This window comes from Terribacillus saccharophilus, assembly GCF_002272075.1.
Taxonomy (GTDB): domain Bacteria; phylum Bacillota; class Bacilli; order Bacillales; family Amphibacillaceae; genus Terribacillus; species Terribacillus saccharophilus_A.
On sequence record NZ_NPBJ01000040.1, the window covers coordinates 1 to 57,671 of the forward strand.

The following is a 57,671-nucleotide window of genomic DNA, read 5'->3' on the forward strand; positions in this document are numbered from 1 at the left end:
TTAAGTTGGACATATTTTATCATCCTTTGTGTATTTTATATCATGACGGTCGGTACAGACGACTATACATTATAGGCATATGTCACCATGGTGTAAAGAAAGTTGAATCGTCACTGCCCCGACACGGCAACGTTTTCTTTCCCAAAATGTTTTCTTAAAATACCCAGACTTTTCTGGCTTAGCTCGAGGTGATACGAACCGGACAGCTGATAGCTTTTCCGTGTCTCCTTGTGTACAACAATGACAGGTACATTTCCAGGATACTGTGCGGCACATTCGCGGACAATGTCGAGAACTTCTTCTTCAGCGATAGTATCATAGCGGATGAATAAACGTTCTTTACTAGGCTCGAGCTTATCTTCCTGGAAGAGTTGGCCATCTTGCAGGATAAGCTGTCTTTCCCCATTCCTTTCCTCGATCTTACCAACAAGGTCGAGCAGTGTCTCCTCTTCCAGAAATCGACCGATTTGCCGATGTAAATCTGGAAATACGACGGCTTCGACTTCACCAGTCTCATCACCGATTGTCAGGAATGCCATAGGCTGGCCTTTTTTCGTCCGGATCGTCCGCTGCTGTAGAACAACAGCAGCCAAGCGCACCTGCTTTTTAGGCGGTAGTGCCTCGATCTGCTGAACTGCAATATAACCACTGCTGCGGAGATCACCCCGATAGCTTGCGAGTGGATGACTGGAAATATACAATCCAAGCACTTCTTTTTCGTACTTCAAGATGGCCATCGATGAAAATGGCTCCTGCTTCTCATATGTAGCTTCGAATTCGACTTCTCCCAGCAGCGATGGCTGATCATACAATTCCCTGAACAATTCCGCCTGCTCCATTGCTTTATCTATCGTAGCCAATACTGCGGCTCGGTTATTATGGATATTATCGAAAGCCCCGGCTAAAATGAGCTGCTCCAATGCAGATTTACTAATGGAGACTCGAACACAGAAATCAAAAAGATGCTTGAATGGTCCATCTTTCCGCGCATCAATAATCTGTCTGACCACTTGGGCACCAATACCTTTGATGGTCAGCAACCCTATTCTTATATTCCTGTTTTCTACTGTATACTTGCCGAAACTTTTATTGATGGAAGGAGCCAGGATTTCAATCCCGCTATCAGCTGCCTCGCGGATATACTGCCGGATTTTATCTGGCTGATTCGCAACTCCGCTCATCAATTCAGCAAAAAAGTTTGCAGGAAAATGCGCTTTTAAGTATGCCAGCTGATACGCTAAGTAGCTGTATGCGACTGCATGACTGCGGTTGAATCCGTAGTTAGCGAATTTCACGATCCAGGAAAATACTTCCTTGGCAGTATCGGGGCTGTACCCATTTTCTATACAGCCAGTTAAGAAGCGGCTCTCTTCTTTCTCAAGTACGCTAGCATCTTTTTTACTAACTGCTCGGCGCAATAAATCGGCTTCCCCTAGCTTGTAGCCAGCCATAGAGGCTGCTATCTGCATGATTTGTTCTTGGTAGACAAGCACACCATACGTCTTCTCCAGAATCGGGGCCAGCTTAGCATGTGGATAGCTAACCGCCTCCTCCCCGTGTTTACGACGAACGAAGACCGGAATATAACTCATCGGACCTGGTCGATACAATGCATTAACAGCGACAATATCTTCAAATGATGATGGCTTCAACTGCCGCAGCACTTGCTTCATACCGCTTGATTCAAATTGGAACACACCGTTCGTGCGTCCCTCCCGGAATAAACGGAAAGTAGCTTCATCATCCAGCGGAAGAGATTCTATATCCGGTTGTTTCGGCAAACTGTTTAGAACATGATCCATCAAGGTCAGGTTGCGTAATCCAAGGAAATCCATTTTCAACAAACCTAGCTGTTCCAGTTCCTTCATGGCAAACTGAGTCAACGCTACCTCATCGTGCCCCGAAGCGAGCGGAACGGTTTTCACGAGCGGATCAGCACTAATGACGATACCAGCTGCATGCGTTGATGCATGACGCGGCAATCCCTCCAGCTTGACACCAATTCGGAATAAGCGCTTCAGCTGCTCTGATTCTTTGACATAGGTAGTGAGTTCTTCGGAAGCCTTTAAACCAGCAGACAAAGATGCTGCGTTATTCGGAATCATCTTAAGAAGATAGGCAGCATCCGATTGCGGTATTTCCATCGTCTTGACCAGCTCTCGCAAAAGGGAGCGAGCAGCAAAGGTACCAAACGTAATGATTTGCGCTACATGATCTGCACCATATTTATTTCGTACATAGCGGATGACCTCATCCCTGCGGTAGTCAGAGAAGTCAATATCAATATCTGGCATCGATATCCGTTCCGGATTAAGGAAACGTTCAAACAAAAGACCATAAGCTAACGGATCCACCGCTGTAATGCCTAGCACATAGGCAACGAGCGAGCCAGCGGCCGATCCGCGTCCAGGACCGACACGGATGCCGTGTTCCTTTGCATAACGTACGAAATCCCAAACAATTAGAAAATAATCACTAAAGCCCATTTCCTTGATTACATTTAGCTCATAGGTCAGCCGTTCCTGTGCATCCTTTCTACCTCCATACAGCTCCTGTAGCCGTTCACTGCATATTTGACTTAAATATGTATCAGCTTGTTCTTCTTGAGGAACTGGATATGCAGGTAAATGTCGACCGCCAAGTTGCAGCTGAATCGTACAGCGCTCTGCGATGGAACCAGCCTCAGCCAGTGCTCCCCGCCACAAGACACTATCGGAAAGACCTTCCATTTCTGCTCCTGTACGTAAATGATGCGTCGGCTGCGTATCGTGCGCAACCGGCTCCCAGGTTGCTCTTTCTTCTATTGCAAGCAGACAATGATATGCATCGATATCATCTTCCTGCACATAGCGCACATCTCCTGTTGCCGCAAATCGGAGATTGTACTGCTGCTGCCAATTGGTCAAGGTCTGGTCATCCAGATAACGCACTTCTTCCGGACTGATACCAGCATACAGCCGATCACCAAATATGGATCGCCATGGATTGATTTGAAGCTGAATCAATGTGTGCGTCGGAATTATTGCAATGACTCCCTTCGCATATGCTTCCAATGATGAAATTGGCAAATAATTTGTTTCATTCGTTTGCAGGTATGTACTTAATTCTGCTAGCTGCTGATACCCAGTATCATTTTCCGCAAGCATGAGAACTTTCGTCATTTGCCCTTCCGCCTCGATCGGTACATGGATTCCGATAATCGGCTTTATACCTGCCTCTAAACAAGCCTGATAAAACGGCACAACACCGTACATTACCACGTCATCCGTCAGCGCCAAGGCTTCAAAACCTGCTTCCTTGGCTTTCTTCACTAGTTGAGGAATTTTAATTGTACTCTGATAGAAGCTATAGCTGCTTCTGATTTGCAGATGCGAGAACTCCATACATCATTACCGCCCTTTTTTACACTCTCTCCATTATATACGAAATGTCGCAGACAATGAAATGACTAACATAACTTGTCCCCTGCTGCCATAGGGTAGAAAAAGACTATGTAAAGGAGTTTCAGCATGGAAGAACGAGTTATCATCTCAATGATGCATTGTTATTTCATCGCACTCGGCGTTATGATCGGGGGCTGTTTCATCGGCAGTATCGGTGCTTTTGCTACTGGTGAACCGCCACTGACCGCCATCAAGCGTATCTCCAGCGGTATTCGGATTTGGGCCATCATTGCGGCAATCGGCGGAACTTTCGATGCTATTACTAATTTTGAAAAAGGCATCTATCAAGGGGCAACATTTGATGTCATTAAACAAATTCTTATCATCATCGCTGCGATGGGAGGAGTAAAAACTGCACTCTTGATCATCGGCTGGTTCATCCAGGAGGATGTCTCCTGATGCATATACCGCCGATTTATAAGCAGACTGGCTGGCAACGCTTTTTGGTTGGATTTTTCCTTGGCGGCATCATTTCCTATTTTGTTTATCTGTTCATGTATGGAACGCTATTTGAGGAATGGGTGAAGGAAAAAGTAGAAATGGAAGGTACTATTCACGACTTGGAACGGGATATCGAAGTATTGAAGGACAACAATGAAGAAATGAATGAACTGCAGCAGGAAGGTCTTCTTATTGATGAAATCACGATAGCTATCGAAACTGATGACAGCCTGGAGCTAGACAAATTGATCGAGCATGAACTGAAGGAAGCGATAAAGGAGGAAGCACGCCATATGATCGGCCGCAGTGTCAATGGAGCTGTGCAAAGCAGCCCGCTATTGCTCGGGGCAATTGAAAATAAAGTCTATGAGCTGGATGGATTTCGTTACAAAGTCACCGTCAAGCAGCTGATCATTTCCGAGATCCTCTACTTGACAGTGAGAGTGGAGACAGACATTTAATTTGATTCAAACTGACGACATATATCTTGTAATTCCTGTTCAAGTCTGGTAGCTTCATCCCAACTGTACACTGTAGCACCAGACGCAAACGCATGGCCGCCACCATTGAATTTCCCGGCTAGTCCATTAATTACAGGACCTTTCGAACGGATTCGCACTCGAATCTGTTCTTCCTCTTCGACGAAAAAGAGCCATGCTTTGACACCTTCAATACTGGCAATTGTTCCGACAAGCTGACTCGTCTCCAAAGAAGTCACTCCGTAGGATGCAAGAATATCCTTCGTAATCCGGATTGCACAAACACCGGTCTCGTGCAGCTTGAGTTGCTGCAGTATATATCCCTGAAGTCTGGCGACATCAAGCCTTGACGCATATAATTTTTCATAAAGCATCGTCCGATCGAATGGATACTTTATCAATTCACCTGCAAAGTGGAATGTTTTCTCACTTGTTGACGGGAAAAGAAAACGTCCCGTGTCACCAACAATACCAGCATATAACAACATCGCGCCCCGAGTCGTCAGCTGTAGCTCTGGATGCGCTGCATACAATTCGTAAATCATTTCACTTGTAGAACTGGCTGTTGGAACAACCCACTGTATGTCGCCATATCGATCAACTTCAGGATGATGGTCAATTTTAATTATTTCTTTGGCCAACTTATACCGCGGGTCAGATATACGTGGCTGATTAGCAGCATCACAAATAATGACAAGCGCCTGTTCAAATACGCTGTCAGCTATCGTATCCATCTCTGCGAGGAATGTTAGCGATGGATCAGCGTCACCTACAACCCACACCTGCTTATCCGGGAATGACGCTTTGATAATTTCACTTAGTCCGACCTGTGATCCATAGGCATCCGGATCAGGTCGAACATGGCGCTGAATGATGATTGTTTCATATACCTTGATTCTTTCCAGGATTTTATCGTGCATCGTATCCCCCTCTATGTATGTGCCTCAGCGATCCAATAGCTGTGCCATAAGCAACGCTTTTGCAACTAATGTTTTCTTGTTACTATACACTTCCACGTCCATTTTCGCCAACTTCCGCCCAACCTCCAGAATACGCGGCTTGATCAGGATTGTACTGTCCAGCTGGATGGGACGCAGGAAATAGACGGATATGTTATCGACCACCATATCCCCCTTCTTCATTTTGCGAACGAAACGTCGGCTTGCTTCCGTGACAAACGTTGTCAGAACTCCGGTAGAGAGACTGCCAAGCTGATTCGTCATCTGCGGTGTCACTTTCCCTTGAAAAACGACGTCCGGCGTCTCATCTTCCAGCAAATCGATCTCTCTTGTTACCAGGTCTTCGATTGTTTCGCCAATTTGCGGCTGCAGCTGGATTTGTTGAAGCGCTTTTAAAACATCCTGTCTGGAAATCAATCCTTGCAATTTATGCTGCTGATCGACAACTGGAATAATCTCGATACCTTCCCAAACCATCATATGAGCAGCATATGCAAGGGTTGTATGCTTTTGAACGGTAAGCGGATTCTTCGTCATCGCTTTTACAACAGACAGCTGCCTGTCCTTGTTGATGATATCCTTCGAGGTGACCATTCCAGTTACCTTCTGTGCCGCATTAGTTACTGGATAACGTGTATGAGTAGTTTCCGCATTGAACATATACCATTTTTCGAGCGTATCTGTTTCCTGCAGATGGTATGTTTGCTGCAATGGTGTAAAAATATCCTCTACAACGATTATCTCTTTCTTGATCATCTGATCATAGATCGCCCGGTTGATCAATTCCGCTACCGTAAACGTATCATAGCTCGTGGAGATGACCGGAAGCTCCTTTTCATCTGCCAGACGCTTGATACGGTCATCCGTGTCGAAACCTCCAGTTATGAGCACGGCAGCCCCTTCCTTGATTGCCAGTTCATGCGCTTCAATACGGTTACCGACGATGAGCAAAGCATCCTTTTGGGTATAGCGCATCATAGCATCAAGTTCCATCGCTCCGATAACAAATTTATTAAGCGTCTTATGCAAGCCGTCGCGGCCTCCGAGCACTTGACCATCCACAATACCGATGATTTCAGCGAAAGATAAGCGATCAAAATTATCCTTAATTTTTGTTTCGATCCTCACAGTCCCGACACGCTCAATCGTGCTGACCAGCCCTTTATTCTCCGCCTCCTTGATAGCTCGGTATGCCGTTCCTTCACTTACATTCAATTCCTTGGCGATAGCACGTACGGATATCTTCCCGCCAACCGGAAGGTTCTCAATATATTTAATGATCTGATCATGTTTTGTCGACATTCCTTCACCATGCCCTCATCTGTACTAGTCTTTTTTTATCTATTGTTATTGTACAGTTTTTAGACAGAGGTTTCAATTTCAGAAGAAAAATTGCTGCATAGCCCGAAATATTAATCTATAAAATCAATTCATTTACTATAACAGATAAAAACAGCACCCTGTGACAGGATGCTGTTTTCTTTAGATTGTAATAGATTGGCCGGGCTCCAGGTGGACACCTTGACCAGGTTTCACTTTTTCTGCAAATGCCGCGCCATCCTGCTCAATCAACGGGAATGTGTTGTAATGAATCGGAATAACCTGTTTAGCTTTCACCCACTCAGCAGCAATCAGTGCATCTTCAGGACCCATTGTGAAATTATCACCGATTGGGAGCAAAGCAACATCGATAGTGTTCATATCTCCGATAAGTTTCATATCCGAGAATAAACCTGTATCGCCCGCGTGGTAGATTGTCTTGCCTTCAGCCGTGAATAGAATACCAGTCGGCATTCCCATATAGTGGGTACCATCTTCATCCGTTATAGCACTGCTGTGAAACGCCTGCGTCAGTTTTACACGGCCAAATTCGAATTCATGCGCACCGCCGATACCCATTGGATGTGTGTTCAATCCTTTGCCTTCCAAGTAAACTGCCAATTCGTTCGGCGCTACAACAAGTGCACCAGTGCGTTTAGCGATTGAAATAGTGTCTCCGACATGGTCATTGTGTCCGTGTGTCATCAGAATCACATCTGGCTGCACATCGTCTGCATTTAAATCACATGTAGCATTTCCAGTGATGAACGGGTCGATTAATATCGTATGCTTTTCTGTCACAATCTGTACAACAGCTTGTCCGTGGAATGAGATTTTCAAGTTTACAACCCCTTTTCATTTTTTCGCATTTAGTTTACCACAGTTGTATACGGAAGAAACGCAATACGTTTTTTGCTATACTAGGGGAAAAGGAGGATTTACTATGCAACACAGAATCGATACATTATTACAACAGTTAAAAGGTGATCAAGCAGACAGCGTGTTCATCACCTCCATGGAGAACGTGTATTATGTGAGCAATTATTACACAGATCCGCATGAGCGACTCGTAGCTGTATTCGCAGATCAAAAAGATGCACCACTGCTCATTTTGCCGGCAATGGAAAAAGAAGACGCCCTACAAGCCGGCTGGAAGGAAGAAATGCTTACATACCACGACCATGAAGATGTCTGGCAGCTTTTCAAGGATTACCTAAAAGAACGAGGCCGTATTCCAGCTTCCATGGGAATCGAAAAGGACCATATGTCAGTACTTCGTTTGGAGATGCTGCAGCATATTCTGTCAGACACAGCGTTGACGAGTGCGACGGAACTTCTGCAGAACCAACGAAACATCAAAGACAAAAAAGAATACACTTTGTTGAAACAAGCAGCAGCACTTGCTGATTTTGGTGTCAAGAAAGGCATCGAGGCAATTGCAGCTGGAAAGAGTGAACTACAAATTGTAGCGGAGCTAGAATATGCACTGAAGCAAGAAGGTGTACAGAGCATGTCATTTGCGACAACCGTTTTGTCCGGTGCGAAGACTGCTTCTCCGCACGGAACTCCGGATGGTAAACAGATTGCAGCAGGAGATCTTGTCTTATTTGATTTGGGAGTCATCTTTGAAGGCTACTGCTCAGATATTACCCGGACGGTTGCTTATAAGCATGTAACAGCTGATCAGCAGCATATTCATGATACAGTGCGAATCGCCCTCGAGAAAGCAACAGCCGCATCACAAGTAGGAACTGCTATTTCTGAAATCGATAGAGCGGCCCGCGGCCATATCGAACAAGCTGGCTATGGTGAGTACTTCACGCACCGTGTCGGACACGGTTTAGGAATCGGCGTACATGAATTCCCGTCATTGTCCAGCAACAATACAAAAGCATTACAGGATGGCATGTGCTACACAATTGAGCCTGGTATTTATTTGCCTGGTGTCGGCGGCGTTCGTATTGAGGATGATATTTTCCTTACAAAGAATGGCCCTGACGTTCTTACTGTTTATCCACGCGATTTACAAATCATCGGTTAAAATAAAACGAGCATCTGCTTTTCGGCAGATGCTCGTTTTTTATCTCTTCAGCAGATTGTCAGCTGCTTCAAACGTCAAATCATGTGCTTCCGCTACTGCTTGATACGTTACAAAGCCATCCAATGTGTTTATTCCCTTTGCCAAGGATGGATTGTTCAGACAAGCTTGCTGATATCCTTTATTAGCAAGCTGCAGTGCATAAGGAACAGTCACATTTGTCAGCCCGATTGTGGAAGTACGCGGAACCGCACCTGGCATATTGGCAACTGCATAATGCAATACATCATGCTTTGTATACGTCGGGTTATCATGTGTCGTAATTTTATCGGATGTTGCAAAAATACCACCCTGGTCAATTGCAACATCAACGACAACAGATCCGGGCTTCATACTTGCGATCATCTCTTCTGTTACCAGCTTGGGCGCTTTGGCCCCAGGTATGAGAACAGCTCCAATAACCAGATCGGATTCTTTTACAGCTTCCGCTATGTTAAGCGGGTTGGAGACAACCGTATTGATCGAGTTGCCAAACAAATCATCGAGCTCCCGCAGACGCTGCGGACTCAAGTCGACTATCGTTACGTCAGCACCAAGACCAACCGCAATCTTTGCTGCATTCGTTCCAACAACACCGCCGCCGATAATCGTGACTTTACCACGCTTCACACCTGGTATACCAGACATTAAAATACCGCTGCCGCCGTAGGGTTTTTCCAGGAATTGTGCACCTATTTGGGATGCCATGCGACCTGCGACTTCACTCATCGGTGTAAGAAGCGGAAGGGATCGATCTTCCAGCTGGACTGTTTCATAAGCGATACCAACAACCTTCTTCTCAATCAAGGCATTCGTCAAAGAACCTTCCGCCGCAAGGTGCAGATATGTGAAAAGAATGAGACCTTCATAGAAATAATTGTATTCTTCCGGAAGCGGCTCCTTGACTTTCATAACCATTTCTTTACTCCAGGCATCCGCTGCGGTTGGTACGATAACTGCACCAGCTTGTTCATATTGTTCATCTGTAAAGCCCGAGCCAAAGCCAGCTCCCGTCTCAATGAACACATCATGTCCTGCTTCATGCAAAAGTGTTACACCAGACGGTGCCATAGCAACACGGTTTTCGTTATTCTTTATTTCCTTCGGTACACCAATCTTCATTCTGCTTGCCTCCATTTCGTATGTAACAAGACTTGCTTTCGTCCCAAGTATACCATTGTTTCCACCCTTGAAAATGCAAAAAAAGCTAGTCCCATTAGGTTCGGGACTAGCTTTTCTGCTAAATTATTTTGTTACAGTTTCCGCAAGACGAACTGTGTCTCTTGCAATCATAACTTCTTCGTTTGTCGGGATAACAATAACCTTCACTGGAGAGTGTGGGTAAGTCAGGAATTGTTCTTTACCGCGTACATTATTCAAGGATGGATCATAATAGACACCCATGAATTCAAGTCCTTTAAGGACACGCTCACGGACAGTCGTACTATTTTCACCAACACCAGCAGTGAAGATGATTGCATCTACTCCGCTCATGCGCGCAGCGTAAGATCCAAGGTATTTGTGGATTCTTTCTGCAAAGACATCAAGCGCAAGCTCTGCACGCTCATCGCCTGCTTCAGATTTGCTTTCGATGTCACGCAAGTCACTGGAAAAACCAGATAGCGCTAGCATTCCGCTTTCTTTGTTCAATACATGCAGAACTTCATCAGCAGTCTTGCCTGTTTTACGCATGATGAATGGAATAAGTGCAGGGTCGATGTTACCAGAACGCGTACCCATTGTTACACCAGCAAGCGGTGTGAAGCCCATGGATGTATCAACTGATTTTCCGCCTTCAATAGCAGCAATACTTGCTCCGTTACCTAGGTGGCAGGAGATCAAGCGAAGCTGTTCAACTGGACGGTCCATCAATTCAGCAGCACGCTGGGAAACGTACTTATGGCTTGTTCCGTGGAAACCATATTTACGGATTCCATATTTTTCATAATAATCATATGGAAGACTGTATAGATAAGACTCAGGCGGCATTGTCTGATGGAAAGCTGTATCGAAAACAGCGACCGCCGGAATGTTCGGCAGAATTTCCTTGAATGCACGGATTCCTGTTAAGTTTGCTGGGTTGTGTAATGGTGCAAGCTCGGATACTTCCGCAATCTCTTCCATCACTTGGTCTGTGATAAGAACAGAATCACTGAATTTCTCTCCGCCGTGTACAACACGGTGTCCAACGCCGTCGATTTCGTCCAAAGAAGAAATAACGCCAGTGGAAGTCAGCTTCTCAAGCAACATTTTTACTGCTTCTTCATGATTTTCAATATCTTTAGTTGTTTCATCTTTTTCACCATTGAATTTGATAGTGAAGATGGAATCATTCAGTCCGATACGTTCTACGAGACCCACTGCCTTTACGTCTTCCTCAGGCATGTGGATTAGCTGGAATTTTAATGAAGAACTACCAGCGTTGATTGCTAAAATATTACTCAACATGTTCAGCCCCTTGTAAACTTTTACGTACTTCCCTATTTTACCTGTCTCGACAAGCTCATTGCAAGATATGTCGAGGACTTGTTTTAGTTTTCGTTAATTTTTTTAGTTTTTTAAACCAGATAGCTCATTATCGAACCAATCATTAATCTGTTTCAAAACATTTGCCATCGCATTTGGGTTCTTAAAGGACGGAAGCTGTACAAGCAACGCTTGCTTCGGTGCTGTAGTTAGCGTCCCCTTTTTCTGCAGAATCAAAACACTTTTCGCCTGAGATTCATTTTTAAACATGCTCTCCGGAAATTGTAGTAATCCTAAAATATGCGCATGCTGCTGCAGGAATGTATGCAGTGAGCGAGCTTGATCGCTTTCAAACAGGAAGTTTGGCACGACAAAAAGCAGGTAACCGCCTTCTTTTGTATAATGCAGACTTTGTTCAATGAACAGATGATGCGAATAAGAATGACCTTCTTCTGCCTTTAATTCGAATTGTGCTGCTTGGATATCATCAGGATAATAACCGACTGGCAAATCACTCACGACAAGATCAACCGGTTCCAAAAGAAACGGGCGCAGGCTGTCTTGATGGAAAAATTCAATTTGTCTTTCCTGCATATTGGCATTCATGACAGCAAGCTGAATCAAAGTCGGATCCACATCACTGCCGTAAGCATGTCCTTCCCGCTCAACTTGATTCAAAACTGCTGTAAGCAGATTCCCTGTACCAACAGCTGGGTCGAAAATACGAAAATCTTCATTTTTTCCAATTAACTTATTTGTTAAGTATCCAATAAGCATTGCAACAGTGTCAGGCGTCAGCATGTGCTGCTGCTGCGTAGCACCTTTCATACCTTTCAGGATAGACAACTGAATACCTTTTCGAATCTCTTCTTTTTGGTAGCTCTGATCGTCAAATACAGCCGCATGCTTCTCCAGCTGCTGTTTTAATAATGGCTGTTCTGTTATTTCTGTATCGCGATCCAATATATATTCCATTGCTGCACCAAGTGCATCAAGATAAGGTATGTTTTCACGTGTTTCCAATGCCTCGGCCATTTGGTCAAGTGCTTGGTAAACCTTTTCTACATTCTGTTGTTCCACGTATCATTTCCTCCATTTCACTGCATCTGCCTTATTGTATCAAAAGCAGCGGACAGAAGCGAGAGCAGGCTCTGCTGCAAGCAAAAAGCCCAGCCGAAGCTGAGCTTTGCTTTTTATCCGAAGAAATGCATTAATGCTGTTGCACCGATAACAGTAGCAGCACCACCAAGACGAGTGGATATCTGCGCGAAAGGCATCAACGCCATACGGCCGGAAGCAGAAAGGATAGCAACGTCCCCTGTACCGCCAAGACCACTGTGGCAAGCTGTAACGATACAAGCTTCAACAGGATACATATTCATCAATTTACCTACAAAGTAGCCAGTAGTAGCCATTGCGATAACAACAGACGCACAAGTTACTGCAAAGCCGATGGTAAATACACTTGCTACATCCTCAAGTGGGATGAAAACAATACCCAAACCGACCATTAGTGGCCATGTGAATGCAGTAGAAACGAATTTGTACAGCTGCTGCGCACCAGTTTGAAGCTTAGCAGGAAGCAGGTTACCAGACTTAATGATTGTTGCCGCAATGATCATTATGATTGCGCCGGACAATGTGAAGCCAGCTACAACGTGGATCCAATGCTCGACAACTCGTCCAAGAACGAATAAACTCATTGCCACAAGGAGACCTGCTCCCATCAAACTGAAATCAATTGCTTTAGTTGAGCTTTCTTTTGCAGCTTCCAATACTTTATCGCCCTTGTTGGAGCGAACTAGTTTATCATGTCCTGCAAGCTCTGGACGTTTTTCACCAAGTTTTTTCATTAGTCCAGCGATGATGATGGCACAAACGTTACCGATGATAGCAGCTGGAACCAATTGAGAGATATAAGTTGAAGCATCTCCGCCAAGAACACCTGCATAACCAGCAGACAATGGAAGGATACCTTCACCGATACCACCAGCGATAATTGGTACAACAATATAGAAGAAAGTGTGATGCATGCTGTAACCAAACAGCATACCAACTAAAGTACCAACTGTTACCGCAGCAATCGTACCAGTTACCAATGGGATGAACATACGGATGAAGCCTTGGATAAGGACTGTCCGGTTCATACCAAGAATACTACCTACCACCAAACATGCGATGTAGAAGTAAAGGAAGTTGGATCCGTCTGACGTCATCAGCTGATCGACAGCTTCCAAAGTTGATGAACTCAATGTGTCAAAGAACACAAGCATGGACGGAACAAACAAGGATAGAATTGCTGGTCCCCCGATGCTGTTGAAGTAAGGTATGCGCTGACCGATGTCCCCTAGCAGCACACCTAGTACCATGATGACTGCAAAGCCGCCAATCATGTCAGTAGGTAATTGGTTAGTGTATGCAGCAATAAGAACAATGATTGCTAATACGATATACACCGGAAGCGGCATAACACCGACTTTCCATTCCATAATTTTGTTAAAGCCTGATGGCTTTTGGTTGTTGGATTGTTGATCGCTTGTATGCGATTTCATTTCCATAAGAATGCACCCCCTAAGTAGATACGACTATTCTAATTTAACCAAAATTACCTGTGTTATTTTTTAACTAAACTAAACGTAAGATAACTTTTGTAATTAAAAAACGACGTCCGATTTTACTTAGGATGTCTTATAAATCTATAGTGTATTCATACCTTTTCTGACCATGGTTTCTAGCATGTATGCAATATTACTGGAATATAATAGCGCGATAAACAGTCAGAAAGGAGTGTGCTTATTATGAAGGCAATAACGACACGGAGTTATGGTTCCCCTTCTGTACTCAAAGCGGAAGAAGTGCCTGATCCTGTGCCAAAAGGCGATGAGCTGCTTATTAAAGTACATGCCGCCTCCCTTAACCAAGCTAATTTAGTTCTGCTGAAAGGCAAACCCTTTCTCGCTCGTTTTGCTTACGGGGTTTTCAAACCAAAGCATATAATAACCGGAAGCGATATTTCAGGTGTTGTGAAAGCTGCCGGAAAACAAGTAAAACACTTCAAACCAGGCGATGAAGTTTATGCTGATTTGTCCAATTATGGATTCGGCTCATTGGCTGAATATGTTGCTGTTCCAGAAAAGGCACTTGCCTTGAAACCGACCAACCTTTCTCACCTTCAAGCCTCGGCCGTTCCTTTAGCTTCTTTAACTGCATTACAAGCATTACGTGACGCAGTTCGTGTACAGCCCGGACAACGCATCATGATTTATGGATCATCAGGGGGTGTTGGAACTTTCGCTGTCCAAGTTGCCAAAGCTTTCGGAGCGACCGTCACCGCTGTTTGCAGTAAGAAACATATGGAGAATATGAAGTTATTAGGTGCTGATTATGTATTAGATTATGGAAAAATCGATTTAACCAAGTATTATGGTTCCTTCGACGCAATTCTGGCCATTAACGGTTATCAGCATCTTGCTACTTACAAGAAATTACTGACTGAGAATGGCGTGTATGTGATGGTCGGCGGATCTGCTTCCCAAATGTTCGAAGCGATGCTGCTTGGTCCTATCTTCACGTTGGGAAGCGGCAAAAAGTTAGGCAACTTCTTAAAAAAACATAATACTGATGACTTGGTAGAGCTGACAAATTTAATAGAAGCAGATAAAATCCGTCCTTTAATAGATCGAGTATATCCATTCCAAGAGTTTAAAGAGGCCTTCACCTACCTCGATCAGCACCACGCCTACGGTAAGGTCATCATTACTATTCAAAATTAAAAAAGAAGCCTATAAAAAGGGCTTCTTTTTTTGTCAGATATATTGGCTGATGTGATGGGAAGTATTTGCGTTAACGCGATATTTGAAGACCGGACGCCCGATACTGCCATAATGCATTTCCACTTCGAGCAGCTGCACATCCTCTAGGAACTTCAGGTATTTTCGTACAGATACTTGCGACATTTCGGTTTCTTTCGCAATATCCTCTGTTGTGAAGAAATTGTAACGGAAAGTAAGAATACTGTTCCATACAACCTTTAGAGTACTTCTTGTAAGACCTTTTGGCAGCTGCATCATTTGCTCCTGCTCAGGCAGCTGCAAGAGCTGGCTGTCTAATTCCTGCTGCGTCATCTCTTCTTTATTGCTGAAGATAAGCTGACGCTTCCGATAGCCGCTTAAAGCGTTCTGGAATCGGTCAAATTCGAAAGGTTTAATCAAGTAATCGACAGCTCCGTATTGGAGTGCTTCCCGAATCATCGGTTTTTCACTTGCCGCAGAAATGATGATAGCGTCCACTTTCTGGTCGCGTTTGCGAATTTCTTTAAGCAATTCTATTCCGTTCTTACCTTTCATATATACATCCAAAAGAAGAAGGTCGACTTCATTTTGCTGAATGAATTCAAGGGCTTCCTTATAATTCTGAGCAGCTCCGACAGCTGCAAATCCACTCATTTGTTTAACATAGCGCTTATTCAATTCGCTAACCATCGGGTCGTCTTCCACGATCAGTACTTTAATCATTTGTTACATCCTCCTGTATATCATACGGCAGCTGGACGCTGAAGGTAGTTCCTTCACCCGGCTCACTTGTAAGGACAAGATAGCCACCCAGCTTGTGCACATAGTCTTCCACTTGATAAAGGCCAAAGCCACGGTCGTTTCCTTTTGTGGAATAACCTTGTGTGAAAATTTTCTCCTGCTGTTCTTTACTGATCCCTTTTCCCGTGTCCGTCAGCTCTAAGAAGAGCTGTCCATCGTTATACTTCATGGATAGCTGGACACGCTTTTCTGGCTGCTGATCAACAGCATCCACTGCATTGTTCATTAAATTACCTAATATGGTAATTAGCATCTGATTCATTTTTTCAGATGTATTCGGTATTGTATCTCTGCAATCCACTTCCAGCTGAACACCATTTTCCGCCATATAGCTTTTCTTCCCGAGCAGAAAACCGGCAAGGATTGGATTCTTAAGATGGTGAATCATCGCAATCGTAGCAGATCTCTCTTTACCGGCAACATTTTTCACATAGCGTTCCAGCTGATCGTAATCCTCCAATTCCAACAGACCAAGAATCACATGCAGCTTGTTCATGAAATCATGTGTTTGCGCCCTAAGAGCGTCCGCGTACAGCATTGTATCTGTCAGCTTTTCGTTTAGATGGTTATATTCCGTTCGGTCAAGAAATGTTGCAATTGCTCCTTCGGTTTTTCCTTTGATCTGAATAGGGATTTCATTCATGACGAGTGTCAATCCATTATGCTCCACTTGACGGCCAATCAACGGTTTATTCCATGCTATAACTTGATGAAGTTTAGTAACTGGGAGCACATCATCGACATGACGGTTCTTCAGCTCTCCTTTGATCCCCATCTCTTCCAGCAATCTTTTTCCTTCTGTATTGACCATCTGAATTTTCCCATTCGTGTCAACAGCTAACATCCCGTCTTTGATCGATTCCAGCATTGCAATTCGCTCACTTAAAAGTGCAGCAATTTCATCCGGTTCCATCCCGTGCATAATCTGTTTTATTTTACGTGCCAGCAGGACGGCTCCAATTAAACCAATTACTAAACTAAGTACCGTAGCCAAATATAATGGCAATCGATTGCTTCGAATGATTTCATTCAACTCATTCATCGTTATTCCGACCGCAACAACTCCGACTTGATCTCCTTGTTCATTATAGACCGGGGCAAATGCCCGCAAACTTAATCCCAGTGTCCCCTTTGCCTTGGATACAAATTCTTTCCCTTGAATCGCTGGAGTTTCATCTCCGCCGGCAAATCGTTTTCCGATCTCAGCTGTATCCGGATGGCTCAGCCGAACGCTGTCCATGTTCATTACCACAACGAAATCTGCATCCGTAATCCCCATTGCTTGGGTAGTAAACTTCTGCAGTGTAGCGGAATCCTGCTCATCCGTCGCCTGCATGACTACCGGGTCAACAGCTATCAGCTTGGCAGTTTGCAGCACTCGGTCCCGTTCTTGGGATTTAATATTATTACTCGTCTCAATCCCAATCATGACAAATGTCGTCGTTACAGCCAAGATTACGACAATGAACACCAGTGCAGTCATCTGCGTCCGCAGATTTATCTTCTGTTTCAAGTATAACCTTCTCTCTTTGCGCTTTCCCGTTTCAAGCTCAGTATCTTTAAATTATAGCGGAATAATGTCGGATTATAAACAAAAAAACCACCAACAGGCGGCCTTTTAGTCAATATATAGTCTCATCATCAGATCTTTGTGATTTTTGCTGCTTTTTCTGCTTCGGATTTTGCTTGAGTATCTCTTGGATTTTTTCTACCGCCGCTGGTGCTGCTTCAATAAGCTTTTCATACAAATGTGTCTGTTCATCCAGGTGAATCATTTTGACACCTTTATGGCCTACGATGAGAAAGGCTATCGGTGTGATGGACACGCCGCCACCGCTTCCCCCTCCAAAAGGCAGCTCTTTCTGATCACTCTTACCTTGGGAAGCTGCATCAAACTCACTTCCTCCAGCAGCAAATCCGAAACCAACCCGGGACACAGTCAAAATGATGCTGCCATCAGGTGTTTCCACTGGATCGCCGATTATTGTATTAACATCAATCATTTCCTTTAGGTTTTCCATTGCGGTCTTCATTAAGCCTTGAATTGGATGATCTGCCATACTGCTCCTCCTATCTTCCTCTGGCATTGGATATAATAGCCTGCATAGCTTTCCCAGTACGAATAGACACTATGCATTGAAAGCTTGTATCAAAGAAGGAAGTTTGAAAAACCGGCTGTACCTGGATGTCAAAGGGCTGTCTGATCTGGAAATTCGACCGGATTATTTGATTGGCTATTCCTTTTATAGTCCACACCAAACCAACCATGGTACCTACTGCTGCTGCATCGGACATTCCAATTGTTGTATGCCAGCGAAATTGCTGCATCTCTGCACTTTTTGTAATCTGCAGCAGATAGGGAAAGGAGTTCCACATCCTCTGCAGGTCCGTGAAGAGATTGGATAGCTGCTGTTTTATATCATCGGCAGACGTGTGTTCAATGGATGATTGCTGTTTGAATTGCCGCTTATGCACGCAGATGCCGAAAACCCTAATCCGGATATTCCATTTTTTTTGATCATAACAAATATGTACTGTCACTCTAGCAACAAGAGCAACTGCTACCAACAGCAGTACTGCAAGCCCAAAACTAATGACTATCCACATATTCTCCAGCTCCCTTCAGCAATAGGATAAGCATTTCATTTTGTTTTTACACAGAAAAGGAGCAGCGAATGCTGCCCCTTTATGCCATACTTATGAAATTATCTGCTTAATTGCTCTTGTGCTGTGCGTACAAGACGTTTAGTGATTTCTCCTCCAACAGATCCGTTGGCACGAGAAGTTTCGTTTCCGCCAAGCTGTACACCGAATTCTTGTGCGATCTCATATTTCATTTGATCTAGAGCTTGTTGCGCTTGAGGTACTACTAGCTGGTTGCTTGAGTTGTTGTTAGCCATTGTGTGTCACCTCCTTGTACAAGTAGGATGCGCCGACAAGGAGAGTAACATACAGATTATTTAGTTGGGAAGTTCTTACAATAAATCAGCAAATGGCGCAGTGTTTTCATCTGGCAATGCAGTGATAATTTCTGTGCCTTCGATAGCTCGTTCGAATTCAGCTGAAAAGTCGATTGTCCCTTCATACAAGTGGACCTTTTCACGGCGAGGCTTTGTTTTAGGCGCTTCCGGTACAAATACTGTACAGCAGTCATCATATGGACGAGTTGAAATTTCATACGTGTCGATTTGTTTTGCAATATCGATGATGTCAGACTTGTCCATCGTTATCAACGGGCGCAGTACTGGATAGTTCGTCACTTCGTTAATTGCAAACATACTTTCCATCGTCTGACTTGCAACCTGGCCAAGGCTTTCTCCGGAAGTAAGTGACATGATGCCGTGTTTTTCTGCAATTCGTTCACTGATACGCAGCATCATCCGACGCATGACTGTCATGCTATAGCCAAAAGGTATCTCTTGATGCACCTTTACCTGTAAATCTGTAAATGGAACAACGTGAATTTTCACTTTAGCACCGAATTTTGATAATGTTTGCGCTAAATCGATAACTTTCTGTTTTGCACGTTCATTCGTATAAGGAGGAGAATGAAAATGGATTGCTTCTATCTCCACTCCGCGCTTCATTGCCAGGTAACCTGCTACAGGACTGTCAATACCGCCTGAAAGCATCAATAATGTCTTACCTGAACTGCCTGCCGGCAAGCCGCCCGGTCCCTTGATTTTTTGACCTGTAACATATGTTGCTCGCTCACGTATCTCTACCATGATATCGACACCTGGTTTTCTTACATCAACAGGATAGCCCTCACTGTTCTGAAGAACATAAGCGCCAATGCGCTGGTTCATCTCCTGTGAGTCAATCGGGAATTGCTTGTTTGTTCGGCGACATGATATTTTGAAAGATGTTCCAGTTGGATTATAAAGCAATAGCTGCAATGCAGCTTGTTTGATTGCCAGTTCTTCATTTTCAGTTCGTATAGCCAGACTGAAGCTATGGATACCGAAAATGTTCCGACACGCTTCTACAATCGGTTCATGTTTCTCTCCGTGAAGATGAATATACATCCGGTCACGCGTTCGCTCTATCTTCGCTTTCGGGTAAGGTCTGATTTGGTCTTTCACATTATTTTCCAATTGTTTGGTGAAATGCTTCCGATTCTTTCCTTTCAATGCCATTTCTCCATAACGTATCAATATATGATCATACTGCATATGCTTACCTCATCACTTTCTTTAAATGTTTTAATGTCTTTTCCAGAATCTGCAGGAAGTAGTCTACTTCTTGCTGTGTATTATCATAAGAAAAACTCACTCGGATAGCGGATTCTGCCTGTGTATCCGGTACCCCGCAAGCAAGCAGAACGGCACTTGCATCGCTGTTTTTGGAAGAGCACGCTGATTTGGTCGACACATAAATTTCTTTTTCTCCAAGAGCATGTACCAACACCTCAGGCTTCAATCCTGGTACGGAAAAATTTACAATATGTGGAGCACCAGCAGGCGGAGAATGAAGTACCACATCATCCATTTTCCCAAGACCTGCCCAAAGTCTCTCCCTAAGTTCAAAAAGCTTAGCAGGATGAACCTGCAGCTCTTCCATTGCCAAACGCAACGCTTTGACCATAGCTGTTATTCCAGGTACATTTTCGGTTCCGGAACGAAGCGCCTGTTCCTGTCCTCCACCGGACAACTGTGCCACTATACGTGTATTAGCAGCTTTATACAAAATACCGCTGCCTTTCATTCCATGAAATTTATGAGCTGAAAGCGTACAAAGGTGAATATTACTCTTCTTGATATCGAGTGCCACTTTCCCGGCTCCTTGGACATGGTCGACGTGAAACGTAATATGAGGAAATTCGGTCAGCATCTGACCAATCGTCTTAATTGGCTGGATGGTACCAAGTTCGTTATTCACGTGCATCACACTTACGAGAATGGTCTGATCTGTTATGGCCGCTTTTATCTTTTCAGCCGTTACATATCCGTACTTATCCACATCAACATATGTCACCTTAAAGCCCTGGTTCTCTAATTCCGTACAAGTCTCCAAGACAGAAGGATGTTCTACGGTCGTCGTGATAATATGATTCCCGAAACGTTTTTTCTGTAATGCCGTTCCTTTTATTGCTAGATTATTCCCTTCTGTTCCGCCGGATGTGAAGAGAATCTCATTTTCCCCGACATGTAAAAGCTGTGCCGCCTGTTTCCGGCATGCAGTCAACAGCTGTTCTGCACTTCCACCCAATCGATGTAAAGAAGAAGGATTAGCAAAATACGTTTGTGCCGCCTCCGTGTAACTGATAAGCACATCTGGGTGCGGCTTCGTTGTTGCACTGTTATCAAAGTAAATCATGTATCCGTCCCCCACTCTTCAAACTGTCTTTTACTAAAATAAAGCAATCCCTCGCTTGTGGCAAGGGATTGCTTTATTTATCAGCTGGGAACCTTGATATGTTTTTCCAGGCGTTCCAACGCTTTTGGTTCTATATCTTGTAATGCACGAGCAGCCCGCTCTAATGCTTGTTCATATTGATATTCACGGAACAGCTTCTCTGATTCAGCCATTTCGGCTGCAAGCATCGGATATTGGCTGCGGTACCGGTTGGAATACTGAATCACTACTTCTGCCAAATAAGCTTGTTCCAGTAAATGCTCAATTTGTTCAATGGTTGCATTGGTGACTTCCTCTGCTTGCTGCAGATGTGTGCGGACCTCAGCCATATCTAGCGGATGTGCTTCGAGCACCTCCATTGTACGGGAAGTTTTCTCCTGGCTCTCTTCTACTAGCTGCCAAACTTCCTGCTGTACACCTGGGATATTACTCTTTTGCAGCTTACGATTTACATCGTATAGCTTTTGCCGCATGTCAGCAATTTTCTCTTTTGCTTCTAATTCATCTTTACGCAATGTCTTGATCTTTTCGCGGATTGCCTCGTGTTCTTCTTCTATGGCACTCAGTTCGCGGAAGCCCGCTTCCAGCTCTTCCTTCAGCTTCGCATGTGATACAAGCTCATCATTGATTTCTAGCTGCATCGTTTCAAGCTGTTTGATAAGTCTGGAGATCTTTGTCTCAAGCTTCAGATGGAATTCGACATCATTATCAGTAAAGAAATAAGACTCCCGAAGCAGATCCACTTCTTCTTTCGTCTTGATATAGGCCTCTGTTTTCTTCTCGACAGCATGGACATATTGCTCGAATTTGGAATCCACATAATTCTTGGCAACAGCCTCATTCTCAAGAAGCTGATACATTTCTTTTATACGGCTTTCCAAAGCAGGGATAACTAAATTTGTCTCTTCTGTATCGCCTGCTTCCAGCTGTTTAATAAGAAGGTCCAATCGTTCCTTCTCAGCCTTCAGCTCGTCTTCGAAACCAAGATGATGGATCCGGTAGCCATCCTGTTTCATCTCGCGGATGCCGCCTAGCAGATCCGCAACTTGTGACGGAAGATCTTGCTTCACCTGTTTGTAAGCTTGAGGGAATGCCTCAATCTCTGCTTCCAGTGACTCTGTTTTCATCTTCACGTCTGTAATGAGTTGGTTGGCTTCGAAGTAGTTGCCAGATTCAATGAGTGAATGATAGGTAGCCAGCTGTGTGATTTGCTCAGCAATAGCTGTCTCAAAACGCACGTCTGCTTTTCCATATTGATGGCGATGCTGCGAAATCATACGCTTCAGCGTCTGAAGTGCAGGCTGCAAAGCCTCTGCCTGCTTGCGTGCTTCTTCTTCTGATGCAAGCAGCTCATCCAGCTCACGGAACATGGCTTCAATCTTATCCTCCACTTGGGATAGTATCGCTTCTACTCGCTGCAGATGCTGCTTCGCTTTGTTGAAACGATAGCGGTCAGCACCTTCCTCCGCATCAAAAAGAGCCTCTTCTGTATCTGGAAGCTCTTTGGTTACGATATGATCCCAGCGTTCCTTCCACGATTCGAATTTTTCCTGTGTTTCTCCAGACAGGTTCAACGCTTTCACTTTCGCTAATTCTTCTGATACGTTGCGGTTCGATATATCCATTTTCCAGCTCTCAAGCCGGTCCACTTCATCATAAACTCGCTTTCTCATAATCAAGCCCAAGATGATCAGGGCGATGATTAATATAATTCCTCCGATGATGTATGGCAATGTCCAGCCTCCTAACCAATACTCGGGAAAAAGGAGTAATACCCTAATAATCGTTATCTATTTTTAATACTAATATGATACCATGTAAACCGCAAATATGGCTAAATTTTTTCAAATTTCTCTGTTATTTTCCATGTTTTTCCCGAGGTGATGCATCAATTGGCTGATACAGCACGCAATGCAGCGGAGGAAACCGTTGTCAACGTATCGATCCAATGGTGGATACTTGATGTATACATGCTGCAAAAATAGCGGCGTGACTCTTCTGACATCAGCATCCCTTTCATCTCTTTGTTCATCGTGAATGGTGCAGACAGCATACCGGAAAGCTGCATATAAAGATAGACTCCTTCTCGTTCCCGTATCCCATTCGACTCCAGGTAATCACGAAAGGCTTGTTTCAACGTATGATTCTCCTTCGCCAAGTACGTCACTGCCATTTCCCTGACAAAGACGGAATCCAGCATAAGCTCCCTTTGGATGAAAGCCGTGAATTGATTCCGCGAGAGTTTATAATGTATAATTGCTTCAATTAATTGTTTCAGATAGGTACTGGAAGAGTCCTGCCCGCGGTTTTGGGCTGTTTTCTCCAGAACAGCAAGATATTCCTCGTAATACAACACGACGGATGCTTCCAGAAGTCCTTGCTTACTTTTATAATAATAGTTAATCAAGGAGACATTGACCGAAGCTTTTCCCGCAATATCGCGGACAGATGTCCCATGGTAGCCTTTTGTGTAGAACAATTGACAAGCGGCGTCCATCACTTTTTGTTTCGTGTCATTTTTTTTCAATCTTCTCAGCTCCTCTATCTGTTGTATACGACAGCGAAGAATGCATCCCTGCATCTTTCGCTCGCCAAATCTCGCGCCTTCTGTCGAATTACAGAAATTAATTATATGGGGGAGATAATATGTTCGAAACAAAAGCTTATAGCGGTTCCCGTGAAAAGGACTATGAATTGCTCGTTAAACAGCTAGATGCATTGCTGACTGGCGAAGAAGACGAAATCGCTCATCTGGCGAATGCTTCTGCTCTATTGAATCAGTTCTTGGATGACGTGAATTGGGTCGGTTTTTATCTTCATAAAGAGGAAGAATTGATTCTCGGTCCATTCCAAGGCCTTCCAGCGTGTGTGCGTATCAAAATTGGAAAAGGTGTATGCGGAACTGCTGTAGCAGAAAATAAAACTCAGCTAGTGGCCGATGTACATCAATTCCCTGGTCACATAGCATGTGACGCAGCAAGCCAGTCCGAGATTGTTGTTCCTATCGTCGTTAACGGCAAATCCTACGGTGTGCTTGATATCGATAGTCCGTCCAAAAATCGATTCGATGAAACAGATCAGAAGTACTTAGAAAAATTCATCGAGGTTCTCATCAAGCATTTGACTAAATAAAAAAACAGCTTCCGCTACTGGAAGCTGTTTTTTTAGATACAATATCTGTTTTTTCCAAGTCGTTTAGCATCATAGAGCTTACGGTCTGCTCTGGAGAACAGGTTATGCACGGCCGGACGGTCTGCAGCTGTCCATGTGGATACCCCGCATGAAACTGTAACCGCAGGACGTGTTGAGTCCGCAACACGTTGAACAATTCTTTCTGCTTTCTTTATCGTCTGATCCAAAGACGCATGCGGCAGGTAAATTGCCAGCTCTTCTCCGCCCCATCTGGCTGCTACATCCGACGGACCAAGCAAATCTTTGATAAGATTGGCCACTTGGATTAAAAGATAATCACCTGTATTATGCCCATACGTATCATTTACCTTCTTAAAGTCATCCACATCTATCAAGATGAAACCGCCTTGTGCATCTTTCAGTATATGCTCATGCATTCTTTCGTCCAGATAACTTCTTGAAAATAGATTCGTAAGGTAATCTGTGATTACCAAATTCTCAAGTCTCTCACGAAGCATGGAATTAACAATCGACAACGACGAATGCTGTACAAGCGATTCGATAAGCCGGAATGATTCAAAAGTAAAAAAGCTGGGATTGCGATGAAGCACAAGTACAACACCTTGCAGCTGTTCCGACCTTACCATCGGAATCACCAGCAATGACCGATAAGGAAGCGGTACATCCGGATATCGTTCCTGGAAGTTACTGATAAACATCGCCTCTCCCTGTGCATCTCGGCAATGCCGCGCAATCCATTCCAAGAAGATATGGGAATTTGGTTCAAAGAAAAAACCTGTACTGCCGTTCAGTATGTCTCCTGCGTCTTGATCTCCTCTGTATAAGATGAATCCAATTTCTTCCCCGCCGAACGTATCTCGGATTTGCTGATGCATCAAGGTGATTGTATCTGACAGACGCAGGTTGGCATTCATTTTCTTCGACGTCTCATTAATTAGCTGCAGATCACTGATTAGTTTCTTGGAGTGCTGATACAGTCGGGCATTCTCAAGTGCATTTCCTGCTGAATCGGCTAGTTTTGTAATAAAACTATGATCCGATTTGGTATATTTCATGGCGGCTGGAACTGAGACATGCAATACACCATAAATACCTTGCTTGCCGTTCAGCGGTACATAGCGATTGATTACTTGTCCATTTGCACTTTCTTCTACTTGTACTTCACCTGTCATATATGCCCGCGTACTAGCTTCATGGACAGAATAATCATAAACTAAGTTTTTGATTGGCAAATCCGTATCTCCGTGATAGTCCTGAGCGAGCAAAAGTGCATAAGCGAATTGCGGATAAGTCCGCTGCAAAGTGGTAATCAGCACTCTGAGAACATCATGCATATCGATAGAAGCATGCAGATTTGTCGTTGCTTCATATAACTGGGCAGTGTGCTGTTCATCTTCTTTCGCTTGGTGGGTAAGAATAAGATGGGTAACACAATCCCCGATTTCCCAGGCCAGTTCCCTGCAATCAGGAATCATCTCTCCGCCTCCTCCGATATAAAGGAATCCGATTACTCTTTCATTCGGACGCTGTAAAGGTAAGACTCTATCCAATACATGTGGAAATTCCCTTAACATGTCGGGCATACAAACACCTTGGTGAATATAATCGACAGACAGACGGAATCCGCTCTGTCTCAGTCCAGCATAGCTTATGCGCTCCAATCGCTGCTGCCATTCATCATATATGTATAGCGCCACACTGTCTGCCTGCAGTAGATTCTTCATATTTTCGGTAACAAGCGCAAGTATCTCTCTGTAACTATAGCTTTCTCTCGATACAAGGAGCTGATAGAAATAAAGCTTTGCCTGTTCAAGATTGCTGTCCGTTAGCCGCTCCATCTGCATCTCACCTACATTTTGGTAGTTTTATTCTATTATATAAGATAATAGACTCAATTCTCAATTAATATCATAGTTCTTTTTACTTACAATTATATTCATTATATCTCCTTCACCTAATTGTCTTGACTTTAACCAGACGGAAAGCTTATAATACTCTTTGTGTAAAATAAATGGCGGCCTATGTGAACTCCCATTTGTCTGATTTTGTTCCTTTCTTGGCAAGGCGTATAAAGAGACGAATCTTCGTTTCTCCTTGTTTCAGAAGGTGTATCGTGTAACTCTCTGCTGTCGGAGCGATGGTACATGAAAACATAATCAACAGGTGAACCGAGCACACTCTGTTTTTATTTTATGCAAATAAAATAATAAAGGTGGAATTTATCCATGGCACGTTATACAGGTCCATTATGGAAAAAATCCCGTCGTCTTGGTATCTCCCTAAGCGGAACAGGTAAAGAGCTTGACAAACGCCCTTACCCACCAGGACAACACGGTCCAAACCAACGCAGAAAGCAATCCGAATACGGCTTGCAGCAAGCTGAGAAACAAAAACTTCGTTACATGTACAACATGAACGAACGCCAATTCCGTCGTGCATTCGAGGAAGCTGGTAAAATGAAAGGTATCCATGGTGAGAACTTCATGACTCTTCTTGAATCTCGTCTTGATAACCTTGTATACCGTCTAGGCTTGGCTCGTACTCGCAGACAAGCTCGTCAGATCGTTGGCCACGGCCACATCACTGTAGACGGTAAACGCGTAGATATCCCATCTTACCGCGTAAAACCTGGTCAAGTTATCGGTGTTCGTGAGAAATCACTTAAACTTGATATCATCGCTACTTCTGTTGAAGCGAACAACTTCGTACCAGATTACATGACGTTCGATGCAAGCAGCTTACAAGGAACTTACTCTCGTTACCCAGAGCGTTCTGAACTTCCTGCTGAAATCAACGAAGCACTTATCGTAGAGTTCTACTCCCGTTAATTGCTTAAAATACTCCGGATTACCACTTGGTATCTCCGGAGTATTTTTTTATACAAAAAAAGACGTCTCACTATAAGCAAGACGCCCCTCTATTATAAAATTACTTCGTATTTGTAAATCCGCCATCAATACGGATAACTTCACCATTGATGTATTGTGCTTTTGATGTCAGAAGGAATGTAACTAGTTCTGCTACTTCTTCCGGTGTTCCAAGGCGTTTCTGCGGAATACCGCCAGTTGCGTTTTCTTTCATTTTTGGATTAGCTGCATAAAACTCAGCCACCATCTTCGTTTCTGTAGGACCTGGTGCAATTGCGTTTACACGCAGACCATCCTTCGCATATTCAGCAACCAAGCTTTTTGTCATACCAACAATGGCGTGTTTTGTAGCTGCATATGTCACAACAGAATCCTGCCCGATTACTCCAGCACTGGAACTTGTATTAACAATGGAACCTCCGCCATTTTTCACCATTACTTCTGCTACATAACGAACACCATAAAGTGCGCCCAACAAATTGATCGCAACGATGCGTTCAATTTCTGCAACATCAGAATCAAGGAAGTATTTGCCGCTGCCTGAAATCCCAGCATTATTGAAGAAATAATCGATAGAACCGAAATGCTCAACAGTTTTATCTACATAATTCTTTACATCTGCTTCTTTGGAAACGTCTGCTTGGATGAAAATCGCTTCCGCTCCAGCTTTTTTTACTAATTCAACAGTTTCGCTAGCTCCTTTATCACTAACGTCAACTACTACGATATTTACGCCTTCTTCTGCAAGTCGGACTGCCGTAGCTTGTCCTAAACCGCTGCCCGCCCCTGTGATGATTGCAACTTTACTCATATGTAACCCCTCCGATAGTAGATAGTTTGAACTATACGTATGTTATTGTACTACTTTCTTCTGAAATTATGAAGAAAGTCGACTTTTGTCGAAGAAATAAAAAATAAGAGCTTATAAAAAGCTCTTATTTCAATCACTATATTTTCCGTAGCATAATCTTCTCTACCGTATTTTTCAAAGAATGGGTTGTCTTCAGCTGACCAAACGGAATGCCTAGCTGTGTTGAAGTTTGTGCAATTTCGGGTCGCATACCAGAAATAATTGTCTCTACTCCTAGTAGTTTTAACGACTCGACGATCGAGAATATCCTATGAGCTACCATTGTATCAATGACTACGACACCTGACATATCAATGAACAGATGATCTACTCCGAGTTCGGAGCAGCTATGAAGCACGTTTTCCATCATATATTGAGCACGATATGTATCTATTTCCCCAACCAGCGGCAAAAGCGCAACAGTAGGCGTCAACGAAATAACTGGTGTACTCAGTTCCAAAATCATGTCTTGCTGTGACTGTAATTTGAATTGAGATTGTTTTGCATTTTCCCGGATGAACCAGACAATTACCTGATTGAATGAATCGGTGATTTTCTGATAATAATCCAAGGCTATTTGCGCATCTACCTTCTTTTCTCTGCAGAAATCCCGCAGAACATCAAGATACAATGCTTGATTTCGATGAAACTCATTGATGATTGCTTCGATCGGCGTATTCAAATGCCGATCATCCTTAGCAATGGAAACGATCCAATCCTCAAATGCATCACACGACACATCAGAATCCTGATTCAATACTTCACAAAATCGCTCATGAAATCCTCTATTCTGCGCTTTCAGCTGTGCAATAGCATCCGGTTCTGTTACCGCATATACGCCGCTCGTTTTGTCAGCAGCTGCATACCACTTCTCTACTATTTGATCTATATTCTTCAGATAGTGCTTATGTAATTCCTGTTGATATAGCATTTCTCTGCTCCTCATTCCTAGCTTCAAATAATGTATGATTACTTTTTACTATAGCATCATTAATTAATCATTTTCTATAAGTACGAGCAAAACCTAGAAAAAACAATACCATTTTCCTAAATATAAACACATAAACAGATACTGTTCTGCAGAGAATAAATGCAAATTGCAGGAAAATGGGGTGCTCATCTATGTACTACTACAAAGAAGAACTTATTAATGTCATAAAGCCGGATAAGCCAGATCCAGCCGCAGCAAAAGCACTGCAGGAAATCTTAGGCGGTCACTACGGAGAAATGCGTACCATGATGCAATACTTCTTCCAAGGCTCTAACTTCCGAGGGAAGGATAAGCAGTTTCGCGACCTACTTCGCGGTATTTTCCTGGAAGAAATTGCGCATGTCGAGTTAGTTCAAAGTACCATTAATGCCCTTCTTGACGAGTCTGGTGAAGGAGGTGCAGGAAACACTGCGCCTGATGGAGCACCGCTTGATGGACCAATCGAACACACACCGAATGTGAATCCGCACCATTATATAATTGGTGCACAGTCATCTATCCCGTTCGATGCTGCAGGAAATCCATGGAATGGCTCTTGGGTTTACAACCACGGAAACCTTGTTGCTGATTTGCTAAACAATGTCGTGCTGGAATCGACAGGGGTTTTGCAGAAGACGCGCATTTATGAAATGAGTTCTAATGCCACGTTCCGAGAAACACTTGGATTCCTAATCGTCCGCGATAATGCCCATCAAAATGCTTTCGCTAAAGCATTGGAAACACTAGGAGTCGATTGGGGCAAAACCTTCCCTATCCCGAATTATGATATTAATAAATATCCGGAATGCCGAAAATTTGTAGAAATGGGCTACCATAATACACAGTTTAATTTCCGTTTGGATCCCACTCGAATCTCTGAGATCATCCAAGGAACTGTACCTAGTAGAAACGGGGGCGAATTCACTGTCTCTCAGCCGCCTGCTGGCTTCCCAGTACCTGAGATGCCGGAACTGCCGAATGAGCACAGTCCAGGTTTAAGTGATTTGAATCGATAACAAACAGAAACCTCACCGAAAGTTATCGGTGAGGTTTTCTATTACTTGAAATCGTTATTCTTTTTTGTGCTATCTTTTATTTCGGCTTCTTCACGTCTCACATTTTCATGTACATGGACGTTCTCTTTAACATCTTTTTTATTTACGACAATCTCTTCTTTAATGACATCCTTCTTATCCACATCTACTTTTTCTTCAAATACTGGAACGTGGATTTCATCTTTTTCTGTATAAGCTCCGGTCGTTTTTCCTTTTTCACTTACTTTGTTAACTGGACGGCGCTCAATATTCACTTCCTGTTTTGTAACAGGAACATCGAATTCTTCTTGATCCGTCACCGTACGTTTATCAATATTAATCTCACCAGATTTTACTGAGTTAGTATCAACATCAACTACCTCTTCATGCAATTCCATCTGTTCTGTTTGAGATGCGTTAGGTTGTCCAGTTTTACCGCTATTCAAATCAGCAAAAGCAGTATTGCCAGTTTGTGCAGTCTTATTACCAGGTGTTACATGGTTTTCCTCTGCTCTTAATGTATCGCTATTTGTTGCTGAAGTATTTGCCTGTGATTTCTGTTGTGCTGATGGATGTACAAACAACAGAATCTTACCGCTCTTCAATTCATCTACATAACGATCCGTTTCTTTTTGGTTTAAGTTAAGATCTTCTAATGCCTTCTCCTCTGGGTCATCTCCAGAGAACAAAGCAGATACCTTATCGCCAAAGGAGCCTTTTGCTTCCTTATAATTCACGCTCAGTCTGTCTGCCAGAATAGAGGACTCGGGTTTCTTGTCTGTGATTACTGTTACTTTGTTTTCTTGGATACCTTTAGATTTCAATTCGTTCACTCTTACGATCACATCATTTTCATTTTGGAAGGTTTCGATTTTATTCTGTGCTAACATGTTGTATGCCTCCTAAATTGTTTTGAAGTGTTTCATGATTTTTGTATTCCCGGCAAGGTAATTTATAAACATTACCTTTACATTTTAGTCCTCATTGATTATTGCGAAAGTGAAATTACAAACAAAAAAGAAGATGTATTCTCATACATCCTCTTAGTAATATTACGGATGAAATAGCACCTTCACAGCATCAATACTTCGATCGGTAAGCTGCTTGAAAATTGCCGGACCTTCACTTAAAGGTATGTGATGACTTATCATTTTCTCGCCATTTATTTGACCTGTTTTCATGTAATGAATAGTGTTTGCCCATTCTTTACCAGGAAACGGAGCAGATAAAGCATTCCAGGAGCCATGAATTGTAAGCTCATTTCTGACGATTTTCTCAAAATAAAATCGTTCTATTCGTATATCAGCGTATGGAATACCCAAATAGACAACCTCGCCGCCCTTTTTAGGAAGTGATAACACTTGTGCAGATGTCACTGGTGAACCTGCTGATTCAATTGCTAGGTCGACTCCAGTGCCATCTGTGTATGCAAGTATCGCTTCATGAGGTTTAGCTGTCGAACCATCAATCACATGATCGGCGCCTACTTCCAAAGCAATATCTAATTTTCTTTTGTCAATATCGATGGCAATGACCCTCTTCGCCCCGAAGATTCTAGCCCATTGTATCGCAAGCAGCCCGATACTTCCGGCTCCCATTACAGCAACCGTTGCTCCGGGTTTAATTTGTGTCCGATAGAAACCATGCGCTACAACAGCAGCAGGCTCAATAAGCGCTGCCGTTTCATCATTCACTTCAGGAGGAAGTGGTATGACATGCACAGCTGGTAACTTCACATACTCTGCAAAAGCACCCGGCACTTTAGATCCGATGACGATTAATTCCTCACATTGCGAAGGCTGACCGCTATTACAGTAGTAGCAGTTTCCACATGCATGTGTCGGACAGGCTGCTACTCTATCTCCAGTTTTAACATTAGTGACAGCTGCTCCAATTTCCTCCACTACCCCTGAGAATTCATGACCGAATGTCATGCCCGCTATATAGGGACCAAGTTTTTTATAACGCGACAGATCGGAACCGCAAATGCCTGCAGCAGTGATTTTAATAATTACATCGTCTTGCGCTTCAATCGTTGGGCACGGCGATTGTTCATATCTTATATCTTCAACTCCATACAGATTCAGCGTCTTCATTCATGTCCCATCCTTTTATGTCTGCTTTGTTCTCTTACTCGTGAACAGCTTCAGGCATACACCACCTATAATTAGACCATTAAAAATTATTTGGTGTGCAAAATAGAAGGAGCTTACTTCCCTTAAGGACCCGAGCATAAAGTCAAGCATCATATCTACCATCTTTACACCTCCATATTAGTAGTCGGCATTTGATTTTCTATTCTGGATAATCGCTACAGCCCCGCTTGCACCAATTCGTGATGCACCAGCCTCAATCATCTTGACTGCATCTTCATAGGTTCTTATGCCTCCTGCGGCCTTAACACCAATTTTTCCTTGTGAAATGTTGGATAAAAGTTCAATATCGTCTACCGTCGCACCTCCACCGTTGAATCCGCTAGCTGTTTTCACAAAATCAGCTTTTCTTTTTCCAACGTTTTTCACCTTTCTTGCGCTGGTGTCAGAAGGACTTTGATTGCTTCTCCTGATTTTATTAATTGATAAGCTTTTTCCCATTCTGATATATCGAAGATGTGGGTGACTAGTGCAGCTGCATCAACGGCACCGCTTTCCATTAAGTGCAGTGAAGGTTCCCAGTCAGCTGGCTTCTGGCTCCTACTGCCAATAATTTTCAATTCCTTTTGAATAACCTTCTCCATATCAAACGGAATGGTTGCTTCGGCAAACAAACCTACTTGAGCGTACTGTCCCTTTTTTCGAAGAAGTGACAAACCCTGATGCGCAGCTGGAATCGCTCCCGAACATTCGAAAATGACGTCCGCACCATACCCATCTGTCAGTCCTGAAATAATCCCTTCCAGCGATTCTTCCTGTATATTGACCACATAATCAATTCCAAGTGCCTTTGCTTTTTCCAAACGAACGGTATCAGATGACAGGCCAGTGATAACTACCGTGGCACCTTTGCTTTTAGCAACTTGTGCAGTCAAGAGACCAATAGGCCCTGGTCCTATTACGATCACAATGTCATTCGGCTTAATCGTTGTTTTAGCTACTGCATGATGCGTGCATGCGAGTGCTTCTGTCATTGCTGCCGATTGATCATCAACATTATCCGGGATACGGTGAATGCTCTCAGCCCTTGCAATCACATAAGTTGCAAAGCCGCCATCCTGCTGTGTTCCAAGCCCTTTTCTATACTTGCATAAGTTATAATCCTTCTGCTGACAATAGCTGCATTGCCCGCATATATAGAAAGTCGTCTCGGAAGTAACCCGATCTCCTGGCTTCAGGTGGCTGACATTCCGACCAACATCAACTATAACTCCAGCAAATTCATGTCCTAATGTGACAGGAGCAGCTACTCGGTAGCTTCCTTCATACGTGTGGATATCAGATCCGCATATACCAGCATAAGTTACTTTTATTTTCACTTGATCTTCTTCTGGATAAGGCTCAGGTTTGTTTTCAATGACAAGATTGCCGTAACCCAACTCCTTTTTCACTAAAGCATGCATATATGCTCCTCCTATTTAATTAATTGTATATTGCGAAAACCTTCCATATAATCCAGTTAACTAAGTTGCCTCCCTGGTCGATACTAGAAACCGTTGCCGATCCTTCTGGCATTTCAATATTGGCAGCTTTCGTCATATCTGTGAAAATAGGTGCAATATCTGTGGCCATATACAGGGATAAGGCAATCATGATTGTTCCAGTTATCACAGAATGAATAATGTTTCCTTTTGCTGCTCCAACGATGAAAGCAACTATGAATGGAATAGTAGCCAAATCCGCAAAAGGCAGAACAGCATTTCCAGGCAGAATGACTGCCAACAGGACTGTGATTGGCGTAAGGATCAGAGCAGTCGAGATGACTGCAGGATGGCCCAATAATACTGCTGCATCCAGCCCGATATTGATTTCACTGTTACCGAATCGTTTACTAAGCCAGTTCCTGGCAGACTCCGATACTGGCATCAGCCCTTCCATAAGAATTTTTACCATTCGGGGCATTAGAACCATGACCGCCGCCATCGCCATTCCGATTTCGATGATATCTCCGACTCCATAACCCGCTAATGCACCTATACCAGCACCTAGTAATAAGCCGATTACCATCGAGTCTCCGAAAATACCAAATCTCTTTTGGATTGTTTCCGGATCGGCATGTATTTTGTTCAAGCCAGGAATCTTTTCAAGCAGCTTCACAATTAGGATGCCAGGAGCATAGGAAATCGTACTCCCCGTTGCCACAGTAACACCAGGCATTTCATAGAAATCCTCTACCATCGGCTGTGTCCAATCCGCCACTTTCAAGCAAACAATTTGGAATAGGACAGCAGCGATCAGGCCTTGTACGACACTTCCAGAAACGGTATATACGACAGCAGCCATAAATGTATAGTGCCAATAATTCCAAATATCCACATTCATCGTTTTCGTCGTCTTTGTCACAAGCATGACGACGTTGACAACCAGCCCAAGCGGGATTATAAATGCAGCTACTACGGATGCCCAAGCGATGGACGATGTGGCCGGCCAGCCGACATCAATTACATTCAAATCTACTCCCAATCGGTCGACCATCTGCTGTGCAGCAGGTCCTAAGTTCAACGTCAGTAAGTCGACGACGAGGAAAATACCGACGAAAGCTACCCCGATTGTCAGACCGGACCTGAACGCCTTTCCAGGCTTTTGCCCGAATAATAGACCAAGAAGGAAGATAGCTACCGGTAAAATAACAGTTGCACCTAAGTCCAGAAAACCTTGTAAGAAACCGACAAATGAATCCATCATGCAGCCCCCACTTCTAGAAAATGAGGTCGATTCCAAGAAACTTGAAACCGACTCTCAAATCTCATTTTTTTAATTCATCCAAGATTTGATCCTTCGTCTCTGCCAAACCGATTCCGGTCAAGAATGATCGCGCATTAATCACTGGGAAAGGATAGGAAGTCTTTACCATTGCTGTCGTAACTAGCAAGTCAGCTGTGTCCACATAGGCATTGACTTCTGCTATTTTGATTTGGATCAGGTTAACATCAATTTTATGTTCCTTTGCCATCTCTTCAATTGCACTGTTTACGACAGTGGAAGTGGCAATACCAGCACCACAGGCAACCAACACTTGTTTTTTGGCCATTATCTGTCACCTCCTTTACTGGCGGACAAGCTAAGCTTCCTGTCTATCAGCTTGACTACATCTTCTTTTGTTTTGGATTCATACAGTACTTGCAGCGTCGTTTCATCTTGAAAGAAGTTCATTAGATCTCTTAATAGTCTCAGCTGTGCATGTGACTGCTGCATCGCCAGCATGAAAATAATACTGACGGGCGTTTCCATGGACGCTTCTCCCATCACCTGGAAGGCTGCCGGCTCCTGCAGCAACGCAATACTGATCGCATTCTTTTTTACATGTTCGATATCCGTATGCGGGATGGCAACAGATATCGACGAAGCAGTCGGTAAGCCAGTCGGATATTCCTTCTCACGTTCGATAATTCCTGACACAAAGCTTGCTTCGACAAGATTCTCTTTTACAAGGTTTTCTGCCATCTCACGTAATATCTCTTCCCTTGTTCCAGTCATTTGCAGAAATACCAGTGTTTCATCCAGGTAAAATTCAGCCATAATAGAACTCCTTCTCCTTTACTACATCATCTGAATATTGTTGAATGATTCGCCTCATATCCGGTATGCCGGAAGCATCTATCAGTTTTTTCAAATCCGCTTCAGACTTTGATAGCTTCATGAGCTGCATCAGGGCATGAATATGCTCTTTTTTATCCTTCGCAGCGATGACTACCAAAATATGAATGCGATAACCTAAATACTGAACCCCGTTTTTAATTTTAAGCAGGCTCATTCCGGTGCGGACGACACCATCTTCTGGTGAAGCATGCGGAATTGCTATACCAGGCCCTATCACGATATATGGATCTTTCTCACAGCTTTTAATCATTGCGTCGATATATCTCGGCTCAATATTCCCTTTATCAAGCAGGCTGCCTGCACAAGAGCGCACAGCATCTTCCCATGACCCAATCTGATACGCCATTTTTAAATGCTGATTTATCAAGAAGTCACACAGTTGTTGCTGCTGCGTCTCATCCGATGTTGTTTTAACTACGTGCTCGTCGACTTGAGTGAGATATGCCTGCAGTTCTTTTTCAAGAGCTTCCTTGTTTTTCACTGTCGCGTGATTACTAATAATTTGAATGATATCGCTTGTCCTGACTTCTTTTGATACAAATCCATGGATATAAGATAAGACCTGTTTTCGGAGAAGCCTTTTTTCGTGTGTATCCAGCACTGTCTTCGTAATGAAGAGCTTCCGCGAAGTTTCTAGTAATACTGGTGAGAAGACAATGTCATACTCCAGGTCATAAGTGATAAATTCACGAACAGACATACTGTCCAAAAATATAAATTCCGGGAAAAGTCCGCTTAACTCGTGGAACATCAGCTTGGAGACAGATACACCTTGCGGACATACGACAATTGCTTTCACTTTTTCTCCGATACTTTCTCCCTGCTGCCTGATCCACCCACCGATAAGCAAGGTGATATAGATCTGTTCATTCTCTGGAATCTCACTTTCAATAAAGAGTTCCAATGGTTCGAGAGACCGTTTGACCAATTGGTGCAAGGATCGAAATTCTCCGTTTAATACTCCTGGAACCGGTGTAGTGTCAGTGAGATTGTATTTAATTCGGTAATAAGCTGGTTTGATATGCTGCATCAATTTATGGAGCAGCTGCTTCCGCTCTTGCATACGGATACAGGTAACTTTTTCAAAAAGACTGAGCATGCTGTCAACCGCTGGATATAGGTCTGGTATTGCATCTTCCTCCTTCATCTCCGTCGTTACTACATTTGCAGACAGTAAATGCAATGTGATAAAAAGCTTTTCCGCTTCCGGCAGTCCTTCCTGGTCAAATAATAATTCCTCTGCAGCTTGATATTCTTTCGTACCAGCAAGTTCTTTATAGCTTATCGGCGGGTCTGTTAAGCGCGCCCCTTTCCGAATTCGCTGCAAAATCAGGAATAAGGTGAGTGGCATTGTTTTCATTTTTTCATCTGTAAATTTGATAGACAGCTTTTTTTCTACCTGTTCGATTCTGTCACGGAAGGAATACAAACAATCTTCTTTCAACTCTAAAACATCTATCAATTCCGGAAGTATGTTATCCGACTCTAGAAATTCTATCAATGTAGACATAAGGGCCTTCCTAAGCTGAAATTCGTTTCCTTCAATATAATAGCCGAGCTTTCGGCCATATCGTATATGCAGCTGAAATGGTTCAAGCTGTTTCTGCAAATTCTTCAGATCACGCAATATTGTATTTCTGCTGATATGCAGTGCAATCGAGAAATGATCCAATGTAAGATAATCTTTGCTTATCAGCATACAAAGAAGGAGATGCGTTCTTTGACGAACTGTCAAAATGGAAGAATGATTCTGTTCCGCCGTTTCTTTCACATGATTCAGTGCTGTGAAAACTTTTTCATCGATGAGAAATTGACCCTGTGACGTTCGCTCGATTAACGGTAAGCTTAGTTGTTTGAGCCAGCTGTTTATCTTTTGAATGGAATAGCCGAGCTGCCTTTTCGATAGGCCGAATTTCTTTTCAATTAAAGCACTGGAGATGCTCGGATTACTTAATAAAGCATCAAGGATAGCGGAGTTACGTTCATTAAGATTCATCAAATCCTCCTTTCTCTAAATTCATCTTAGCACGTAAATATTCTTATTGTATGCGCTTTCAACATCATCGTTTGAAGAATGGATGTACAGCATGGGACGGAACCCAATTTATGTTTTTGCACACAAAAATAGCTTCATCAGCAGAGCAGTGCTGATGAAGCTTGAATATGTTTCTTTATCTTCTTGTCTTATTCAATTCATTCGCATTTTGATCTTTCGTATTCGGCTCCGCATGAAGTCCGTCATTCGGTTTATCGGCTGCATACAGACCATCTGCCGTCATACCTTTTTCCCCTTCTGTCGCATGATCACTACGGTCTTTTGTAGTTGCAGTACTGGCAGCAGTAGTAGGGTTTACCGGTTTATTTTCTGCATACAGCAAAACTTTCCCCGCCTTCAGTTCATCAACATAACGGTCTTTCTCAGTTTCCGAAAGACTCAGGTTGTTGAGGACTTTCTCTTCTGGATCTTCACTGGAGAAAAAGGATGCAAATTTTGTGCCAAAGGAACCATTTGCTTCCTTGTAATGAACATCTCTTTTATCTCCGAGAATGCTGTTATTCGGTTTCTTGTCTACAATGACTGTAATATCCTCTTCTGGTACGCCAGCAGAGATTAATTCGTTCACTCGTACGATTGCATCACTTTCATTGATGAATGTTTCGATTGTATTTGTATTAACCATTGTTTTTACCTCCTATTGATTTACTTTCTAGTAAATGCCTAAGGACTAGATGGTTATTACATTCCCCCTACTATTCTAATGAAACATAAAAAGCACTATCCTGCTCGGATAGTGCTTCTCATATTAAGCGAATTTCAATAGAGTATATTTCTTTTTGCCGCGGCGGATGATAATGAACCGCTCATCAATCCGATCCGCTTTCGTAAGAACACGGGACACTTCTTCTTCTTTTTCACCATTGATACGGATCGCACCGTTTGTGATGTCTTCTCTTGCCTGTCGTTTTGAAGGGGAGATTCCTGCTTCCACCAACATATCGACAAGCGGTTTGTCTTCGTCAGCTGCCGTGTGAGACGGTACATCCTTGAAGCCTTGTTCGATTTCAGCACCATTAAGGGAAGCGATATCTCCGCTGAATAGAGCTGCTGAAATCTTGATTGCCTGCTCTAATGCTTCTTCACCGTGTACAAGCGTTGTCATTTCTTCCGCCAGTTTCGTTTGAGCAAGACGTTTTTCCGGTTCATTCTCAACGCTTTGTTCGTATGTTGCTATTTCTTCAAGGGACATGAAAGTAAAGTATTTCATGAATTTGATTACATCACGGTCATCCGTGTTGAACCAGAATTGGTAAAATTCATAAGGAGTCGTGCGTACCGGGCTGAGCCATACTGCTCCACCAGCTGTTTTACCGAATTTCGTCCCATCTGCTTTTGTAATAAGCGGCACAGTTAGAGCAAAGGCTTTATCCTGCGCTTCTTCATTATTGCCTGCATGAGTCCGGCGGATCAATTCCATACCAGCTGTTATGTTTCCCCATTGATCACTTCCACCAATTTGAAGCGTTACATTTTCTTTTTCGTACAAACGAAGATAATCCAGAGACTGCAAGATCATGTACGTAAATTCTGTAAAGGAAATACCGTTTGCCAATCTGGACTCAACAGAATCCTTCGCCAGCATATAATTGACTCCAAAATGCTTCCCGATATCACGTAGAAAATCAATGATACTCATCGAGCCGAGCCATTCGCCGTTATTCACAGCCTTGGCAGCATTTTCACCTTCATCGAAGTTCAAAATGCCAGCAAGCTGCTTTTGAATAGCTTGACTGAAGCTTTCTACTGTTGCAGCATCATTTAAGTTACGCTCATCAGAACGTCCGCTTGGATCTCCAATCATTCCTGTACCTCCGCCGATAAGCGCGATCGGACGGTGACCTGCCTGCTGGAATCGTTTCAGCATAAGCATCGGTACAAGATGCCCGATATGCAAGCTGTCGGCTGTTGGGTCAAACCCACAGTACAAGCTCACCTGCTGGCTGGATAGATGCTTCTCCAATCCTGCATCATCACTCGTCTGCTGTACCAGACCTCTGTCTTTCAAATCCCGTAAAATTGACATATTGACCACTCCTCATTTACATTTGAGAACAAAAAAATACCCCATCCCTAAAAAAGGGACGAGGTATGACTCGCGGTACCACCCTTGTTGCAGTGTAAACTGCCACTCGGTTTGCTAACGGATATACATCCGTCTCCTGCTTGAACAGGAGAAGCTCCAGCTTGTAATTGGCAAAACAACTGTATACTGACTCGCACCGGCCGTCAGCTCTCTGCAACAGGGAATCGTTCCGCTACTATAACCTTCAACGCAATATTTATTATGACTGTTCCTACATTATTACCATATGCATGGATAAAATGCAACAAGGATTTTGGACTCACTACGAAAATTGACTATTATGGTATAATAGACAAACCAATTTCGGGGGTGAAATATGCAAATCAAAGCAATATGGACGAGAATTAGCAAACGAATTGCGGAAGCTTGGAAGGCTGGCCGAATTCAGCGGAATTCTCGTATCACATATGACGTCATCTGGAACTTATTCCTCTTTTTCCTGCTTATAGCTGGCGTCGGGATTTTCTTTGCTGCTGGGGCTGGTGCAGGATATTTTGCATCACTTGTGAAAAGTGAGCCTGTCCGTTCCTATGACTCTATGAAAGAAGACATCTACAATTATGAGGAGACCTCTTCCATCTACTTTGCTGATGATGTCTTCCTCGGCAATATCAAAACTGACCTTTACCGGGAAGATGTAAAACTCGATGACATTTCACCATATGTTGTTAATGGAATTATCGCAACCGAGGATGATAATTTCGAAACACATGATGGTGTTGTACCGAAATCTATTCTTCGGGCTCTTATGCAGGAAGCAACGAATTCAGAAACGAAAACCGGTGGGAGTACGCTGACACAGCAGCTTGTCAAAAATCAAATACTCACCAATGAAGTATCCTTCGAACGGAAAGCAAAGGAAATCATTCTGGCGATGCGCTTAGAAAAAGCGATGAATAAGGATGAAATTCTGGAAGCTTACATGAATATCGTTCCGTTCGGAAGGAATGTTTCCGGAAATAATATTGCCGGTGTACAGACTGCAGCTCAAGGTATCTTCGGTGTAAACGCGAAGGATCTCTCGTTACCTCAAGCCGCTTTCCTAGCCGGTTTACCACAAAGTCCAACAGCTTATTCGCCATTTACAAACAGCGGAGAGCTAAAGGAAGAAACTGCCCTTCAGCCAGGTTTAAATAGGATGAAGCAAGTGCTTAACCGGATGTTTGATGAAGGCTATATCGACCAAAAGGAATACGATGAAGCAATTGGCTATGATATAACACAAGATTTTGCAGAAGCAAAACCTGCTTCTACTGACGACTATGGCTATTTAACTACCGAAGTCGAGCAGCGTGCGGCAGATATTATTGCGATTCAACTCGCTGAACAGGATGGCCATTCTGAGAAAGATCTGAACAAAGATAATGACCTTAAGAACGAGTATCTTGAAAAAGCAGAACGCGATATTCGCCAAAAAGGTTACCAAATCCATACGACAATCAACAAAGATATGTATGTTGCGCAGCAGAAAATCGCAAAAGACTATGCGTATTACCAGCCAGATCATTGGGTGGAACGGACAAATAGTGACGGAGAAACAGAGACTGTTTCCGAGCCAATCGAAGCCGGTTCCATCATGATTGAAAACAGTACTGGTAAAATACTAAGTTTCGTCGGCGGGCGGGATTATGAGAAAAACCAAGTAAACCATGCCACTGATACAAAGCGCTCAAATGGTAGTACGATGAAACCGTTGCTTGTGTATGCTCCAGCGATGGAAGAAGGTACTTTACAGCCGGGAAGTGTCATTCCCGATGTAAGCAAAAGCTTCGTCATACCTGGTCAATCGAAATCTTATAGTCCTGGTAACTATGGCGGCACTTATCATGGTTTAGTAACGGCCCGTAAAGCACTGGAGCAATCTTACAACGTTCCTGCAACCAGAGCATACGCGGATATCCTAAATCTTGATCCTGCAAGCAAATATGTGGAGAAGATGGGGATTACCACTTTGACAGAGGGTGATCATCACAATCTCTCAGCAGCATTAGGCGGGATAGCATACGGTACAACGGTTGAAGAAGACGTTAACGCCTATGCAACCTTCGGTAATAACGGAGAGTTCACTGATGCCTACATGATTGATTCCATCACAACAAAAGACGGCAATGAAATCTACAAACATGAGTCGAAATCGAATAAAGTGTTCAGCCCGCAAACGAACTATTTAATGCTCGATATGATGCGCGGTGTTCTAGATAGTGGTACAGCTACCTATGCGAATTCGCAGTTGTCCAATAAGAGTGTCGATTGGGCAGGTAAGACTGGTACATCCCAGGATTATCACGATTCCTGGTTCGTAGCTACCAACCCGAACGTAACAGTCGGTGTATGGATGGGCTATGATAAACAGGATTCTATCCAGACTTCTGGAATGGGATACAGCCAGCGAAATCAGCTGCTTTGGACACAGTTGGTGAACAGTGCAACCAAAATCGATCCAGACATGATGGCCCCTAGCGAGTCATTCAAACAGCCTGATGGACTGACGAAAGCGTCTTATTGCGCAATTGGCGGCGGAAAACCAACTGATCTCTGTAAACAAGCAGGAATGGTTAAAACTGATCTGTTCGATAAAGATCATGTGCCGAAAAAAGCGGATGATAGTCTGATCAAACAAAATGGCAAAATCGTCCTTAATCCTGACTTTGTAAAAGCAAACGAATTACAGGGAGTAAGCATCGAACAGCTCTTCCCTAATAATGAGAAAGTACAAAAGCTGATTGGTAAATCTGCAAGCGGCAGTACTGCAAAGAAATCAGATGATAAAGATGACACCGTGAAGACAAGTTCCGGTGCACCGCTTCCGCCGACAAATGTACAGAAAGCTGATGACAAGTTAACGTGGTCGCAGTCAAAAACAGAGGACGTAAAAGGATATCGCATTCTGCAGAAGCAGGGAGATAGCTTCAAACAGATTGGATTCAGCGATCAATCCTCGTTCAATCTTCCTGACAATGATTCCACTTATCAAATCAAAGCTGTTGGTAAGGACGACAAAGAATCCGAAACAATTACACTATAAAAAAACTAGCGTATCCGATTGGATACGCTAGTTTTTATTTTGTAGAATTTCGTTCGATGATGCGGTGAGGAAGAATGACGTTCTTATCGGATACTTCCTCTTTATTCATCAGCTTCGTCAATAGACGCATTGCTACAGCACCGATATCGTAAGTAGGCTGTACAACGGTGGAAAGTGTCGGACGAACCATCGTTGCAAGTCTTGTATTGTCATACCCTACCACTTCAATATCCTCCGGTACACGCAGTCCATTGTCCTGGAAGCCATGGATGACACCGAGTGCCATTTCATCAGAAGATACGAATACAGCAGAAGGACGATCAGCCAAGTCTGCTAGCTGTTTCGCAGCATCAAGACCAGAATTGTACGTATTGTTGGCTTTTACGATGTATTCCTGTTTCACTTCGGTATTATTTTCCGTTACAGCGCGGAGATAACCTTTGTATTTCTGGTTATTTGTTTCAGCTTCTGCCGTTCCTGCAACAAACGCTGGCTGCTTATGATTATGATCGACAAGCAGTTTAGTTGCTTCATAAGCTGCTTGCTCATAGTCGATAGCTACAGTAGGTATCTCGCCTGTTCCTTGTCCAGTTGCTGCAATGACGATTGGTACAGGGGATTTATCGAACTGCTGCAGCAGCTCATCACTAATTTTACCGCCCATGAAGACGATACCGTCCACTTGTTTCTCCAGCATGCTGTTAAAGAGTGTCAATTCTTTCTCTGGATTTTGATCGGAATTGCTCAGGATCATATTGTATTTATACATGGTTGCAATATCTTCAATCCCGCGCGCAAGCTCGGAGAAGAAGATACTGGAGATATCCGGTATAATTGCTCCGACTGTTGTAGTTCGTTTGCTTGCAAGCCCCCTAGCTACTGCATTCGGACGATAACCGAGCTGTTCAATAGTGCCGAGTACTTTTTTCCGGGTTGCAGGTTTTACGTTCGGGTTGCCGTTTACCACACGGGAGACAGTTGCCATCGATACGTTCGCTTCGCGGGCAACGTCGTATATGGTTACATTCATTGTGTCATTTCCTCCTATATACCTTACACGATTCCAATCATCTAAAGATGATAAAAACAATTTGTATGTTTATTCACATATTCTTTACCCATTATACCAGAGTTTTGAACATTTCAGTAGAAGGAGATTCAAAAAACCCTTGATACTATAGGATTGCTAGGCTACCAGCTGTCAATTTCCGGAAGGGACACGACTAGCATAACTGCTGTGGGCAATAAGGTCACGATAAAATGCATCAAATCGCGGCAAGTCCATTTGCTGCGCTGCATCGGAAAGGGCAACAGCCGGATCTGGATGAACTTCCGCCATGATACCGTCAGCACCAATTGCAAGAGCTGCTTTCGCTGCTGGAAGCAGCAAATCACGCCGGCCAGTGGAATGCGTAACATCGACCATGACTGGAAGATGGGTTTCTTGTTTTAAAATCGGTACAGCAGTAATGTCCAATGTGTTCCTTGTTGCAGTTTCATACGTACGGATTCCTCGTTCACAAAGGATAATGTCATTATTCCCGCGGGAGCTGATATATTCTGCTGCATGGATGAATTCGGAGATGGTCGAGCTCATGCCGCGTTTCAAAAGAATTGGCTTCTTTACATCACCAGCTGCTTTCAACAATTCAAAGTTCTGCATATTACGAGCGCCAATCTGTATGACATCCAAATACTCGGCTGCTTTCTCGATATCCTCTGGTGCTACAATTTCACTGATAACGGCCAAATCATACGTATCAGCAATTTTTTTCAAGATACGAAGCCCTTCCTCACCTAAACCTTGAAAATCATAAGGAGAGGTGCGCGGCTTAAAAGCACCTCCACGCAGAAGCTTCAAGCCTTTTTCCTGCAGTGACTCAGCTACTTTGGCTGTCTGTTGGTAACTCTCCACAGAGCATGGTCCAAAGACGAACTGCGGCTCTCCATTCCCTATTTTCGTACCTTTAATAGTAATGACCGTGTTTTCGGGTTTGCGGCGCCGTGATACAAGCAATGCTTTATGCATATCATCTTCCTGCAGTTCAAGGCTTGCTTTAAAGATTTCCTTGAACAAATGCTGAAGTGTGGCATCCTGAAACGGTCCTTTGTTATTATCAGATATGACATTCAGCATATCTCTTTCCCGTACCGGATCAAAGCGCTTCGTTCCTTGCTTTTTTTTCACTTCGCCGATTTCCTGAACAAGTTTACCTCGTTCATTTATCAAAGCAAGCAGTTCAAGGTTCACTTCATCTAATTTCTTTCGCAGTACCGTTAATTCATCCATATTCATCGCTCTCTCCCACTCTCTATCTAGTATATCCAGCTCAAGTAATTAGCAATCATTATAGCTAAAAGTTTACGCGCTGTCATCCACAAATAGTGTAGAATGACAATAGGAGCTTTAAATGAATCCAGAAGAAGTTTCATTAAGCTACAGTGTTCAGTGAAGCTACGAGTTCAATGCAGAAAGGAATATCGTTTTGAAAGAAAGAATTTTCGCTTTGGATATTGGGACTAGATCCGTTGTCGGCATGCTTCTTGAAGAAGATGCTGGTATTTATACATTGATAGATTACGAGATAATTGAACATGATGAGCGTTCGATGCTTGACGGCCAGATCCATGATGTAGTTGCCGTCGCACAGGTTATCATGGAAGTGAAAGTTAAACTTGAGGAAAAACACGGTCAGCTGCATAAAGTATGTGTCGCAGCTGCTGGACGTTCGCTGCAGACAAAACGTATCCGAATGCAGCATTCAATAGCCGAACGAGGTGTATTGGACCGAGAGCAAGTGCAGCATCTGGAGCTCAGTGCTGTACAGCAGGCACAATATGAAATCGCCCGATCGAAGGATAAGAGTACCGATTATTATTGTGTCGGCTACTCGGTTCTGCATTATCAGCTCGACGAGCAGGAGATTGGTTCGCTGATAGATCAGCAAGGCCAAGAAGCAAGTGTAGAGATTATTGCCACTTTCTTACCGAAGGTCGTTGTAGAATCTTTATTGTCAGCATTAAAGCGCAGTGATTTGGAGATGGATGCACTGACATTGGAGCCAATTGCTGCAATTAGCGTCCTTATACCACCATCAATGCGTCGTTTGAATGTAGCATTGGTTGATATCGGTGCTGGTACAAGTGACATTGCCATAACGAATGAAGGAACAATTACCGCTTATGGCATGGTTCCAAAAGCCGGCGATGAAATCACAGAAGCGATAAGTGATCATTATTTGCTCGATTTTCACGTAGCCGAAGCGGCAAAAAGAGACTGGGCAGAAATAGGGACAATTACGACGATGGATATTCTCGGCTTTGAACAGCAGTTGGAAGCCGCTCAAGTCGAACAGGACATAGGCCATGCAGTCGACAAGCTGGCAGAAGCAATTGCAGAATCTATTATGCAGTTGAATGCAGTTCCCCCAAAAGCTGTCATGCTCGTCGGTGGCGGCAGCCAGACACCTGGACTGGCTATGCGTTTGGCGAAACGGCTTGAATTGCCGGAGAATAGAGTAGCTATACGTGGAACAGAAGCCATTCAACCGCTTGCGAAAACGGATAACGTGCCATCAGGTCCTGCTTTTATAACACCAATCGGCATTGCCTTGGCAGCTAAACAGAATCCTGTACATTATGTCAGTATACTTGTTAACGGGCGTGTCATTCGTTTATTCGATATGAAAAGACTGACTATTGGTGATGCATTACTAGCAGCAGGGATACAGGTAGCACGTCTTTACGGGAAACCGGGAGCCGCTTGCATGATCACTTTCCAGGGGAAACCGCTCACTCTTCCTGGCACATTAGGACAGGCTCCAACTATACGACTCAACCAGCAGACGGCAAGTCTTGACTCAGCTATAAGAGATGGAGATAAACTGGATGTCGAAGCTGGAGTAGATGGTTTGCCTCCACAAGTGACTGTAAGCGATATAACAGGAGATTTAGATCCGATTACAGTCTTCTATAATGGTCGACCTTATCAGATGAAACAGCAGCTGCTCGTAAATGGTCAGCCAGTCCACCCAAACCATCAGCTCAAAGACAGAGATGAAATTATCATGCAGCGAACAACAACAATAGAACATTTCTTACATGAACAGCAGCTACCTTTGCCGGCATTGCCTGATGACACGGAATATGAAGTCTACATAAATGATAAGCTAATGTCGATTGATTCGTTTAGTCAGGTGTTTACCATCAATGAAATTCCAGCACGATTACGTGATCAGGTGAATGATGGAGATAGTATCCGTATCTCTGAACGCAGATCACCAACTGCATCTGAGCTGCTTTCTCATCTTCAGACGGAAAATCAAGCGAGTTTGACAGTTGAGTTCAATGGAAAAACACTTAAGCTTACTCCTCCTGCAGCACAGCTTTATAGTGGAGATAAACCATTGGAATATGACGAGCAGATTCCTAGCGGTGCTCGACTTCAAATGCGTGTAGCCACAGATCAATTCATTATCCAGGATATTTTCCGGTTTGTAGATATAGATTTGACAAAGATTAGTGGAAACTTCCAACTATATAAAAATGGAAACAAAGCATCTTTCCATGATTTTTTGTCTCCACACGATAAAATAGAACTGACCACTTAAAAAAGCTGTACGCTTATGCGTACAGCTTTTTTATTGCTTGTTTCTATATCGTTTATAGTGAATATCGTGGACAAGACGGATTGTCGGACGGATCAAAAGAAGCAAACTGCCAGCTGCAAAAAGCAAGCATCCTGCTGTCTTTAGAGATTCGTATAGAAAGAGGAAACTGCCGATGAGAAAGATTAATCCAATTAGAAAATCATTCAGCATATACAGAATCTGATATGGGCGCTTGAAAAAGATACCGTATTCTCCAACCCGAATGACATCCTCCTTCTTATCCGATTTGTGTTCATGTTCCATTTCAAAAACCCACCTATTGATTGAATCTAGTTTCCTGCTCCCGTAATACAGCTTCTGTAATGTCATGGTGTGATGTATTCCAGATTACTTGATTATTCTCAAAAAGCAATGCCTGTGGAGATTCATGTCTTACCTCATAACGGTCCGCAATCGTATTAGATAGCTCCCGTGCTTCTTGGACATATAATGTGTACATTGGTATCTGTGTATCAAGACTATATCTGTCGTACTCCTGCTTCGCCCTTGCACTGATCGGGCAAGTCAGACTATGCTTGAGCAAGTAAAATGATGCATCCCTATTTAATACATCCTGAAATTCCTCTTGGCTTTGAATGACTTTAGCTTCCATTCTGTAAAAACTCCCTTCAAAAATAAACAGACTCCTAAGCAAGATGCTTAGGAGTCTTATAATTAAAGATCCTTGTTACGTTCAATCGTGGATTTCTGCTGTTCCATTTCCAATTCTCTTGCAGCTTCCTCGATTGCACGTGCTACTTCTTCCGCTGCATCTTCTGCTTCTTTATCATTTGAAGCTGTGTCATCTGCTTGGTCTTTGGATTTTAGGTTCTTGACTTTATCCTGTACAGTCTGAGAGGATTCTTTCACCTTATCAGCTACAACACGGGATTTTTCAGTGACAACATCTTTCCATTGTGCACCTTTTTCACTGTACTGTGTTTTCATTTCGCCCGCGCGCCCTTTCAGGGAGCTAGCCTGTTCCGTAATATCGCTGCGAAGTTCTTTACCGGATTTAGGTGCAAGAACAAGAGCAGTCACAGCTCCTACTACGCTGCCGATGATCGAACCAATCAGAAAATCTCTTCCGTTCGTCTTTTTCGTTGACATACTGCATTGCCTCCTATCGCGTCGCTTGGTTTAATGGGATGTTTCTTTTACTGGTAGCGGCTGCTCTGTTGGCTGCACTGCAGGTACAGAGGCGACCTCATTGGCTTCATTCTGCTTCTTTTTCTTCCATAAGTCAAGTATAACTGAGCCCCATTTTAGTACTTGGCCAGTTTGTTCTGTATGCTGTTCTGCAGATAGTGCCACTTTGTTGGACACATTGCGAATAGAATTGTTAAGGCTGTTCACTGTATCACCGATGCCTTCAATTCCGTCAACAAGAGTGTTAAGCTTCTGCGCTTTCTCTCCGATGTCTTCTGCAAGGTGATTTGTCTTGCTGAGCAGTTCTGCTGTTTCGCTCGTAATGCCCTGCATTTGCTTTTCGACACCTTCCAATGTGCTCGCTACGTCATTTAGTGTGCGTGAAGCAGCTTTCAATGTTTTTGCGAGGTAGATTACTAAGACTGCGAATGCGATTGCTGCAATTAGTGCAGCGATGTACCCTAGAATTTCCATAATGATTAGTCAGCTCCTTCTTGGTATGTAGTATGAGTAGTTGAAGCACATCTCATGCTTTATACTCCTTCGTCTAACTACGTTATTCCCTTGGTGTACGTCGTTAAACATAAAAGTACAAATAAAAAAAGGGAGTAATACTCCCTTTTTTAAGTGTAATGGATTATTGGACAGCTTGCAACGACTCTTCATAGCGAGCTTGAAATTTCTGTATGTCACCAGCTCCCATGAATAAAAGGACACTGTCTTCATACTGCTTAAGTACGTTTACATCTTCAAGCTGCAATACTTCACAGCCTGGTATGAGCTCCTGCAAATCCTGGATTGTCAGATTACCCTTTGCTTCACGAGCAGAACCGAAAATATCACACAGATAAACGCTATCCGCATTTTTCAGACTGTCTGCAAACTCTTGCAGGAAAGTCTTTGTTCTAGAAAAGGTGTGCGGCTGGAATACAGCCACAATCTGCTTATCCGGGTATTTCTTCTGAGCTGATTCTATCGTTACCTCGATCTCTTTTGGATGATGAGCATAATCATCCACCAATACTTGGCTGCCGGCTTTCTTCTCAGAGAAACGTCGTTTCACACCAGTGAAACCATACATTTCCTTGATTTGATCAGGTGTCATACCTTCCTGATGACATACTGCAGTCACTGCCAGCGCATTGAGAACCTGGTGATTCCCGTATCCAGGAATGGTAAACGTATGATAGAAACTACCTTCGATATATACGTCGAATGTCGTGCCATTCGGCTCTTCATGTACATTTTTTGCCTGGTACATATTAGACGCATCGAATCCATAATAATGAATTGGTACATTTGCTTGAAGGTCACGCAAATATGGATCATCGCCACAAGCAATGATACCGTGCTTAACTTGATCGGCCAATTGCTGAAAAGCCTGGAATACATCCTCGATGTTCTGGAAATAGTCAGGATGATCGAAATCGATATTCAGCATGACCGCATAATCCGGTTTATAAGCTAGGAAGTGGCGGCGGTATTCACATGCTTCAAAAACAAAGTAATCACTCTTAGGCTGTCCGCTTCCAGTTCCGTCTCCGATTAAATAAGAGATCGGGTGAGACTGCTTCAGCGTATAAGCCATGAGACCTGTCGTCGATGTTTTGCCATGTGCTCCTGTTACTGCTATGCTGCGGAATTTATCCGCATATGCACCCAGGAAGTCATGATAGCGGTAAATCGGAAGACCAAGTTTTTTTGCTTCAAGAATTTCCTCGTGTTCATCAGAGAATGCATTTCCTGCAATGATTGTCAAATTCGGTTTGATATTATCTTTTGTAAATGGCAGTATTGTAATATTTTTATCTTTCAGGGCCTGATCCGTGAAGAAAACCTTCTCCACATCGGAGCCTTGGACTTTCTCACCTGCATCATGCAGGATCTGCGCCAATGCACTCATACCAGATCCTTTAATACCAACGAAATGGTAAGTTGTCATAATAGGAACCTCCACATAATAATATGTCGCTTTTGTATGGTGTTAGTATAAGTATGTAAAGCGTCGTGTGTCACATATACATGAAAAAAAGCATACTAGCAACAGTATAGCATTTTGTCAGTATTTTATAAATGCAGAATCTCTTCTGTTACGCTTTTTACAGTATATACATAGCACCCTTTGTTGGTGTCTCGGATAACAGCACAGCCTGGACGGTCCATAGGACAACATCCAGGCTGTCGTTCATTCCGTTTGGAGCTGTGCCAGCGACACGAGTACATCGCGTGGCTTGCTCCCTTTCTGTTCAGAGATGACACCTCTCATCTCCATATGATCAATCAATCTGGCAGCACGGTTATAACCGATTTTGAAACGGCGCTGGAGCAAGCTCGCACTCGCACTATTGTGCTCGATAACAAACTCGACTGCTTCCCGATACAACTCATCCTCGTCCTCCTCGGACTCTCGTCGCTCGAGCAGATCCTCATGCTGGAAAAGGTACTCTGGCGGTGCTGTCTGTTTCACATATTGGACGACACGTTCTATCTCTTCATCGGACACAAAAGCACCTTGGATACGCTGGGCTTGCCGCGCTCCGTTTTCGACGAAGAGCATATCACCTTTTCCAAGTAATTTCTCCGCACCATTATTATCAATGATTGTCCGGGAATCGATTGCAGAAGAAACACTGAAAGCAATTCGTGTCGGGATATTAGCTTTGATCAAGCCTGTAATGACATCCACGGACGGACGCTGTGTCGCCAGCAGCAGATGGATTCCAGCTGCTCTTGCTTTCTGCGCAATCCGGCAAATGGAATCCTCGACGTCCTGAGGAGCTACCATCATAAGGTCTGCAAGCTCATCAATGACGATGACCAAATATGGCATCTTATCTGCATATCGTCCTTGCTTATCGAGTTTCTCGTTGTAGCGTCCGATATCGCGGACTCCTTCGCCGACGAACTTCATGTATCGTTCTTCCATCTCATTTACCGCCCATTTTAGAGCTGCAGTAGCTGCTTTGGTGTCGGTAATGACTGGTGAGACTAAATGAGGCAAGTCATTATAAGGAGCAAGCTCCACCATTTTCGGATCGATCAACAGGAATTTCACCTGCTTATGATTCGCCTTATACAATAGACTTAGCAGAATAGTATTGATACATACACTTTTACCTGAACCTGTTGCTCCAGCTATCAAACCGTGCGGCATCTTCTGCAGGTTCGTCACAATCGGATTGCCGGAAATATTCAAACCTAGGGCGACTGAAAGCGGCGAATTGTTTCCTTGGAAATCTTCTGTCTCCAGTATTTCCTGTAAGCCAACTTGCTTCGATACGGCATTCGGCACTTCGATTCCGATTGCATTCTTGCCAGGAATCGGTGCTTCCATGCGGATGTCTTTGGCCGCCATATTCAGTTTGATATCATCTGTCAGGCTCTTGATCTTACTAACCTTCACACCAAGATCAGGCTGAACCTCAAAACGGGTGACAGATGGGCCTTGCATAGCATTGACCACGTGTGCGTTTACATTGAAATGTTCTAAAGTAGTCTCTAAAAGCTGGCTTTGCTGATCGACCCATGCATCATTTTCCAACGTCTGTTCGACAGGATCATTCAGAAGATGCATCGGAGGTTTGGCAAAAATCGGTTCGCTCTGCTTAGGAATTTCCTGTTCAACCGGCTCCGTCTTCACTGAATCTTGGCGGCTGGACAGCTTATTATCCTGCAAATTGCTTCGTTTATCTCTTGGTGTCATGAATACGTTGAAAGGTACTGATTTTCTCACTGTACTGCTAGTTTCACGAAGTCCGGAATTTGTTGTTTCCGTGCTCTCTTTTACTTGCAGCAATTCTTTTACTTCTGTTTGTTCTGCTGACTGAGCTGTTTTTACGCCTGAAGCATCAGCTTGTACGACAAAGTCGTCGGTCATTTCCATTTCAGTTGTACGGTTCGGAGCAGTGTCTTCTGCTGCACTGTATACTGCTTCATCATGAACAGACTCTTCGGCTATAAGATCACTACCTTCGTCATCTACGTTCGTGCCTGCTTCTAAGTCCGGATCATTGTCTTCTTCTATCCTATCAACCGACTGGTCCAGAACAATTTCTTCTGTAATGCTATCATCTGCTTTATTCGAAGCAGTCTCTTCTATATCAGGCGATTGGTCCCATGCAGTCTCTTCTTTTATGCCAGCTGACTCTTCCTCAAGCTGAATTGGTTCAGGTTTCAGAACTTCCGTTGTTTCGGAAACTGAAATCTCCTCGATTACCTTTTCCTCTGCAACGCTCGTATTTGTTTCTTCTAAAAGAGTTTCTTTATTTTCTGATTCTGCTGCTGTAAAGTCCGTGTTCTCTTTCGATTCCATTACAGGATTTTCCAGCGCGATATCTTCTACTGGAGCTTGTTCAACATGAATATCGAACTTTTTTTCTTCCTCCACTTCAGGAGTAATCGTAGTAGCAGATGCTGCGATTCTTTTCCAATCTGCCCGGTCTTGAATGGATGCCAGTGTTACGATATCAGCTACTTCTTCTTTCCGCTTGCGGAAACCGTATACAGGAGACGGAACTTCAGTCGGTTGGAAAGGTTTCTTTTCTGCCTTTGGTTCCGGATCTTTTCTTTCTGGCTTGCGCTGCCTGCTTACGCTGGAAGGCCGCTCTTGCACTTTCGGTTTTTCAGGCTGCCGTGGCTGCCGCTTTTCTGGTACCTTTGTATCTGGTTGGGTTCGATGACGTACTGGCCGCACATTTGAGGCTGGTGGTTTTGTACTTCCAGACTCATCCGGTATCATTGGAAACCGAAAAGCACGTTCTTTCGGGTATGTATAAGCCATTTTTGCTTGTGGCTGCTGATTTGTCTGATACTGTTTCTGTACTTTTTGTTCAGAAGCGTTCCGTGATTTCAGCTCTGGTTCTTCTTCCACTACTACTTCGGTCATAAAAAAGTTGCTTAGAGCTTGCCTAAGACGCTCCCACATAGTAAAACTTCCTTTTTCAGTATAATATCTTCATTTTAGCAGGTTTTCACAAACCGTGAATAGCTTTACCCTAAAAACATTCCATCAAAACGTAAAAAATACGGCGGTTCTCTGGCATTTCAGTCCCAATTACCTAAAAAAGCACCGGATACGTTTGTATCCGGTGCTCATTTCCCTATTAAGCTTCAAAAACCTGGCCGACTTTATAGGAATCGTCCAGCACATAAATTCCTTTTTCTTCCGGTGCGTTTGGCAGACCCAGCTCTTTTTGGGAGCAAATCATACCAAAACTATCCTCACCACGTAAATTGCCGGCTTTGATTTCCAAACCACTCGGCATGATGGCGCCCACTTTCGCAACTACCACTTTTTGACCTGCATCGACGTTTGGTGCACCACAAACGATTTGTACTGTCTCATCCCCAAGGTCGACTTGACAGACACTTAGTTTATCAGCGTTGCTGTGCTTTTCTTTTTCCTTAACAAATCCGACAACAAATTTAGGTGTAAGGTCTACATCTAATGCATCTTCTAAGTTGTTCTGACGGAAAATATCACGAATTTTGCCGGCGAATTCCTCATCGACCTGCACTTTGCCTGCTGTTGTGATATTCAAGTATTCAGAAGCGCGGAAGATATTATAACCGACTAGCTCATCCTTATCTGTAATCCGAACGACATCTCCGAATTTTTCTTCTTTAATGGAATGACGATCTCCTTGCTTGATAGCGAGCAACAATACGTCACCGATTCCTTGTTTGTTATAAAATGCTTGCATCTTACTTTTCCTCTCCCTTGGCAGACTCTGGTCTATTGCGTGCCATAATGAAAACTGGCTCCAATTTCTTATCTTCGTAAATGAATGGTAAAGATGTGATTGGTACACGGCCTTCTGCAAAATATTTCATGGTTACCTGTGCTAATATATCATAACCAGTCTTATTTTCAATATCCGCTAAAATCAGCACATCCTGGTGAGGAACAGCTACAAGCACATCCCCTTTCGCATTCGCACGGAATCCTTCCAAAAGCGACTCGTTCAATATGCGGCTGGCATCGTAGCCATCCTGTGTCGCAATAAAGTAAAAGGAATTATCTGCAACTCTGTCTTCTTTCAGTTCTGCAGAAAGACTTCTAGCGTTAAATGCAGCAATTTCCCGAAGACGTTCGATAGTCCAGTCCTGCTCTTCCATCATTTGTTCGTCAATGAGACGGTACGATTTGCCAAGATCAAGTGCGTAATAAATTCTCGTTTCTGCCGTATGCTCCGAATATACCATCTTCAGTCCGGCTTTCGTTTTAGATGGAAAAGAAGTAGCTCGTATAACTGGAAAGACATGCTGTTCGTTTCCTTCCAGGTGCTGTTCTTCATGCATGACACGCAAAGCTTCTTTTACATGCTGTTCGAGTTCATCCAGCGCTTTTTCGCCACGCGTTTCATATTTTGCAATAATATTTGGAAGTGCGAGCGTCACACCTTCCTTCGTATCCTGCCATTCTACTCGAAATTTGCTCTTATCCCGGTCATATGAAGTACGCCATGCAGGGTCCTGCAGACGATCCTCTAATTTTTTCTTCATTTTCAAAGCAGTCATTTTCATAAGTTATACTCCTTGCAGTTATTGCGGTAAGGATTCGATGAAAGACTCGATTTCCTCTTTAGACTTGCGATCCTTCGATACAAATCGTCCGATTTCCTCTTCTTTATTGAATGCAACAAAACTTGGAATTCCGAACACATCATATTGCTGACACACTTCAATGAATTGATCACGGTCTACATGGATGAATTCGAATTCGCTGTATTTCGCTTCGATTTCTGGTAGTTCCGGCTCGATGATTCGGCAGTCCGGACACCAGTCAGCAGAAAACATCAAGATTGTTTTGCCATTTTGAAGTATTTCTTTGAGTTGTGCTTCTGATTCTAAGTTTTTCAATTTAAAAGCCCCCATTAATCTTTTCTTCAATCTTTTTCTTCATTTTATCAAAGCACAGAACCAAAAGCGAATATACTGCGCTTTGCAGCTGTCACTTTGCAAGCTACTTCCTCTTTGTACCTAGAAATATTCAGTTTTAATCATATGAATGGGTCGAATCATTCAGTTAAATTATCAAACTTTTATTAATTTATTGTAAATATGGTAGGTTGTACCTATAATATAAGAGAGCACACAATAGCATAAGGGGGAAATATATGCACACCATTCGACAGAGAATCCGTTTAATCATGTTCTCTTCACTGGCAAGTATTCTGGTACTTGGAGCATTCAGTTATTATTATTTCTACCAGCAGAATCAAATGTCAGAAGAAACGCAGAGATACCAAGAAGCCTATGTATCCAGTCAGTATATCAAGGATGATATGCTCGATACACTTGAGAAGCAGGAGACATACTTTGCCCAGCCATCTGTATCTAACGCCGAATCTGTACTAGGCGCTATTGCTGGCATTGAGAAACAAGCTTCTACATATGAAGAGAAATACAAGGATAATAACGACTTGCAAGCTTACTTTACGCAAATTAAGGAAGGCGCAGCTTCCTATGAAAAAGAGCTTGAGAAAGTCACGAGTATGAATGAAACAATCGGCTACACTTCTGATGAAGGACTCCGAAAAATCATAAGTGATGCTTCAGAGAATTTCCGCAGCATGTCCGAAAATGCTGGAGATGACGTATCTGCTGCTTTGGAGAACGTCACAAGAACCGAGCAAGGTATCATACAGCCTCCGAATGGCGTTGCCCCAAATAAAGACGAATTCGATGAAGCAGTAGATGCATTCAAAACGGCAATTTCCGATTCAGATCTAGAAAGTGGCGCGGTTAGTGATATAAACTCCAGTCTCTTAAAATACACATCCGCCATGTCCACGCTTTCGAACACACGCACCCAGGCTGCTGAGTTAGCAACGAATTTCGAAACATCTGCCTTGGAAGTAACAACGACTGTAGACAGTGTCGGCGAAACAGCAATTGAGCAGACCGACAATTTAAAACAGTCAAACGAAAGAACTTCTACAGTTCTTGGCATTGTCTTACTTGCCGTCATTATTCTTAGTTTCCTGCTTGTACTTTGTATCGGATGGCCGCTTATCCGTGCCATCACGAAATCAATCCGACAGCTTAAAGAAGCTACAGAGATTATCGGAAATGGTAACCTAGCTTACCGTGTACCCATAACAACAAAGGACGAGATGGCAGATTTGGGTGAAACATTTAATCAGATGGCAGGTAAGATGGAGCAGTCCATGATTAAAGTGAAAGAAGCTTCCGAAGTATTAGATGACTCTTCTTCTTATCTAGCAGCAGCTTCTCAGCAGACAGCAGCTCAATATGAAGAAGTGAACCAAGCAATTGGCCAAGTGGCAGGCGGCGCGCAGGATCAGGCTGCTCAGCTCGAAGAAAGCAATATGATGCTGGATAAGGTCCGCCATGCAATTACATTGATGAAGGATGAAACAGCACTAGTCGGTAAGGCAATGAAACAAGCAGAGCTGGAAGGAAGCAACGGTATCAATCAAATGCAAAAATTGCATGAAACCTCTGATAGCTTCTTGAAGCTCGCTCAAAAGCTGACAACAGAAATCCAAAGTGCTGTACAACAGGCAAATCAGATTCGCTCTATCGTCCAGACAATTGAAGAGATTTCAGAAAGTACAAATCTGCTGGCACTTAATGCAGCGATTGAATCCGCTCGTGCAGGTGAGCATGGCAGGGGATTTGCAGTAGTTGCTGATGAAGTGAAGAAGCTGGCAGAACGCTCCAAACAAGAAGCACAGCAAATCCACAAGCTTGTTGGGACAATGAATCAGCAAATGACCGATTTAGCAGAAGAAGCCAAAGCCTTCGATGCTTATCAGCAAGTTCAAGCTTTCAGTGTTGAAGAAACTACAAATGCATTTGATCGTATTCATAAACAGTTGCAGCAAGGTAATACGAAAATGAAGGACATCTCTTCATCTGTTTCAGAGGTTGCAGCAAGTAATGATTCTGTTGCGGATATGCTTGGACATATTAATCA

At 43.4% G+C, this 57,671-nt stretch carries 51 protein-coding genes and 1 other annotated feature (1 of these 52 running past the window's edge); of the genes, 10 read left to right on the forward strand and 41 right to left on the reverse strand.

Annotation, left to right across the window (positions count from 1 at the left end; genetic code table 11):
• Positions 1 to 110 precede the first annotated feature (110 nt).
• Complete coding sequence (gene dnaE / locus CHH48_RS17435) at positions 111 to 3,383, reverse strand: DNA polymerase III subunit alpha (protein WP_095220624.1); 3,273 nt, start codon at positions 3,381 to 3,383, stop codon at positions 111 to 113.
• A gap of 126 nt (positions 3,384 to 3,509) precedes the next feature.
• Here dnaE and CHH48_RS17440 point away from each other — a divergent pair, with 126 nt between their 5' ends.
• Together CHH48_RS17440 and ytrI are read left to right on the forward strand one after the other, a co-directional pair.
• On the forward strand, positions 3,510 to 3,842 hold the full coding sequence (locus tag CHH48_RS17440; protein WP_038562204.1) for a YtrH family sporulation protein: 333 nt from the start codon (positions 3,510 to 3,512) through the stop codon (positions 3,840 to 3,842).
• Positions 3,842 to 4,345 carry a sporulation membrane protein YtrI gene (gene ytrI / locus CHH48_RS17445; RefSeq protein WP_095220623.1) on the forward strand — a complete coding sequence of 168 codons (504 nt, stop codon included), beginning with the start codon at positions 3,842 to 3,844 and terminating at the stop codon, positions 4,343 to 4,345. Before CHH48_RS17440 ends, ytrI begins: the two co-directional genes overlap by 1 nt.
• Here the strand turns inward: ytrI and CHH48_RS17450 are convergent.
• From CHH48_RS17450 to CHH48_RS17460, 3 genes are all read right to left on the reverse strand, one after another.
• A complete protein-coding gene (locus tag CHH48_RS17450) occupies positions 4,342 to 5,283 on the reverse strand; it encodes a DHH family phosphoesterase (protein ID WP_095220622.1) in 942 nt (313 codons plus the stop codon). The two genes, ytrI and CHH48_RS17450, sit on opposite strands and share 4 nt — an antisense overlap.
• A 24-nt stretch (positions 5,284 to 5,307) precedes the next feature.
• A complete protein-coding gene (locus CHH48_RS17455; RefSeq protein WP_095220621.1) occupies positions 5,308 to 6,624 on the reverse strand; it encodes a DRTGG domain-containing protein in 1,317 nt (438 codons plus the stop codon).
• Positions 6,625 to 6,804: 180 nt separating this feature from the next.
• A complete protein-coding gene (locus CHH48_RS17460; RefSeq protein WP_095220620.1) occupies positions 6,805 to 7,482 on the reverse strand; it encodes a metal-dependent hydrolase in 678 nt (225 codons plus the stop codon).
• A 103-nt stretch (positions 7,483 to 7,585) separates the two neighbouring features.
• Between CHH48_RS17460 and CHH48_RS17465 the strand changes: the two genes are divergently transcribed.
• Positions 7,586 to 8,683 carry a M24 family metallopeptidase gene (locus tag CHH48_RS17465; protein WP_095220619.1) on the forward strand — a complete coding sequence of 366 codons (1,098 nt, stop codon included), beginning with the start codon at positions 7,586 to 7,588 and terminating at the stop codon, positions 8,681 to 8,683.
• A 39-nt stretch (positions 8,684 to 8,722) separates the two neighbouring features.
• Here the strand turns inward: CHH48_RS17465 and ald are convergent, their stop codons facing one another.
• The 4 genes from ald to CHH48_RS17485 all read right to left on the reverse strand — a co-directional run bounded on the left by ald (position 8,723) and on the right by CHH48_RS17485 (position 13,743).
• Positions 8,723 to 9,841 (reverse strand): alanine dehydrogenase, encoded by a 1,119-nt coding sequence (ald, locus tag CHH48_RS17470; RefSeq protein ID WP_095220618.1) that lies wholly within the window; start codon positions 9,839 to 9,841, stop codon positions 8,723 to 8,725.
• A gap of 123 nt (positions 9,842 to 9,964) precedes the next feature.
• The gene (locus CHH48_RS17475; protein WP_095220628.1) at positions 9,965 to 11,164 is read right to left on the reverse strand and encodes an acetate kinase; all 1,200 of its coding nucleotides are present in this window, start codon (positions 11,162 to 11,164) and stop codon (positions 9,965 to 9,967) included.
• A gap of 105 nt (positions 11,165 to 11,269) precedes the next feature.
• A complete protein-coding gene (locus tag CHH48_RS17480) occupies positions 11,270 to 12,265 on the reverse strand; it encodes a class I SAM-dependent methyltransferase (protein ID WP_095220617.1) in 996 nt (331 codons plus the stop codon).
• A 113-nt stretch (positions 12,266 to 12,378) separates the two neighbouring features.
• Positions 12,379 to 13,743, reverse strand: coding sequence for a 2-hydroxycarboxylate transporter family protein (locus CHH48_RS17485; RefSeq protein WP_095220616.1), 1,365 nt, complete (start codon positions 13,741 to 13,743; stop codon positions 12,379 to 12,381).
• 240 nt (positions 13,744 to 13,983) lie between these two features.
• On the opposite strand from CHH48_RS17485, the gene CHH48_RS17490 reads away from it, so the two are divergent.
• Positions 13,984 to 14,958, forward strand: a complete 975-nt coding sequence (locus CHH48_RS17490; RefSeq protein ID WP_095220615.1) for an NAD(P)-dependent alcohol dehydrogenase — start codon at positions 13,984 to 13,986, stop codon at positions 14,956 to 14,958.
• Between the two features lie 33 nt (positions 14,959 to 14,991).
• Here the strand turns inward: CHH48_RS17490 and CHH48_RS17495 are convergent, their stop codons facing one another.
• The 9 genes from CHH48_RS17495 to refZ all read right to left on the reverse strand — a co-directional run bounded on the left by CHH48_RS17495 (position 14,992) and on the right by refZ (position 23,662).
• Complete coding sequence (locus tag CHH48_RS17495; RefSeq protein WP_038562230.1) at positions 14,992 to 15,699, reverse strand: response regulator; 708 nt, start codon at positions 15,697 to 15,699, stop codon at positions 14,992 to 14,994.
• The gene (gene dcuS / locus CHH48_RS17500; RefSeq protein WP_095220614.1) at positions 15,692 to 17,290 is read right to left on the reverse strand and encodes a DcuS/MalK family sensor histidine kinase; all 1,599 of its coding nucleotides are present in this window, start codon (positions 17,288 to 17,290) and stop codon (positions 15,692 to 15,694) included. Before dcuS ends, CHH48_RS17495 begins: the two co-directional genes overlap by 8 nt.
• A gap of 109 nt (positions 17,291 to 17,399) precedes the next feature.
• Positions 17,400 to 17,837: a GerW family sporulation protein gene (ytfJ, locus tag CHH48_RS17505; protein ID WP_095220613.1), complete on the reverse strand. Its 438-nt coding sequence runs from the start codon at positions 17,835 to 17,837 to the stop codon at positions 17,400 to 17,402.
• Between the two features lie 10 nt (positions 17,838 to 17,847).
• Positions 17,848 to 18,384, reverse strand: a complete 537-nt coding sequence (locus CHH48_RS17510) for a DUF2953 domain-containing protein (RefSeq protein ID WP_095220612.1) — start codon at positions 18,382 to 18,384, stop codon at positions 17,848 to 17,850.
• Between the two features lie 98 nt (positions 18,385 to 18,482).
• Positions 18,483 to 18,677, reverse strand: coding sequence for an alpha/beta-type small acid-soluble spore protein (locus CHH48_RS17515; protein ID WP_095217236.1), 195 nt, complete (start codon positions 18,675 to 18,677; stop codon positions 18,483 to 18,485).
• Between the two features lie 75 nt (positions 18,678 to 18,752).
• Entirely contained in the window at positions 18,753 to 19,952 is a 1,200-nt protein-coding gene (gene thiI / locus CHH48_RS17520; protein WP_095220611.1) for a tRNA uracil 4-sulfurtransferase ThiI, read from the reverse strand.
• A 4-nt stretch (positions 19,953 to 19,956) separates the two neighbouring features.
• Positions 19,957 to 21,096: a cysteine desulfurase family protein gene (locus CHH48_RS17525; RefSeq protein WP_095220610.1), complete on the reverse strand. Its 1,140-nt coding sequence runs from the start codon at positions 21,094 to 21,096 to the stop codon at positions 19,957 to 19,959.
• An 80-nt stretch (positions 21,097 to 21,176) separates the two neighbouring features.
• On the reverse strand, positions 21,177 to 22,868 hold the full coding sequence (ezrA, locus tag CHH48_RS17530) for a septation ring formation regulator EzrA (RefSeq protein ID WP_095220609.1): 1,692 nt from the start codon (positions 22,866 to 22,868) through the stop codon (positions 21,177 to 21,179).
• A 155-nt stretch (positions 22,869 to 23,023) separates the two neighbouring features.
• A complete protein-coding gene (gene refZ / locus CHH48_RS17535) occupies positions 23,024 to 23,662 on the reverse strand; it encodes a forespore capture DNA-binding protein RefZ (protein WP_095220608.1) in 639 nt (212 codons plus the stop codon).
• Between the two features lie 119 nt (positions 23,663 to 23,781).
• On the opposite strand from refZ, the gene CHH48_RS17540 reads away from it, so the two are divergent.
• Positions 23,782 to 24,267 carry a GAF domain-containing protein gene (locus CHH48_RS17540; protein WP_095220607.1) on the forward strand — a complete coding sequence of 162 codons (486 nt, stop codon included), beginning with the start codon at positions 23,782 to 23,784 and terminating at the stop codon, positions 24,265 to 24,267.
• Between the two features lie 32 nt (positions 24,268 to 24,299).
• Here CHH48_RS17540 and CHH48_RS17545 read toward each other — a convergent pair whose 3' ends face one another.
• Complete coding sequence (locus CHH48_RS17545; RefSeq protein ID WP_176466505.1) at positions 24,300 to 26,126, reverse strand: GGDEF domain-containing protein; 1,827 nt, start codon at positions 26,124 to 26,126, stop codon at positions 24,300 to 24,302.
• A gap of 387 nt (positions 26,127 to 26,513) precedes the next feature.
• On the opposite strand from CHH48_RS17545, the gene rpsD reads away from it, so the two are divergent.
• Positions 26,514 to 27,116: a 30S ribosomal protein S4 gene (gene rpsD / locus CHH48_RS17550; RefSeq protein ID WP_038562254.1), complete on the forward strand. Its 603-nt coding sequence runs from the start codon at positions 26,514 to 26,516 to the stop codon at positions 27,114 to 27,116.
• A 100-nt stretch (positions 27,117 to 27,216) separates the two neighbouring features.
• Here rpsD and CHH48_RS17555 read toward each other — a convergent pair whose 3' ends face one another.
• Positions 27,217 to 27,966 (reverse strand): SDR family NAD(P)-dependent oxidoreductase, encoded by a 750-nt coding sequence (locus tag CHH48_RS17555; RefSeq protein WP_095220605.1) that lies wholly within the window; start codon positions 27,964 to 27,966, stop codon positions 27,217 to 27,219.
• Between the two features lie 136 nt (positions 27,967 to 28,102).
• Entirely contained in the window at positions 28,103 to 28,936 is an 834-nt protein-coding gene (locus CHH48_RS19900; RefSeq protein ID WP_281252971.1) for an STAS domain-containing protein, read from the reverse strand.
• A 191-nt stretch (positions 28,937 to 29,127) separates the two neighbouring features.
• Here CHH48_RS19900 and CHH48_RS17565 point away from each other — a divergent pair, with 191 nt between their 5' ends.
• Positions 29,128 to 29,991, forward strand: a complete 864-nt coding sequence (locus tag CHH48_RS17565) for a manganese catalase family protein (protein WP_095220603.1) — start codon at positions 29,128 to 29,130, stop codon at positions 29,989 to 29,991.
• Positions 29,992 to 30,032: 41 nt separating this feature from the next.
• Here the strand turns inward: CHH48_RS17565 and CHH48_RS17570 are convergent, their stop codons facing one another.
• From CHH48_RS17570 to tyrS, 10 genes are all read right to left on the reverse strand, one after another.
• A complete protein-coding gene (locus CHH48_RS17570; protein WP_095220602.1) occupies positions 30,033 to 30,899 on the reverse strand; it encodes a DUF2382 domain-containing protein in 867 nt (288 codons plus the stop codon).
• Between the two features lie 162 nt (positions 30,900 to 31,061).
• The gene (locus CHH48_RS17575) at positions 31,062 to 32,105 is read right to left on the reverse strand and encodes a galactitol-1-phosphate 5-dehydrogenase (protein WP_095220601.1); all 1,044 of its coding nucleotides are present in this window, start codon (positions 32,103 to 32,105) and stop codon (positions 31,062 to 31,064) included.
• 177 nt (positions 32,106 to 32,282) lie between these two features.
• Positions 32,283 to 32,498 carry a hypothetical protein gene (locus tag CHH48_RS17580; RefSeq protein WP_245840433.1) on the reverse strand — a complete coding sequence of 72 codons (216 nt, stop codon included), beginning with the start codon at positions 32,496 to 32,498 and terminating at the stop codon, positions 32,283 to 32,285.
• Positions 32,499 to 32,527: 29 nt separating this feature from the next.
• Complete coding sequence (locus CHH48_RS17585; RefSeq protein WP_095220600.1) at positions 32,528 to 33,565, reverse strand: zinc-binding dehydrogenase; 1,038 nt, start codon at positions 33,563 to 33,565, stop codon at positions 32,528 to 32,530.
• Positions 33,566 to 33,584: 19 nt separating this feature from the next.
• Positions 33,585 to 34,844, reverse strand: a complete 1,260-nt coding sequence (locus CHH48_RS17590; RefSeq protein WP_095220599.1) for a PTS galactitol transporter subunit IIC — start codon at positions 34,842 to 34,844, stop codon at positions 33,585 to 33,587.
• Between the two features lie 64 nt (positions 34,845 to 34,908).
• Complete coding sequence (locus CHH48_RS17595; protein WP_095220598.1) at positions 34,909 to 35,193, reverse strand: PTS sugar transporter subunit IIB; 285 nt, start codon at positions 35,191 to 35,193, stop codon at positions 34,909 to 34,911.
• Positions 35,193 to 35,681 carry a PTS sugar transporter subunit IIA gene (locus CHH48_RS17600; RefSeq protein ID WP_095220597.1) on the reverse strand — a complete coding sequence of 163 codons (489 nt, stop codon included), beginning with the start codon at positions 35,679 to 35,681 and terminating at the stop codon, positions 35,193 to 35,195. The genes CHH48_RS17595 and CHH48_RS17600 overlap by 1 nt, the downstream gene beginning before the upstream one ends.
• A complete protein-coding gene (locus CHH48_RS17605) occupies positions 35,674 to 37,758 on the reverse strand; it encodes a BglG family transcription antiterminator (protein ID WP_095220596.1) in 2,085 nt (694 codons plus the stop codon). Before CHH48_RS17605 ends, CHH48_RS17600 begins: the two co-directional genes overlap by 8 nt.
• 175 nt (positions 37,759 to 37,933) lie before the next feature.
• Positions 37,934 to 38,443 (reverse strand): general stress protein, encoded by a 510-nt coding sequence (locus tag CHH48_RS17610; protein WP_095220595.1) that lies wholly within the window; start codon positions 38,441 to 38,443, stop codon positions 37,934 to 37,936.
• A 123-nt stretch (positions 38,444 to 38,566) separates the two neighbouring features.
• Positions 38,567 to 39,844: a tyrosine--tRNA ligase gene (tyrS, locus tag CHH48_RS17615; protein WP_095220594.1), complete on the reverse strand. Its 1,278-nt coding sequence runs from the start codon at positions 39,842 to 39,844 to the stop codon at positions 38,567 to 38,569.
• A 51-nt stretch (positions 39,845 to 39,895) separates the two neighbouring features.
• Positions 39,896 to 40,101 (reverse strand) — a binding site (T-box leader).
• Between the two features lie 119 nt (positions 40,102 to 40,220).
• On the opposite strand from tyrS, the gene CHH48_RS17620 reads away from it, so the two are divergent.
• On the forward strand, positions 40,221 to 42,929 hold the full coding sequence (locus CHH48_RS17620) for a transglycosylase domain-containing protein (protein ID WP_095220593.1): 2,709 nt from the start codon (positions 40,221 to 40,223) through the stop codon (positions 42,927 to 42,929).
• Between the two features lie 34 nt (positions 42,930 to 42,963).
• Here CHH48_RS17620 and ccpA read toward each other — a convergent pair whose 3' ends face one another.
• The gene (ccpA, locus tag CHH48_RS17625) at positions 42,964 to 43,959 is read right to left on the reverse strand and encodes a catabolite control protein A (RefSeq protein WP_095220592.1); all 996 of its coding nucleotides are present in this window, start codon (positions 43,957 to 43,959) and stop codon (positions 42,964 to 42,966) included.
• A gap of 171 nt (positions 43,960 to 44,130) precedes the next feature.
• Entirely contained in the window at positions 44,131 to 45,225 is a 1,095-nt protein-coding gene (locus CHH48_RS17630; protein WP_095220591.1) for a bifunctional 3-deoxy-7-phosphoheptulonate synthase/chorismate mutase, read from the reverse strand.
• A gap of 190 nt (positions 45,226 to 45,415) precedes the next feature.
• Between CHH48_RS17630 and pilM the strand changes: the two genes are divergently transcribed.
• Complete coding sequence (gene pilM / locus CHH48_RS17635) at positions 45,416 to 47,539, forward strand: pilus assembly protein PilM (RefSeq protein ID WP_095220590.1); 2,124 nt, start codon at positions 45,416 to 45,418, stop codon at positions 47,537 to 47,539.
• A gap of 30 nt (positions 47,540 to 47,569) precedes the next feature.
• Here the strand turns inward: pilM and CHH48_RS17640 are convergent, their stop codons facing one another.
• From CHH48_RS17640 to CHH48_RS17680, 9 genes are all read right to left on the reverse strand, one after another.
• Entirely contained in the window at positions 47,570 to 47,842 is a 273-nt protein-coding gene (locus tag CHH48_RS17640) for a YrhK family protein (protein ID WP_095220589.1), read from the reverse strand.
• A 13-nt stretch (positions 47,843 to 47,855) separates the two neighbouring features.
• Positions 47,856 to 48,191 (reverse strand): bacillithiol system redox-active protein YtxJ, encoded by a 336-nt coding sequence (ytxJ, locus tag CHH48_RS17645; RefSeq protein WP_095220588.1) that lies wholly within the window; start codon positions 48,189 to 48,191, stop codon positions 47,856 to 47,858.
• Between the two features lie 62 nt (positions 48,192 to 48,253).
• Positions 48,254 to 48,688, reverse strand: a complete 435-nt coding sequence (locus tag CHH48_RS17650; RefSeq protein ID WP_038562301.1) for a YtxH domain-containing protein — start codon at positions 48,686 to 48,688, stop codon at positions 48,254 to 48,256.
• Between the two features lie 30 nt (positions 48,689 to 48,718).
• Complete coding sequence (locus CHH48_RS17655; protein WP_095220587.1) at positions 48,719 to 49,201, reverse strand: DUF948 domain-containing protein; 483 nt, start codon at positions 49,199 to 49,201, stop codon at positions 48,719 to 48,721.
• Between the two features lie 163 nt (positions 49,202 to 49,364).
• Positions 49,365 to 50,669, reverse strand: a complete 1,305-nt coding sequence (gene murC, locus CHH48_RS17660) for a UDP-N-acetylmuramate--L-alanine ligase (protein WP_095220586.1) — start codon at positions 50,667 to 50,669, stop codon at positions 49,365 to 49,367.
• 243 nt (positions 50,670 to 50,912) lie between these two features.
• Positions 50,913 to 53,651 carry a DNA translocase FtsK gene (locus CHH48_RS17665; RefSeq protein ID WP_245840434.1) on the reverse strand — a complete coding sequence of 913 codons (2,739 nt, stop codon included), beginning with the start codon at positions 53,649 to 53,651 and terminating at the stop codon, positions 50,913 to 50,915.
• A 178-nt stretch (positions 53,652 to 53,829) separates the two neighbouring features.
• Positions 53,830 to 54,429 carry a YtpR family tRNA-binding protein gene (gene ytpR, locus CHH48_RS17670; RefSeq protein ID WP_095220585.1) on the reverse strand — a complete coding sequence of 200 codons (600 nt, stop codon included), beginning with the start codon at positions 54,427 to 54,429 and terminating at the stop codon, positions 53,830 to 53,832.
• A gap of 1 nt (position 54,430) precedes the next feature.
• Positions 54,431 to 55,252: a DUF1444 domain-containing protein gene (locus CHH48_RS17675; RefSeq protein ID WP_095220584.1), complete on the reverse strand. Its 822-nt coding sequence runs from the start codon at positions 55,250 to 55,252 to the stop codon at positions 54,431 to 54,433.
• Positions 55,253 to 55,270: 18 nt separating this feature from the next.
• A complete protein-coding gene (locus CHH48_RS17680) occupies positions 55,271 to 55,603 on the reverse strand; it encodes a thioredoxin family protein (RefSeq protein WP_095220583.1) in 333 nt (110 codons plus the stop codon).
• 242 nt (positions 55,604 to 55,845) lie between these two features.
• Here CHH48_RS17680 and CHH48_RS17685 point away from each other — a divergent pair, with 242 nt between their 5' ends.
• Positions 55,846 to 57,671, forward strand: partial view of a methyl-accepting chemotaxis protein gene (locus CHH48_RS17685; RefSeq protein ID WP_095220582.1) — the 5' portion only. 328 nt of this gene lie beyond the right edge of the window; only the first 1,826 of its 2,154 coding nucleotides appear in the window; its start codon is at positions 55,846 to 55,848; its stop codon lies off the right edge, out of view.

What these genes read in the sequence shown, in the direction of transcription:
- CHH48_RS17600 (WP_095220597.1), bottom strand. Translation starts at nt 35,681, where the DNA reads ATGGCTGAATTTTACCTGGATGAAACACTGGTATTTCTGCAAATGACT.
- CHH48_RS17655 (WP_095220587.1), bottom strand. Translation starts at nt 49,201, where the DNA reads ATGGAAATTCTAGGGTACATCGCTGCACTAATTGCAGCAATCGCATTC.
- CHH48_RS17680 (WP_095220583.1), bottom strand. Translation starts at nt 55,603, where the DNA reads ATGGGGGCTTTTAAATTGAAAAACTTAGAATCAGAAGCACAACTCAAA.
- CHH48_RS17570 (WP_095220602.1), bottom strand. Translation starts at nt 30,899, where the DNA reads ATGTTAGCACAGAATAAAATCGAAACCTTCCAAAATGAAAATGATGTG.
- CHH48_RS17525 (WP_095220610.1), bottom strand. Translation starts at nt 21,096, where the DNA reads ATGATTTACTTTGATAACAGTGCAACAACGAAGCCGCACCCAGATGTG.
- CHH48_RS17545 (WP_176466505.1), bottom strand. Translation starts at nt 26,126, where the DNA reads ATGGAGCGGCTAACGGACAGCAATCTTGAACAGGCAAAGCTTTATTTC.
- ccpA (WP_095220592.1), bottom strand. Translation starts at nt 43,959, where the DNA reads ATGAATGTAACCATATACGACGTTGCCCGCGAAGCGAACGTATCGATG.
- murC (WP_095220586.1), bottom strand. Translation starts at nt 50,669, where the DNA reads ATGACAACTTACCATTTCGTTGGTATTAAAGGATCTGGTATGAGTGCA.
- CHH48_RS17495 (WP_038562230.1), bottom strand. Translation starts at nt 15,699, where the DNA reads ATGATTAAAGTACTGATCGTGGAAGACGACCCGATGGTTAGCGAATTG.
- ald (WP_095220618.1), bottom strand. Translation starts at nt 9,841, where the DNA reads ATGAAGATTGGTGTACCGAAGGAAATAAAGAATAACGAAAACCGTGTT.
- CHH48_RS17515 (WP_095217236.1), bottom strand. Translation starts at nt 18,677, where the DNA reads ATGGCTAACAACAACTCAAGCAACCAGCTAGTAGTACCTCAAGCGCAA.
- rpsD (WP_038562254.1), top strand. Translation starts at nt 26,514, where the DNA reads ATGGCACGTTATACAGGTCCATTATGGAAAAAATCCCGTCGTCTTGGT.
- CHH48_RS17575 (WP_095220601.1), bottom strand. Translation starts at nt 32,105, where the DNA reads ATGAAGACGCTGAATCTGTATGGAGTTGAAGATATAAGATATGAACAA.
- ytrI (WP_095220623.1), top strand. Translation starts at nt 3,842, where the DNA reads ATGCATATACCGCCGATTTATAAGCAGACTGGCTGGCAACGCTTTTTG.
- CHH48_RS17565 (WP_095220603.1), top strand. Translation starts at nt 29,128, where the DNA reads ATGTACTACTACAAAGAAGAACTTATTAATGTCATAAAGCCGGATAAG.
- ytpR (WP_095220585.1), bottom strand. Translation starts at nt 54,429, where the DNA reads ATGCAAGCATTTTATAACAAACAAGGAATCGGTGACGTATTGTTGCTC.
- CHH48_RS17490 (WP_095220615.1), top strand. Translation starts at nt 13,984, where the DNA reads ATGAAGGCAATAACGACACGGAGTTATGGTTCCCCTTCTGTACTCAAA.
- tyrS (WP_095220594.1), bottom strand. Translation starts at nt 39,844, where the DNA reads ATGTCAATTTTACGGGATTTGAAAGACAGAGGTCTGGTACAGCAGACG.
- CHH48_RS19900 (WP_281252971.1), bottom strand. Translation starts at nt 28,936, where the DNA reads ATGCTATATCAACAGGAATTACATAAGCACTATCTGAAGAATATAGAT.
- dnaE (WP_095220624.1), bottom strand. Translation starts at nt 3,383, where the DNA reads ATGGAGTTCTCGCATCTGCAAATCAGAAGCAGCTATAGCTTCTATCAG.
- CHH48_RS17610 (WP_095220595.1), bottom strand. Translation starts at nt 38,443, where the DNA reads ATGGTTAATACAAATACAATCGAAACATTCATCAATGAAAGTGATGCA.
- CHH48_RS17605 (WP_095220596.1), bottom strand. Translation starts at nt 37,758, where the DNA reads ATGAATCTTAATGAACGTAACTCCGCTATCCTTGATGCTTTATTAAGT.
- CHH48_RS17590 (WP_095220599.1), bottom strand. Translation starts at nt 34,844, where the DNA reads ATGGATTCATTTGTCGGTTTCTTACAAGGTTTTCTGGACTTAGGTGCA.
- thiI (WP_095220611.1), bottom strand. Translation starts at nt 19,952, where the DNA reads ATGCAGTATGATCATATATTGATACGTTATGGAGAAATGGCATTGAAA.
- CHH48_RS17540 (WP_095220607.1), top strand. Translation starts at nt 23,782, where the DNA reads ATGTTCGAAACAAAAGCTTATAGCGGTTCCCGTGAAAAGGACTATGAA.
- CHH48_RS17465 (WP_095220619.1), top strand. Translation starts at nt 7,586, where the DNA reads ATGCAACACAGAATCGATACATTATTACAACAGTTAAAAGGTGATCAA.
- CHH48_RS17650 (WP_038562301.1), bottom strand. Translation starts at nt 48,688, where the DNA reads ATGTCAACGAAAAAGACGAACGGAAGAGATTTTCTGATTGGTTCGATC.
- CHH48_RS17455 (WP_095220621.1), bottom strand. Translation starts at nt 6,624, where the DNA reads ATGTCGACAAAACATGATCAGATCATTAAATATATTGAGAACCTTCCG.
- CHH48_RS17485 (WP_095220616.1), bottom strand. Translation starts at nt 13,743, where the DNA reads ATGGAAATGAAATCGCATACAAGCGATCAACAATCCAACAACCAAAAG.
- CHH48_RS17440 (WP_038562204.1), top strand. Translation starts at nt 3,510, where the DNA reads ATGGAAGAACGAGTTATCATCTCAATGATGCATTGTTATTTCATCGCA.
- CHH48_RS17510 (WP_095220612.1), bottom strand. Translation starts at nt 18,384, where the DNA reads ATGTGGATAGTCATTAGTTTTGGGCTTGCAGTACTGCTGTTGGTAGCA.
- CHH48_RS17675 (WP_095220584.1), bottom strand. Translation starts at nt 55,252, where the DNA reads ATGAAAATGACTGCTTTGAAAATGAAGAAAAAATTAGAGGATCGTCTG.
- CHH48_RS17450 (WP_095220622.1), bottom strand. Translation starts at nt 5,283, where the DNA reads ATGCACGATAAAATCCTGGAAAGAATCAAGGTATATGAAACAATCATC.
- CHH48_RS17595 (WP_095220598.1), bottom strand. Translation starts at nt 35,193, where the DNA reads ATGGCCAAAAAACAAGTGTTGGTTGCCTGTGGTGCTGGTATTGCCACT.
- CHH48_RS17640 (WP_095220589.1), bottom strand. Translation starts at nt 47,842, where the DNA reads ATGGAACATGAACACAAATCGGATAAGAAGGAGGATGTCATTCGGGTT.
- CHH48_RS17585 (WP_095220600.1), bottom strand. Translation starts at nt 33,565, where the DNA reads ATGCATGCTTTAGTGAAAAAGGAGTTGGGTTACGGCAATCTTGTCATT.
- CHH48_RS17555 (WP_095220605.1), bottom strand. Translation starts at nt 27,966, where the DNA reads ATGAGTAAAGTTGCAATCATCACAGGGGCGGGCAGCGGTTTAGGACAA.
- CHH48_RS17620 (WP_095220593.1), top strand. Translation starts at nt 40,221, where the DNA reads ATGCAAATCAAAGCAATATGGACGAGAATTAGCAAACGAATTGCGGAA.
- ytfJ (WP_095220613.1), bottom strand. Translation starts at nt 17,837, where the DNA reads ATGGCAGATCATCCAATTCAAGGCTTAATGAAGACCGCAATGGAAAAC.
- CHH48_RS17630 (WP_095220591.1), bottom strand. Translation starts at nt 45,225, where the DNA reads ATGAATATGGATGAATTAACGGTACTGCGAAAGAAATTAGATGAAGTG.
- CHH48_RS17665 (WP_245840434.1), bottom strand. Translation starts at nt 53,651, where the DNA reads ATGTGGGAGCGTCTTAGGCAAGCTCTAAGCAACTTTTTTATGACCGAA.
- ytxJ (WP_095220588.1), bottom strand. Translation starts at nt 48,191, where the DNA reads ATGGAAGCTAAAGTCATTCAAAGCCAAGAGGAATTTCAGGATGTATTA.